This window comes from Streptomyces sp. NPDC001156, from assembly GCF_053598275.1.
Map to the genome: position 1 here is coordinate 55,954 of NZ_JBSFJX010000013.1, position 57,671 is coordinate 113,624.

At 69.5% G+C, this 57,671-nt stretch carries 47 protein-coding genes and 1 pseudogene (2 of these 48 only partly in view); 32 read left to right on the plus strand and 16 right to left on the minus strand.

Annotated features, from left to right (window positions below; translation table 11 throughout):
- A protein-coding gene (gene asnB / locus ACWDA7_RS09795) for an asparagine synthase (glutamine-hydrolyzing) (protein WP_450603617.1) crosses the window boundary here: on the plus strand, window positions 1-1,234 show its 3' portion. Its footprint begins 686 nt before the window's first position; only the last 1,234 of its 1,920 coding nucleotides appear in the window; its start codon lies off the left edge, out of view; its stop codon occupies window positions 1,232-1,234.
- Window positions 1,235-1,438: 204 nt separating this feature from the next.
- Entirely contained in the window at window positions 1,439-2,284 is an 846-nt protein-coding gene (locus tag ACWDA7_RS09800; RefSeq protein ID WP_450603618.1) for a class I SAM-dependent methyltransferase, read from the plus strand.
- Window positions 2,285-2,332: 48 nt separating this feature from the next.
- Here ACWDA7_RS09800 and ACWDA7_RS09805 read toward each other — a convergent pair whose 3' ends face one another.
- Window positions 2,333-3,607: a lipopolysaccharide biosynthesis protein gene (locus ACWDA7_RS09805; RefSeq protein WP_450603619.1), complete on the minus strand. Its 1,275-nt coding sequence runs from the start codon at window positions 3,605-3,607 to the stop codon at window positions 2,333-2,335.
- Window positions 3,608-3,746: 139 nt separating this feature from the next.
- Window positions 3,747-4,844 (minus strand): glycosyltransferase, encoded by a 1,098-nt coding sequence (locus ACWDA7_RS09810; RefSeq protein ID WP_450603620.1) that lies wholly within the window; start codon window positions 4,842-4,844, stop codon window positions 3,747-3,749.
- 148 nt (window positions 4,845-4,992) lie between these two features.
- On the opposite strand from ACWDA7_RS09810, the gene ACWDA7_RS09815 reads away from it, so the two are divergent.
- From ACWDA7_RS09815 to ACWDA7_RS09825, 3 genes are all read left to right on the plus strand, one after another.
- The gene (locus ACWDA7_RS09815; protein ID WP_450603622.1) at window positions 4,993-5,625 is read left to right on the plus strand and encodes an acyltransferase; all 633 of its coding nucleotides are present in this window, start codon (window positions 4,993-4,995) and stop codon (window positions 5,623-5,625) included.
- Window positions 5,626-6,260: 635 nt separating this feature from the next.
- Window positions 6,261-7,340, plus strand: a complete 1,080-nt coding sequence (locus tag ACWDA7_RS09820) for a hypothetical protein (RefSeq protein WP_450603623.1) — start codon at window positions 6,261-6,263, stop codon at window positions 7,338-7,340.
- A gap of 363 nt (window positions 7,341-7,703) precedes the next feature.
- Window positions 7,704-8,330 carry a class I SAM-dependent methyltransferase gene (locus tag ACWDA7_RS09825; protein ID WP_450603666.1) on the plus strand — a complete coding sequence of 209 codons (627 nt, stop codon included), beginning with the start codon at window positions 7,704-7,706 and terminating at the stop codon, window positions 8,328-8,330.
- A gap of 229 nt (window positions 8,331-8,559) precedes the next feature.
- Here ACWDA7_RS09825 and ACWDA7_RS09830 read toward each other — a convergent pair whose 3' ends face one another.
- Both ACWDA7_RS09830 and ACWDA7_RS09835 read right to left on the minus strand, forming a co-directional pair.
- Window positions 8,560-9,759 (minus strand): MraY family glycosyltransferase, encoded by a 1,200-nt coding sequence (locus ACWDA7_RS09830; protein WP_450603624.1) that lies wholly within the window; start codon window positions 9,757-9,759, stop codon window positions 8,560-8,562.
- A 5-nt stretch (window positions 9,760-9,764) separates the two neighbouring features.
- Window positions 9,765-10,835: an NAD-dependent epimerase/dehydratase family protein gene (locus tag ACWDA7_RS09835; RefSeq protein ID WP_450603625.1), complete on the minus strand. Its 1,071-nt coding sequence runs from the start codon at window positions 10,833-10,835 to the stop codon at window positions 9,765-9,767.
- 262 nt (window positions 10,836-11,097) lie between these two features.
- Here ACWDA7_RS09835 and ACWDA7_RS09840 point away from each other — a divergent pair, with 262 nt between their 5' ends.
- A complete protein-coding gene (locus tag ACWDA7_RS09840; RefSeq protein ID WP_450603626.1) occupies window positions 11,098-12,378 on the plus strand; it encodes a nucleotide sugar dehydrogenase in 1,281 nt (426 codons plus the stop codon).
- 231 nt (window positions 12,379-12,609) lie between these two features.
- Here the strand turns inward: ACWDA7_RS09840 and ACWDA7_RS09845 are convergent, their stop codons facing one another.
- The 6 genes from ACWDA7_RS09845 to ACWDA7_RS09870 all read right to left on the minus strand — a co-directional run bounded on the left by ACWDA7_RS09845 (window position 12,610) and on the right by ACWDA7_RS09870 (window position 20,870).
- Window positions 12,610-13,548: an NAD-dependent epimerase/dehydratase family protein gene (locus ACWDA7_RS09845; RefSeq protein ID WP_450603627.1), complete on the minus strand. Its 939-nt coding sequence runs from the start codon at window positions 13,546-13,548 to the stop codon at window positions 12,610-12,612.
- Window positions 13,545-14,699 (minus strand): glycosyltransferase, encoded by a 1,155-nt coding sequence (locus ACWDA7_RS09850; protein ID WP_450603667.1) that lies wholly within the window; start codon window positions 14,697-14,699, stop codon window positions 13,545-13,547. Before ACWDA7_RS09850 ends, ACWDA7_RS09845 begins: the two co-directional genes overlap by 4 nt.
- A 315-nt stretch (window positions 14,700-15,014) precedes the next feature.
- Complete coding sequence (locus ACWDA7_RS09855; protein WP_450603628.1) at window positions 15,015-17,282, minus strand: (Fe-S)-binding protein; 2,268 nt, start codon at window positions 17,280-17,282, stop codon at window positions 15,015-15,017.
- 205 nt (window positions 17,283-17,487) lie between these two features.
- Window positions 17,488-18,369 (minus strand): glutaminyl-peptide cyclotransferase, encoded by an 882-nt coding sequence (locus ACWDA7_RS09860; RefSeq protein ID WP_450603629.1) that lies wholly within the window; start codon window positions 18,367-18,369, stop codon window positions 17,488-17,490.
- Window positions 18,362-20,239: a DUF4012 domain-containing protein gene (locus tag ACWDA7_RS09865; RefSeq protein ID WP_450603630.1), complete on the minus strand. Its 1,878-nt coding sequence runs from the start codon at window positions 20,237-20,239 to the stop codon at window positions 18,362-18,364. The genes ACWDA7_RS09860 and ACWDA7_RS09865 overlap by 8 nt, the downstream gene beginning before the upstream one ends.
- A 10-nt stretch (window positions 20,240-20,249) precedes the next feature.
- On the minus strand, window positions 20,250-20,870 hold the full coding sequence (locus tag ACWDA7_RS09870) for an LPXTG cell wall anchor domain-containing protein (RefSeq protein ID WP_450603631.1): 621 nt from the start codon (window positions 20,868-20,870) through the stop codon (window positions 20,250-20,252).
- Window positions 20,871-21,267: 397 nt separating this feature from the next.
- Here ACWDA7_RS09870 and ACWDA7_RS09875 point away from each other — a divergent pair, with 397 nt between their 5' ends.
- From ACWDA7_RS09875 to ACWDA7_RS09915, 9 genes are all read left to right on the plus strand, one after another.
- Window positions 21,268-22,725, plus strand: a complete 1,458-nt coding sequence (locus tag ACWDA7_RS09875; protein ID WP_450603632.1) for a polysaccharide biosynthesis tyrosine autokinase — start codon at window positions 21,268-21,270, stop codon at window positions 22,723-22,725.
- Window positions 22,722-23,423 carry an arsenate-mycothiol transferase ArsC gene (locus ACWDA7_RS09880; RefSeq protein WP_450603633.1) on the plus strand — a complete coding sequence of 234 codons (702 nt, stop codon included), beginning with the start codon at window positions 22,722-22,724 and terminating at the stop codon, window positions 23,421-23,423. Before ACWDA7_RS09875 ends, ACWDA7_RS09880 begins: the two co-directional genes overlap by 4 nt.
- A gap of 211 nt (window positions 23,424-23,634) precedes the next feature.
- The gene (gene dnaK / locus ACWDA7_RS09885; RefSeq protein WP_450603634.1) at window positions 23,635-25,473 is read left to right on the plus strand and encodes a molecular chaperone DnaK; all 1,839 of its coding nucleotides are present in this window, start codon (window positions 23,635-23,637) and stop codon (window positions 25,471-25,473) included.
- Window positions 25,470-26,129, plus strand: a complete 660-nt coding sequence (gene grpE, locus ACWDA7_RS09890; RefSeq protein WP_450603635.1) for a nucleotide exchange factor GrpE — start codon at window positions 25,470-25,472, stop codon at window positions 26,127-26,129. The genes dnaK and grpE overlap by 4 nt, the downstream gene beginning before the upstream one ends.
- A gap of 39 nt (window positions 26,130-26,168) precedes the next feature.
- Window positions 26,169-27,338, plus strand: coding sequence for a molecular chaperone DnaJ (gene dnaJ, locus ACWDA7_RS09895; protein WP_450603636.1), 1,170 nt, complete (start codon window positions 26,169-26,171; stop codon window positions 27,336-27,338).
- Between the two features lie 4 nt (window positions 27,339-27,342).
- Complete coding sequence (locus tag ACWDA7_RS09900; RefSeq protein WP_450603637.1) at window positions 27,343-27,795, plus strand: heat shock protein transcriptional repressor HspR; 453 nt, start codon at window positions 27,343-27,345, stop codon at window positions 27,793-27,795.
- A 92-nt stretch (window positions 27,796-27,887) separates the two neighbouring features.
- Window positions 27,888-28,079 carry a hypothetical protein gene (locus ACWDA7_RS09905; protein WP_450603638.1) on the plus strand — a complete coding sequence of 64 codons (192 nt, stop codon included), beginning with the start codon at window positions 27,888-27,890 and terminating at the stop codon, window positions 28,077-28,079.
- A gap of 309 nt (window positions 28,080-28,388) precedes the next feature.
- Window positions 28,389-29,495, plus strand: a complete 1,107-nt coding sequence (locus ACWDA7_RS09910; RefSeq protein WP_450603639.1) for a sugar ABC transporter substrate-binding protein — start codon at window positions 28,389-28,391, stop codon at window positions 29,493-29,495.
- Between the two features lie 488 nt (window positions 29,496-29,983).
- Window positions 29,984-31,021, plus strand: a complete 1,038-nt coding sequence (locus ACWDA7_RS09915) for a LuxR C-terminal-related transcriptional regulator (protein ID WP_450603640.1) — start codon at window positions 29,984-29,986, stop codon at window positions 31,019-31,021.
- A gap of 393 nt (window positions 31,022-31,414) precedes the next feature.
- Here ACWDA7_RS09915 and ACWDA7_RS09920 read toward each other — a convergent pair whose 3' ends face one another.
- Complete coding sequence (locus ACWDA7_RS09920) at window positions 31,415-32,446, minus strand: helix-turn-helix transcriptional regulator (protein WP_450603641.1); 1,032 nt, start codon at window positions 32,444-32,446, stop codon at window positions 31,415-31,417.
- A 342-nt stretch (window positions 32,447-32,788) separates the two neighbouring features.
- Between ACWDA7_RS09920 and ACWDA7_RS09925 the strand changes: the two genes are divergently transcribed.
- Window positions 32,789-33,085, plus strand: coding sequence for a (2Fe-2S)-binding protein (locus ACWDA7_RS09925; RefSeq protein ID WP_450603668.1), 297 nt, complete (start codon window positions 32,789-32,791; stop codon window positions 33,083-33,085).
- Between the two features lie 135 nt (window positions 33,086-33,220).
- On the opposite strand, the gene ACWDA7_RS09930 is transcribed toward ACWDA7_RS09925, so the two are convergent.
- Complete coding sequence (locus tag ACWDA7_RS09930) at window positions 33,221-33,634, minus strand: pyridoxamine 5'-phosphate oxidase family protein (protein ID WP_450603642.1); 414 nt, start codon at window positions 33,632-33,634, stop codon at window positions 33,221-33,223.
- Between the two features lie 149 nt (window positions 33,635-33,783).
- Here ACWDA7_RS09930 and clpB point away from each other — a divergent pair, with 149 nt between their 5' ends.
- Window positions 33,784-36,381, plus strand: coding sequence for an ATP-dependent chaperone ClpB (clpB, locus tag ACWDA7_RS09935; RefSeq protein ID WP_450603643.1), 2,598 nt, complete (start codon window positions 33,784-33,786; stop codon window positions 36,379-36,381).
- A gap of 350 nt (window positions 36,382-36,731) precedes the next feature.
- Window positions 36,732-37,262, plus strand: coding sequence for a YbjN domain-containing protein (locus ACWDA7_RS09940; protein WP_450603644.1), 531 nt, complete (start codon window positions 36,732-36,734; stop codon window positions 37,260-37,262).
- A gap of 24 nt (window positions 37,263-37,286) precedes the next feature.
- On the opposite strand, the gene ACWDA7_RS09945 is transcribed toward ACWDA7_RS09940, so the two are convergent.
- Both ACWDA7_RS09945 and ACWDA7_RS09950 read right to left on the minus strand, forming a co-directional pair.
- Entirely contained in the window at window positions 37,287-38,492 is a 1,206-nt protein-coding gene (locus ACWDA7_RS09945; protein WP_450603645.1) for a mannosyltransferase family protein, read from the minus strand.
- Window positions 38,493-39,060: 568 nt separating this feature from the next.
- The gene (locus ACWDA7_RS09950) at window positions 39,061-39,384 is read right to left on the minus strand and encodes a hypothetical protein (protein WP_450603646.1); all 324 of its coding nucleotides are present in this window, start codon (window positions 39,382-39,384) and stop codon (window positions 39,061-39,063) included.
- 426 nt (window positions 39,385-39,810) lie between these two features.
- Here ACWDA7_RS09950 and ACWDA7_RS09955 point away from each other — a divergent pair, with 426 nt between their 5' ends.
- Complete coding sequence (locus tag ACWDA7_RS09955; protein WP_450603647.1) at window positions 39,811-40,053, plus strand: GntR family transcriptional regulator; 243 nt, start codon at window positions 39,811-39,813, stop codon at window positions 40,051-40,053.
- 103 nt (window positions 40,054-40,156) lie between these two features.
- On the opposite strand, the pseudogene ACWDA7_RS09960 reads toward ACWDA7_RS09955, so the two are convergent.
- Window positions 40,157-40,585: pseudogene (locus ACWDA7_RS09960) on the minus strand (aminotransferase class I/II-fold pyridoxal phosphate-dependent enzyme); the annotation flags it as partial.
- A 170-nt stretch (window positions 40,586-40,755) separates the two neighbouring features.
- Here ACWDA7_RS09960 and ACWDA7_RS09965 point away from each other — a divergent pair.
- Window positions 40,756-41,310 carry a Uma2 family endonuclease gene (locus tag ACWDA7_RS09965; RefSeq protein ID WP_450603648.1) on the plus strand — a complete coding sequence of 185 codons (555 nt, stop codon included), beginning with the start codon at window positions 40,756-40,758 and terminating at the stop codon, window positions 41,308-41,310.
- 389 nt (window positions 41,311-41,699) lie between these two features.
- Here the strand turns inward: ACWDA7_RS09965 and ACWDA7_RS09970 are convergent, their stop codons facing one another.
- Entirely contained in the window at window positions 41,700-42,899 is a 1,200-nt protein-coding gene (locus ACWDA7_RS09970) for a pyridoxal phosphate-dependent aminotransferase (RefSeq protein ID WP_450603649.1), read from the minus strand.
- 355 nt (window positions 42,900-43,254) lie between these two features.
- Here ACWDA7_RS09970 and ACWDA7_RS09975 point away from each other — a divergent pair, with 355 nt between their 5' ends.
- The 12 genes from ACWDA7_RS09975 to ACWDA7_RS10030 form a co-directional block, all read left to right on the plus strand.
- Window positions 43,255-45,222 (plus strand): SpoIIE family protein phosphatase, encoded by a 1,968-nt coding sequence (locus ACWDA7_RS09975; protein WP_450603650.1) that lies wholly within the window; start codon window positions 43,255-43,257, stop codon window positions 45,220-45,222.
- Window positions 45,223-46,175: 953 nt separating this feature from the next.
- Complete coding sequence (locus ACWDA7_RS09980; protein WP_450603651.1) at window positions 46,176-46,730, plus strand: DUF2617 family protein; 555 nt, start codon at window positions 46,176-46,178, stop codon at window positions 46,728-46,730.
- A gap of 79 nt (window positions 46,731-46,809) precedes the next feature.
- Window positions 46,810-48,462, plus strand: coding sequence for a polyamine aminopropyltransferase (locus ACWDA7_RS09985; RefSeq protein ID WP_450603653.1), 1,653 nt, complete (start codon window positions 46,810-46,812; stop codon window positions 48,460-48,462).
- A 79-nt stretch (window positions 48,463-48,541) separates the two neighbouring features.
- Window positions 48,542-49,498, plus strand: a complete 957-nt coding sequence (locus tag ACWDA7_RS09990) for an SRPBCC family protein (RefSeq protein WP_450603654.1) — start codon at window positions 48,542-48,544, stop codon at window positions 49,496-49,498.
- 64 nt (window positions 49,499-49,562) lie between these two features.
- Window positions 49,563-50,351, plus strand: coding sequence for an aldose epimerase family protein (locus ACWDA7_RS09995; protein ID WP_450603655.1), 789 nt, complete (start codon window positions 49,563-49,565; stop codon window positions 50,349-50,351).
- Window positions 50,352-50,396: 45 nt separating this feature from the next.
- On the plus strand, window positions 50,397-50,969 hold the full coding sequence (pyrE, locus tag ACWDA7_RS10000; RefSeq protein WP_450603656.1) for an orotate phosphoribosyltransferase: 573 nt from the start codon (window positions 50,397-50,399) through the stop codon (window positions 50,967-50,969).
- A 138-nt stretch (window positions 50,970-51,107) separates the two neighbouring features.
- On the plus strand, window positions 51,108-52,139 hold the full coding sequence (gene fbaA / locus ACWDA7_RS10005) for a class II fructose-bisphosphate aldolase (protein ID WP_450603657.1): 1,032 nt from the start codon (window positions 51,108-51,110) through the stop codon (window positions 52,137-52,139).
- A gap of 116 nt (window positions 52,140-52,255) precedes the next feature.
- On the plus strand, window positions 52,256-53,755 hold the full coding sequence (locus ACWDA7_RS10010; RefSeq protein WP_450603658.1) for an MFS transporter: 1,500 nt from the start codon (window positions 52,256-52,258) through the stop codon (window positions 53,753-53,755).
- A 174-nt stretch (window positions 53,756-53,929) separates the two neighbouring features.
- Window positions 53,930-54,343, plus strand: a complete 414-nt coding sequence (locus ACWDA7_RS10015; protein ID WP_450603659.1) for a DUF3151 domain-containing protein — start codon at window positions 53,930-53,932, stop codon at window positions 54,341-54,343.
- A gap of 146 nt (window positions 54,344-54,489) precedes the next feature.
- On the plus strand, window positions 54,490-55,338 hold the full coding sequence (locus ACWDA7_RS10020) for a tryptophan 2,3-dioxygenase family protein (protein WP_359395644.1): 849 nt from the start codon (window positions 54,490-54,492) through the stop codon (window positions 55,336-55,338).
- Window positions 55,331-56,524, plus strand: a complete 1,194-nt coding sequence (gene kynU, locus ACWDA7_RS10025; protein ID WP_450603660.1) for a kynureninase — start codon at window positions 55,331-55,333, stop codon at window positions 56,522-56,524. The genes ACWDA7_RS10020 and kynU overlap by 8 nt, the downstream gene beginning before the upstream one ends.
- A gap of 584 nt (window positions 56,525-57,108) precedes the next feature.
- Window positions 57,109-57,671: the 5' portion of an alpha/beta hydrolase gene (locus ACWDA7_RS10030; protein WP_450603661.1), read on the plus strand. It continues 487 nt past the right edge of the window; 563 of the gene's 1,050 nt are visible here — the first part of the coding sequence; it begins with the start codon at window positions 57,109-57,111; the stop codon falls past the right edge of the window.

Here is a 57,671-nt window from a genome sequence, read left to right on the forward strand (position 1 = left end):
CGAACAGGAGGCGGCCGAACGGGCCCGGGAGCTCCTCCTCGAGGCCACGGGCATCCGCATGCTGTCGGAGCGGCCCCTGGGCGCCTTTCTGTCCGGTGGCATCGACTCCTCCGCCGTCGTCGCGGCCATGGCGAGGCTGTCCCCGAAGCCCGTGAAGACCTTCTCCATCGGTTTCGAGGACGCCCAGTTCGACGAGCGGGCGCACGCTCGGGCGGTGGCGCGGCAGTACGGGACCGATCACCATGAATTCGTCGTGGACGCCTCTGCGTTGGAGATCCTGCCCACCCTCGCGTGGTACTTCGACGAGCCGTTCGCCGACTCGTCCGCGATTCCCTCGTTCTACGTGGCCCAGTTGAGCCGCCGGCATGTGACTGTCGCCCTGAACGGGGACGGTGGCGACGAGTCGTTCGGCGGATACGCCCGCTATGCCCAAATGGCCCGCATGGAGAAGTTCCGGGTCCACACCTCCCTGCGCCCGGCCGTCAAGCACATGGGCCGGTCCCTCCTCGCCGTCGCTCCGGCCTGCTCGAAGCGGCGCAGGGCCGGCCGCGCCCTCACCGTGCTGGGCGAGACGCCGCAGCGGCGCTATGCCCGGATGATGTCGTACTTCATGCCGGAGCAGAAGCAGGACCTCTACGCGGAGCGGCTGCTCGAGGCAACGGCCGGAATCGACAGCTACGAACTTCTGGATCAGGCCTTTCGCGGGTCACGCGCGGTCAGCCGGATGAACCAGCTGATGGATGTGGACGTGAACAGCTACCTGCCCGGAGACCTCCTGGTCAAGGTGGACATCAGCACGATGGCCAACTCGCTGGAGGCCCGGTCGCCCTTCCTTGACCATCGCCTGATGGAGTGGGCGGCAGGGCTGCCCGCGGAGCTGAAGGTCCGCGGCGGCACCACCAAGTACCTGCTCAAGAAGGCGTTGCGGGACTGGCTCCCGCACGAGGTGCTCTACCGGCCGAAGCAGGGTTTCGGGGTGCCGATGGGCCACTGGCTGCGCACGGATCTGAAGGACGTGGCATGGGACGTGCTCACCGACCGGACGGCCGTGGACCGGGGACTGTTCCGGCCGGAAACGGTGAGAACCCTGCTCAAGGAACACCAGGCCGGAGAGGACCACGCGCGCCAGATCTGGGCGCTGATGCAGTTCGAACTCTGGCACCGCAGATTTGTCGACCAGCCGCCGTCCGGGTCGCCGGCGGTCGCCGGTCAGCCGCTGCGGCAGACCGGCTGACCGGCCCCCATGCTCCTGCACCCTGTGCGATGTCCGCAGTCCTGTGTCGGAGGCCCTGGGCGGCCGGGCTGCTCTTCGCTGACGCTCTGACGGAGCTCGAGATCTCCACTTCCTTCCGGATCGCCCCCGGCTGTCTGCCGACCCGTTCCGCGGGCCCCAAGGCAGATCCCTCACCCCTTCCCTCCGCAGCGTAAGGAAAGCCGAATGATCGACTGCGAGACCGAGATCAGTCAGGGCCGGCGCTTCGCCTTCGGCCGGAATTGGCTCCGATTTGAACAATTGATCGACGAAGAACGTGTCACCCTCGCCAGAAGATCGCTGGAGTCGGCCCTCGGCACCAAGGACCTGACGGGCCGCAACTTCCTGGACGTCGGCTGTGGGAGCGGACTGTTCTCCCTGGCAGCCCTGCGCATGGGAGCGCGAGTGCGTTCGTTCGACTACGACCCGGACTCGGTGAGCGCGGCCGAGAAGGTGCGCCTGGAGTTCGCCCCGGACGGGGACTGGAGCGTCTGCCGCGGCTCGATCCTCGACGCGTCATTCGTGAAGGAGCTGGGTCAGGCCGACATCGTCTACTCCTGGGGCGTGCTTCACCACACCGGGTCGCTCTGGCGTGCGTTGGAGGCCGCCTGCGGCCTGGTCGCCCCCGGCGGGACGCTGTACGTGTCGATCTACAACGACCAGGGAGTGGAGAGCCGCGTCTGGACGTCGGTGAAGCGGCGCTACAACATGTCCGGTGGCTTCGGGCGCCGTCTGCTGCTGACCGGCAGCCGGCTCTATCTCGACCGGCACTACCCGCTGCGGGCCATGCTGGGAGTGGCCAAGCACCTCCGGGGCACCTCGAGCGGGCCCATCCCCCGGCCCCGGGGCATGTCCCGGAAGCACGACCTCGTCGACTGGGTGGGAGGCTATCCCTTCGAGGTCGCAACGCCCGAAGACATCTTCGCCTTCTGTCGCGAGCGCAACTTCGAACTGCGCCATCTGAAGACCTGCAGGGGCGGGATCGGTTGCAACGAGTTTGTGTTCACTCTCGCTTCGGCCACCGTCGGGTGAGACCTCCGGCCCCCGGTGCTGATTCGCGGGACGCAACGGTCCCCTGAGTCACGACACCCGGCCGATGTGCAGTTCTCTGCAATGACGCTTCACCTCCGTCGTGAACCGCGTCGCTTCCGCGCTCGTCGGGAGCAGGCACCTCCAGCCGATGCCGCTCATCCGGCTGAAGTACACCACCTGGATGCCGATCAGTGATGTGTAAGCCACGGTGGAGGCGATGGCGCAGCCGACCGCACCCCAGGCCGGAATGAGTAGGGCGTTCAGTCCGGCGTTCACCACAAGGGCCGTCAGCGAGGGCAGCACGATGACGTGAGACGCCCGCATACGCAGCAGAAAACTGGACAGCGGCCGGCCGGCCGACAAGAGCACGACACCGGGGACCAGCCATGCGACGAGCGTGGCTGCGTCCGCGTACGCATGGCCGTACAACGTGGTGATCAGAGCCGCCACCGCGACCACCGTCGTGAGCGCGGAGGCGACGCCCAGCAGCACCATGAACCGGACGATCCTCGCCGTGACCACCGCGGAGTCGTCGGCGGTGTCGTCGAACTGGAGGGAAAGCGTGACTTGTGCGAAGACGTCCACCGCCAATCGGCTCAGCTCCGCCAAAGTCACCGCGAGTGTGTAGATCCCGACTTCGCGCGGGCCGCTCAAGGCATTGAGCAGGAAAACGTCCGATCGGAGCAGTAGGTACCCGGCCGCCGTACCGGCGTGAAAGCGCAGCCCCTTGACACATGTCGCCCCGGCGAGGCGCAGATTAGGCCGACCCATGGTGACTCCGCCCGCCGCGATCAGTACGGCCAGGGAGACGGTGTACGAGGCGACCCAGGCGGCCACCACCATCTGGACGGTGAGCAGTTCGGACAACCCGAGGACAATCAGACACATGCACTGGGCGACCGCGCTCATCAGCATCGCCCATCCCGCGACATGCGTACGGTCGCGCAGCAGGGTGATGTTGGTGCCGTACAGCACGCCCGTTCCCAGGGGTACGCCCGCGCAGGCCGTGGTCAGGAGCCACACGTCCGGGGTGTTGCCGTGCCCCTGGAACACCATGCCCAGCCCGATCGCCAGTACAGCCGCGACGGTACCGACGCAGAGCCCGAGCGGAACGCTGTTAGCGCTGAGAGAAGGCCGCTGCCTTTTCTCTGACCACATGGCCGTCTGAGCGTGTTCGACGGACAGATGGCCCAGCGCCATGGCGGCCGTGGCGACGCTGACGGCCATGTAGTAGGTACCGCGCGCCTCGGGGGGCAGTGCTCTGGCCACGACGACACTGGCGAGAATGCCCATGACGAGGGTGCCTGCGCGAGCCACGAGCATCCAGACGAATTGAGGTCTGCGGTCAGTCACAGTGTCGAAGGACCTCCCTGGTTGCGACCGGTCCTGCGAGGTTGGTCGGAAAGCATGCGATGACACGCTGTGAACCGCGCCGGTTTCTTGAACCGCCTCGGCCTGTCCACTACGCCGAGGGCTGGCCTTCCAGCAGTTGCCGGTAGAGAGCGATGTACCGGTCCACCATGACCTCAGCCGTGAGGTTGGCCATGGCCCACTCCCGTGCCCTCTGGCCCAGGGCGAGGGCGGTATCCCGGTCGCCGAGCATCTGTTGAAGTCCCTCGGCAAGGGCGGCCGGATCCGAGGGAGGGACCAGGATTCCGCGTCCCCCGAGCAGTTCCGGGGTACCGCCCACGGCCGTGGCCACCACCGGACGGCCCGCTGCCATGGCCTCCGCGACGGCATTGCTGGACCCCTCGGACAGGGACGGGAGAACCACCACGTCGGCCCTGGCCAGATAGCCGGCCACGTCGGTACGGGCGCCGAGGAAACGGACGTCGATATCCAGGCGCTCCGCCATCCGCTGCAGCCCCGGGCGCTCCGCCCCGTCGCCGATCAGGACGAGAGTGCACGGCTTTCCGGTGTCCCGGAGCGCCGCACAGGCCTCCAGGAGGTATCGGTGACCCTTGTGAACCGCGAGATTGGCGACACACAGCACCACGGGCAGCGAGGTGGAGATCTCGGCGGGCTCGGTGATCTCGAACTCCTCCGGCCTCATTCCATTGGGGATGACGGAGATCTTTGACGCCGGTACTCCCTCGTCGTGTCGTACCTCGTCCGCGATCGCGGACGCGTTGGCGACCAGGAAGTCTGTCCAGCGAGTGGCGACCCGCTCCGCCACGAGTGCCGCGCGGTTGCCCTTCTTGTAGAAGCCGAGACTCCTCCGCCCCGCGAGGAACACCGGCACGCGTGCCAGCCGCGCGGCGGGGGCTGCCATCACGTAGGCATGGAACAGGAAGGCTTGGAGAACTTGTGGCCTCTCTTTGCGGAGGAAGGCTACAAAGCGGAAGAAAGCCCGGATGTTGGCGAGGTATGACCGCCACCCCAGGGAACGGTGGCGGAACCCCAGTTCCACCAGGGACACCCTGGAGTTGCGGAGTTCTTCCTCCCGGGGCCCCTTCTCGAGCATGACCAGCAGATGTGTCCGAACGCCACGGGCGCTCAGCCCCCGGGCGAGCAGGACGAGCTGTTTCTCCGCGCCACCGAGACCGAGCTGACCGATCAACAGGCAGACCCGGGAGGGAAAGTGACTCTGTCGTGTGCCCTGGGCGTCCGGAGCGGGGGATGCTGATGTTTTGTCGGTCAATGACATGCCGCACAACCCATTTTTTGGCCGCGAATCGTGGATGTGATGCCATAGCATATGGCGCAAATTGCGCGAAGCCGCGGTTTTGGTTGCTGCACGTCCGCGTGTCAGGGCAGAGGTGATTCTTTCTCAACGTGTCCCAGCTGACCTCGAACTCGGTGCCAACCGAAGGAACGTCGTGTTGAAAAATCGAATCTTCATCCTGGGTGTTCGCCGCTTCTACAAGCTGATCGCGCAGCGGTTGCATCGGCGCGTGCCCGGAGCACTCGGCCTGCGCGGCTGGTGTGCGCAGAAGATGTGCGAGGAAGTGCGACTGCCGGTCACGATGAATGCCCATGTCGATCTCCCGGCGTCCCTGCGAATGGGGAGACATGCCGGGTTGGGGCAGGGCACCCAGTTTCTCGGTCTGGGCCGCGTATCCCTCGGCGCGCATCTGACCATGGGTCCGAATTGCCTTTTCATCACCGGGGATCATCCCGTCCCCGAAGCAGGAGGAAAGTTTCGCGACCACGCCCCGGTCCATGCGGACATCGTCGTGGAAGACGACGTTTTCATCGGCGCACGGGTGACGGTTCTACCGGGCGTGACCATCGGGCGTGGTGCTGCCGTCGGCGCCGGAAGTGTGGTGACGAAGAACGTGTCTGCCGATACGGTCGTGGCGGGAAATCCAGCCAGAGTGATCCGTGCTCAGGCGAAGTGAGCGTGACAACCACGACACCCACTGCGCAAATCTCCAATGGCTCATCAACCGAACGTAGTTGGTGGCGTTCGCAGGGCGTTTACAATGTCGAAGCTTTCTGGCAGGCTCTCGCAACACTACTGCACCCTGTGCTCCAATCCAGTGGCCTCCGGCGTCCAGCGTGGCCAAATGACAGTAGGGATTGGGCTACCAATGTATGGTCGCTAAACCCTGAGGGGCTTGAAAGTGGGAACTTGCATGGCGGTTGGTGCGCTCGCAGCATCTGCGAACCAGGCCACGGCACCGACAAACCCCTCCAGCCAATATTTCCGCTCGGCGCAAAGGGTAAAGACGGTATGGGACCAGGGACTGCAGGCATGACCAGGCCACTCGCTGCTAAATACCCTGCCTCCAGACGTCGCGACAAGGCGCCCAGTAGTGCGCCTGTGGCTATTTTCGCGATCGCAGCCGTGGCCCACGTCTGCGTGGTCCTCATGGTCCATCAGCAAACGAATGGCGTGGCACAGTTCCCTGATGCTCGCGGGTACGATCGAGCCAGCACTGCGCTGGCTCTTGCCTGGAGCCATGGAAACATCCTCAGCGTAAGGGACCTGGCTTGGTGGTCCGGATCCAACCTCTGGGGTTACCAAGCGGCCATGGCGCTCGGCAAGGTCTTCATCGGAGGTGGTTGGTTGGGGGCCAAGGTCGTCCTGGCTCTCATGGCGGCGACCGGGGCGGTAGCGGCCCGCGGATTGGCTCTCGCCTCGGGATGCGGCCGCAGGCGTGCCGCAATCGCCGGACTCGTCGTAGGCGTCAGCCCCAACCTCCTACTGTGGGACGCTTGGGGCCTCAAAGAAGGCTTGATTACAAGTCTTGTTCTGTGGACTTTGCTGCTCCAGGCCCGTGCTCGTTTCTCATTGGCGTGCGTGGGCACCTTGCTCAGCACCCAGGCCTGTTTGTATACCCGGCCGCCGACAGCGCTGTTTATCGCGGTGGCCTTGCTCGCTCGCGCACGGTTGCGCCGCGCTCATCTCACGGGTTGGTTGATCATCATGGCCATCGGCGTGGTCTTTGTTCTCCCCCGGGCTCTAACGCTGTTCGGTTTTGTGCATAGTCTCGAGGTTGTACACGGTGTCCCACTGGAGTTCACTGCGGGATACGGCTCAAGGAATCTATTGAGTCATCCTCAGTACTTTGGGGTCGTTCTATTCGATCCACTCCCATGGAAGCTCGATCCTGGGCCGACACAATGGCTGCGCCCAGGAACCATCATCTGGATTGCCAGCCTTGCGCTTGCACCAATGTCGCTGCGCAGGGCATGGGCGGACTCCATCGGAATCGGCCGGTCAGCTGTTGTGGCCTCCTTTTCTTATGCTGCGACGTACGTCGTCACCTTCGGTGCAACCTTTTACCGACAGCGTTCTCTTCTCGAGTGCATGCTGGCCATTCTTATTGTGGTGTACTCGCCCCGACTCTCACTGATCTCAGTGATCGCGAAGGTCCAAGTGTGGCTCGCTGTTGTGGCAGGCCTGGCTGTGCTGCAAAGCCGCTCTCTTACGCCTACGGTGTGGAGCAAGGTCATGGCCCTCTGTGTGATGATCGTGGGTGCGCTTCTTGCTTTGATTCCAAGACCTTTGGACGTGAGCTCGCGAGGAGTTCACGAGTGTCCACCGATTCGGCTGAGACAAAGGCCGAGCTACTCGGGCGGTGCGACAAAACCGGACGGCGTGGCTTAGAGCGAGAGGGAGTGTGCGCGCTGATAAGTTGGATCGGTGTTGAATTCCTCACGAGACCGCTGCCCTCTTTGCGAGGCCTCGCCGGTGGAAGGTTCCTCTCAAATCAACCTTTCCAATGTGTGGCAGGCGTACAGAGAACAGTGGGCCACTTCATTTTCAGACCAAGTGATCAGCAAGTATGGAGACGGTCCCGTCACTCTTCACTCCTGCTCTCGCTGTGACCTGGGCTGGTTCCACCCCGCACTCGAAGGAGACGGCGGATTTTACTCCGAACTCTTCACCGGCGGGATCAAGTATCAGCCGTGGCGATGGGAGTTCGATCAGGCCGCGCAGCGAATTCCGAACCAAGCAAGAGTCGTCGAAGTGGGTGCCGGCGAGGGAGCCTTTCTTCGGTCCCTGCTGCCACGGTGCGGTTCTGTCGAGGCACTTGAGAAGAACCCCGACGCCGCCGAGAGGCTGCGTGCGGCCGGCATCAAAGTGAGGGACACCGACGTCCGAGAGGACGCAGTCGCCCGACCCGGTCGAGCGGACGTCGTGTGCGCCTTCCAGGTCCTGGAGCACGTCGCAGACGTCCGCGGTTTCCTTTCGGCCCTCGCGGCTATCGTCGTGCCGGGGGGTGAAGTCCTTCTGTCGGTGCCGAACCGTCAGCGGTTTCGCAGGGGTTTGGAGCCGATGGACTGTCCGCCGCACCACCTCACCAGGTGGAGCGCTTGTCAGTTCGCGGCCGCAGCCGAGATCACCGGTTTGGACTTGGTCCTGGTCCGCCATCAGCCCCCATCGCTGGCCTATGCGAGAGCCCTGCGCCAGGAACCGGCCCGGGAAGCTTTGGAACCGGCGATGGGCCCTTGGCCGGCGCGCCAGGTGGCCCGGGTCGTGGGCCGTCTGCGGATGCCTCGACGTCGCTATGAGCGCTTGCTGGCGAAGGGCCACTTCCTGACACGAGGTGAGTACGGACACACGACGTTCGCCGCGCTTCGGCGTCCCATGTGAGCCGAGCGACGCCATCGTCCTGGCACTCTGATGCCCTCTGATGCCGTGACCGTACGGGTGCCGCGGTGGCGTGAGCGTGTGCAGAGGGCCCACGTCACGGATGTCCTCACGGCCGTCGAGTTGCCCCGGGACAGGCATCCGGAGACGCACATCGGCGCTCGGGTCGGTCCCGCGCGGGGGCGCGGGACCTTTGTCCGAACCGGACGGCGCCGCCGCAGCGCCTAGGGAGTCACTGCGGCCCCGCCGGGCTGCCCGCGGTCGGGGACAGCGTGGTGGCCTTCCGGGCTCCCCGCGAATGAGGCACCGCCGTCGGCCGGAGTGGCCGGTGACGGCGTCCGAATCTGCCGGCAGGTCTCAAGGGCGGGGCCATACGGGGTCCGTCGGCCGCCGAAGTCCCGACCGGGACCTCTGCGACCGGTGAAGCCGGTGCCGTAGCAGGGACGTTGAGCAGCAGCCGCACCGCCCCGGCCCCCACCAGACAGGCGATGACGAGCGCGACTCCGGGAGGGAGCCACCCGTGCGCCACCAGTGTCGCCGACAGGCAGCCCGCAACCGCGAACACGCTGAGGAATTGCACAACCTGACGTACCGTCAAGCCCATGCGCCGAAGCCGGTGGGCGACATGGTCCGTGCCACCCTGCAGCAGGGACCTCGACTCCCGATAGCGCGACACCATCACCAGGGTGGTGTCCAAGGTCGGGACGAGGGTGGTGAGCAGAAGGACGGCGGGCCCGGAAAGGCCCTCGACGTCGTCGTGCACCACCATCATCGTGGAGGCCAGCGTGAAGCCGAGGAAGAGCGAGCCGGCGTCGCCCAGAAAGATCCGTGCCGGATGCCTGTTGTGAAAGAGGAAGCCGAGGCAGGACCCGGCAAGGGCCGCCATCACCACGCCCTGGCCGACCGAGGCGTCGGCCAGGGCGGCCAGGCAGAGGAATCCGCCGATGACGACGCCCACTGACGATGCCGCACCGTCCATGTTGTCGAGCAGATTGAACGCGTTGGTCACGAAGACGATCCATACGACGGCGAGCACCACGTCGATCCTGCCGCCGAGGATGGTGGGATGCCCCCCTGCCAGTACGACCACCGCGGCGGCCGACGTCTCGACGCACAGCCGCAGCCGTGGGCTGAGCTGGCGCAGATCGTCGACGAGTCCGAGGACGCACATGAGCGCGGAACCGCCGAGCAGGACCCCGAGAACCGGGTCGAAGACGTCGGTGGCGAGTGCGGCGACCGCGGTCGCCGCCAGAGTGGCGGTCGCGATGGCGACACCACCGAGGTAGGGCGTCGGCGAGGTGTGCGCCTTGCGGGCGCTGGGACGGTCGGTGATCCCATGACGCAGGGCGAATCGTCTCAGGGGCTCCGTCAGCAGCAGGCCGAGCAGCAGGGCCGCGAGGCCCGCGCCCGTCGTCGCGAGCGCTGTGCTCATGCCTGTCACCGTCCTGCCAGAGCGGTCTCGGCAACGGGCCCGCAGGTCAGCGGGAGACGTTGCTCCGGGGTGCTCGGCACCCGCAGCGGCCAGCCGCCGTGCCAATCGGCCCGGGCGTCCGCGATCGCGTCCGCGAGGACGTCGGCGAGGGTGCGCCGGGGCTGCCAGCCCGTCAGGGCACGGAGCTTCCCGGTGTCGGGGACGCGTCGTTCCATGTCCTCGAAGCCCGGGCCGTACGCGTCGGCGTACGACAGGTGCTCCAGCCGGGACACGCTTCCGGCCTGAGCGATGATCCGGTCGGCCAGCTCGCGGATGCTGATCTCGTCGTCCGCGCCGATGTTGAAGGTCTCTCCCTCCGCCCCCGGGTGCTCCAGCAGGAGCAGCAGTGCCGCGACGGCGTCGTGGACGTGCAGGAAGCAGCGCCTCTGACGGCCGTCCGCATGGATGGTGAGGGGCTCCCCGCGCACCGCCTGCCGGGCGAACCGCGGGATGACCATCCCGTACGCGGGGCTCTGGCGGGGCCCCACGGTGTTGAAGAACCGAACGACCGTCGACCGCAGTCCGCGCTCCCGGTGGTAGAGGACGGCCATGATCTCGTCCACCGCCTTGGCCGTGCTGTACGACCACCGGGCCACGGACGGACTTCCCAGGATGCGGTCGGAGGTCTCGTTGAGCGGTCCGGACGAATTCTTTCCGTAGATTTCCGAGGTGCTGGCGATCAGAATCCTGCGCTCGTGCCGCTGCGCCGACTCGATGACGTTCTCGGTGCCTTTTGTGTTCGTGACGAACGACTTCAGCGGGTGCTCGACGATCAGTTTGACCCCGACGGCGGCGGCCAGATGGATGACCGCATCGCTTTCCTCTACGAGTTCGTCGACGAGCGGCGCGTCCAGGACCGATCCGCGGAAGAACCGGAAACGCGGGTTGTTCTGGGCCTTGGCGAGGTTCTCCTGCCGTCCGGTGGTGAGGTCGTCGAGGACCACCACGTTGTGTCCGTTGGCCAGCAATGCGTCCACGAGATGGGAGCCGATGAAGCCGGCTCCACCCGTGACCAGGTACTTCGAACTGCGATCCATGTGCGGCTTCACTCCGGTTTCGGGGGTGGAGACTGGGGTCCGACACAGCTCGATCGATCGCCGAGCCGACGTTCACATATGCGATGAATAGCGGAAGTTGAAACCTCCCAGGTGAACGTCGGTCCCTTCGGCGCGTCTGTTTCGTTACGGAAACAGGGTGATGCGGGGCGGACACATTCCACAGGACCTCGAAAGGGCCGTCATACATGCGTGAATGAAGGCTGGCGTATGCCGATTCCTCTACAGCAACGGAGTGGTGACCGTGCGTCAGAGAAGTGATGTCGACAAGGGCAAGCTGATTGTGGTGGGCCTGGGCTACGTAGGCCTTCCCCTGGCCGTGCGGGCCGTCGAAGTGGGCTATTCGGTCGTCGGCGTGGACACGGACGAATTGCGTGTGAAGCGCCTGGGTGCTTGCGACTCCTACATCGAAGGCGTCGACGACGCACGTCTCGTGGCCGCGGCCGACAGCGGCCGTTTCCACGCCACGACCGAGTACAAGTACATCGACGGTTTCGACGTGTGCGTCATCACCGTGCCGACGCCGCTGCGTGAGGGCGTACCCGACCTGAGCTTCGTGGAGTGTGCCGGACGGAGCGTCGCCCCGCACCTCACCCCCGGCGCCACCGTGGTCCTGGAGTCCACCACGTATCCCGGGACGACCGAGAGCCTGCTGCGTCCGCTGCTGGAGGCGGGCAGCGGGCTGACGGCGGGCGACCACTTCCACCTGGGCTACAGCCCCGAGCGCATCGACCCCGGCAATCCCGACTGGCACCTGGAGAACACCCCCAAGGTGATCTCCGGAATCGACGCCGCGTCGCTGAGCCGCGTCGAGCGTTTCTACGGCGACATCGTGGAGCGCACCGTGTCCGTGAGTTCCTGCCGGACCGCCGAGCTGACCAAGCTGCTCGAGAACACCTACCGTCATGTCAACATCGCGCTGGTCAACGAAATGGCCATGGTGTCAAGGCAGTTGGGCGCCGACATCTGGGAGGCCGTGGACGCCGCCAGCACCAAGCCGTTCGGCTTCATGCCGTTCAGGCCCGGCCCGGGCGTGGGCGGGCACTGTCTGCCGGTGGATCCCTCCTATCTGTCCTGGCAGGTCAAGAGGTTGCTGAAGCGGGATCTCCGGTTCATCTCGCTGGCCAACGAGATCAACGACCACATGCCCGACCACGTCGTCCGGCGGATCACCCGCGGGCTGAACGAACGCGGCAAATCGGTCAAGGGGTCGCGGGTACTCCAACTCGGCCTCGCCTACAAGAAGAACACCGGTGACATCCGTGAGTCGCCGGCGCTCGTCCTCGCCCGGTCGCTGCTCGCCCTCGGTGCCCGGCTGGTGGTGTCCGAGCCGCACACCGACGCGTATCTCGTTCCGCTGGACATCACACGGGTGGAATTCAACGAGGCGGAGATCCGGGCGGCCGACGTGGTCCTTGTGGCGACCGACCACGACGTCTTCGACTACGCGCTCGTCGAGCGTGCCGGGGCATACGTGCTCGACACCCGCAACCGATGCCGGGGAGAGAGGGTCGAGATCCTCTGACGAGGGGCTGCCCCGGTCCGAGCCGGCCGGTGCCCGCCATGTGCCGGCTGCGCGGCCGTGGCGGGTCCCGGTCGCTTTTCTGCTGCTCGCGCACCGCGGTTCGCCGCGGTGCGCGCACCCGACGTGGCGAACATCGCGGTCCTGACCGCGAAACGGGCCGCTATCAAGACCGCGACCCGTTTCCTCAGCCTGTTGCGCGGAGCCCAGTGGCCGCTTCTGCCCCTGCCGCCGTCACGCGTACGCGGGCAGGGAGCGGAACCACCGGACGGTCTCGGCCAGACCCTGCTCCAGGGGAACCGCCTGGAGACCCGCGAAGAGACCGCGGAGCACCCCGTCGTCGGCCTGGGAGTCCCGCACATCACCGGGACGCGGTGCCTCGTGGTGGATCTCCACTGCCAACTCCATTGCCTTGGCGAGGTGATGGGCCAGTTCCAGGACGCTGACCCGGGTACCGAAGGCCAGGTTGACCGGGCTCGCGCAGGTGACCTTCCGCAGGACGGCGTCGGCGAGCACCCGGACGACCGTTCCGACGTAGGTGAAGTCGCGGGTCTGGTGGCCGTCCCCGAAGACCGTGAGCGGGTGACCGCGCAGCGCCGCATCGATGAACGACGGAACGACCGCTGCGTACGCGTGCCCGGCGGGCTGCAGCGGGCCGTAGACGTTGAAGAAGCGGAACACGAGCGCCGGCAGACCGAAGGCCGGTCCGTAGGAGAGCACATAGGACTCGGTCGCGAGTTTGCTGGCGGCGTAGGGGCTGAGCGGACGGGTCGGCAGGTCCTCGTGCTTGGGCAGGTCGGTGACCGAGCCGTACACCGAGGACGACGACGCGGCGACCAGGTGGGTGTGACGGCGGCGGCACGCCTCGAGCACGCGCACGGTGCCGGTGGCGTTGACGTCATGGGTGGCGAACGGATCCGCCAGGGATCGCGGCACGGACGGCCGGGCGGCCAGGTGGACCACGGCGTCGGCGCTGTCCACCACGTCTTCGAGCAGGGCCTGGTCGAGGATGCTGCCCTCGACCAACTCCACGTCCGTGCCCGCCAGATTGGCCGCCGAACCGGTGCTCAGGTCGTCGAGGGCGACGACCTTGCCGACGGAGGGGCGGGAGGCAAGCTCGCGGCAGAGGTTCGCTCCGATGAACCCGGCGCCGCCGGTCACTACGACGTTCAACGGTTGACACCTTTCGGTAGGGCTGAGGGCCACCAGCCGCGTTCCACAGCGATGGAGGCATAGAGGTCATGGGTGTCCTGGACCAGGCGTTCCGCCCCGAACTTCCGCGCCGTCCACGCGCGGGCCTGCTGCCCCATGCGTGAACGGAGCCCGTCGTCGCTGAGGAGCCTGATGGCGTGACGGGTGAGTTCCTGGGCGTCGGGGGGAGCCAGCAGGCCGGTCTGTCCGTCCTGCACCACCTCCGACACGCTGCCCACGTTCGTCGCCACGGTCGGCACGCCGGCAAGGCCCGCTTCGATGAGACTGACCGGCATGCCCTCGTTGTCCGAGGTCAGCAGCACCAGGTCCGCGGCCGCGTACACGGTCTCGACGTCGGCGCGCCAGCCCAGCAGGTGAAGCGACTCGCGCAGGTCGGCGGCCGTTTCCAGCTCGCTCTGCAGGTCTCCGCCACCGCACACCAGGAACCGGGCGTCGGGCACGGCGCGACGCACCTCCCGGGCCACCGACAGGAACCGGTCGGGCCGCTTGACCCTCGTCACCCGCCCGACGTAGGCCACGACGGGGCCGTCCGCCGGCAGGCCGAGCTGCCTGCGTGCCTGCGGGCGCGGGGAAGGCACGGCCGGGGTGGTGCCGGGCGGTACCACGGCGTACTGCCGGGGCTCGCCGATGCCGGCGGCCAGGAGGTCGTCGCGGACGGTGCGCCCCACTGCCACGAGCCGGTCGGTGACGGCCGCCAGGCGCCGCTCGGCCTGCACCAGCAGCCGGGTCTTCGCCGGTGAGAAGTAGCCGTGCAGAAGGTGGCCGTGGTACGTGTGCACGCGTGCCGGCACCCGCGCGAGCACGGCCGCCGCACGTCCCAGGGTTCCGGCCTTGGCGGTGTGCGTGTGCACGATGTGCGGGCGGAACCGGCGCATGGCGGCGGTCAGTGCGGCCAGTGCGCGCAGGTCGTCGGTGGGCCGCACGGCCCGTCCCAGGGTGGGCACCCGGCACACCTGCACATCGGGCGCCCGTTGGTCGACGTAATCGGCCTCGTCCGGGCCCACGAAGCCGGCGTACAGCCGATGGTCGAAGAGCTCGTCGTCGAGGCCGCGCATCACGGTGGAGACCTGGAGGGCCGGACCACCCACGTTCATCCTGGCGATGACTCTCATCACCCGGATACGGGAGCCATCGGGGCCGGCTGTGTCACGCCGGGCAGACACCATTCAGCTTCACCGCGTTCCTGGCCGACCGCTGAGGCGGCAGCGATTCATGATCACGACAGGCAGTCATGCTGGCAGTACAGGACAGAGCGGCGTGGGCGGCGTACCGCCCACCAGGGGAAGAACACACCTACGGCCTACAGGCCTGCGGACATCGCCGAAGAGCCCTGATGACGGCCGGTGCAGCGGCGCTGGCCGTGAACGGCCGAGGGGCCGAGGTCGCAGTACGCGACCTCGGCCCCTCGGCCGTTGTTCGAGCGCCGTCTACTTCACCGGCTGCGGCTCAGGCTCGCTCTCCGTCTCCGCCTCGCCCGCCGGGTCGACCGGCGTCCTGACGGAGTCCAGCAGCAGCTGAGCCACGTCCACGACCTGGATGGACTCCTTGGCCTTGCCTTCGTTCTTCTTGCCGTTGACCGAGTCGGTCAGCATGACCAGGCAGAACGGGCAGGCCGTGGAGACGATGTCTGGGTTCAGGGAGAGGGCCTCGTCCACGCGCTCGTTGTTGATGCGTTTGCCGATCCGCTCCTCCATCCACATCCGGGCGCCGCCGGCACCGCAGCAGAAGCCGCGCTCCTTGTGGCGGTGCATCTCCTCGTTGCGCAGGCCCGGGACCTTGCCGATGATCTCGCGCGGCGGCGTGTAGATCTTGTTGTGGCGGCCCAGGTAGCACGGGTCGTGGTAGGTGATGATGCCCTCGACCGGGGTGACCGGGATCAGCTTGCCCTCGTCCACCAGGTGCTGGAGCAGCTGGGTGTGGTGGACGACCTCGTAGTCGCCGCCGATCTGCGGGTACTCGTTGCCGATCGTGTTGAGGCAGTGGGGGCAGGTCGCGACGATCTTCTTGGCCGACCGCGGCTTCTTCGTCGCGGGGTCCTCGTCGTCCTCACCGAAGGCCATGTTCAGCGCGGCCACGTTCTCCATGCCGAGCTCCTGGAACAGGGGCTCGTTGCCGAGGCGGCGGGCGGAGTCACCGGTGCACTTCTCGTCGCCGCCCATGATCGCGAACTTGACGCCCGCGATGTGGAGGAGTTCGGCGAACGCCTTCGTGGTCTTCTTGGCACGGTCCTCGAGGGCACCCGCGCAGCCGACCCAGTACAGGTACTCGACCTCGGACAGGTCCTCGATGTCCTGGCCCACGACCGGCACCTCGAAGTCGACCTCCTTGGTCCACTCCAGGCGCTGCTTCTTGGCCAGGCCCCAGGGGTTGCCCTTCTTCTCCAGGTTCTTGAGCATCGTGCCCGCCTCGGACGGGAACGAGGACTCGATCATGACCTGGTAGCGGCGCATGTCGACGATGTGGTCGACGTGCTCGATGTCCACCGGGCACTGCTCCACGCACGCACCGCAGGTGGTGCAGGACCACAGCACGTCCGGGTCGATGACGCCGTTCTCCTCGGCGGTGCCGATCAGCGGGCGCTCGGCCTCGGCGAGGGCGGCGGCCGGAACGTCCTTGAGCTGCTCGGCGGACGCCTTCTCCTCGCCCTCCATGGTCTTGCCGCCGCCGGCCAGCAGGTACGGCGCCTTGGCATGGGCGTGGTCCCTCAGGGACATGATCAGGAGCTTGGGGGAGAGCGGCTTGCCCGTGTTCCAGGCCGGGCACTGCGACTGGCAGCGGCCGCACTCGGTGCAGGTGGAGAAGTCCAGCAGACCCTTCCAGGAGAACTGCTCGACCTGGGAGACGCCGAAGACGTCGTCCTCGCCCGGGTCGGTGAAGTCGATCGGCTTGCCGCCGCTCGTCATCGGCTGCAGGGCGCCGAGGGCCGTACCGCCGTCGCTCTCCCGCTTGAACCAGATGTTGGGGAAGGCGAGGAAGCGGTGCCAGGCCACGCCCATGTCCGTCTTCAGCGAGACGGTGATCATCCAGATGAAGGACGTCGCGATCTTGATCATCGCGACCAGGTAGACCACGTTCTGCAGCGTGCCCACGCTCAGGCCCTTGAAGGCCGCGACCAGCGGATACGAGATCAGGTACGACGCCTCGTAGCCCGTCACGTGGTGGAGGGCACCCTCCAGGCCACGCAGCGTGAGGATCGCCAGGCCGATGATGAGGATGACGGCCTCGACGAAGTACGCCTGCCCGGTGTTGGAGCCAGCGAAGCGGGACTTGCGGCCCGGGCGGCCCGGCCGCGACAGCTGGCGAATCGCGATGAGCGTGAGGATGCCGAGCGTGGTGAGCAGGCCCACGAGCTCGGTGAAGACCTCGTACGGCGGCCAGTCGCCGATGACGGGGATGTACCAGTCGGCCTGGAAGAGCTGGCCGAAGGCGTTGACCAGGGTCAGGACCAGGGTGAAGAAGCCCACCGCCACGAACCAGTGCGCGACGCCGACGATGCCCCAGCGGTTCATACGGGTGTGGCCGAGGAACTCCTTGACCACGGTGACGGTGCGCTGCTTGGGGTCGTCGGTGCGGGTGCCGGCGGGCACGTTCTGTCCGAGCCGCACGAAGCGGTAGATCTGGCCGATGGCTCGGGCGAACAACGCCACGCCGACCACGGCCAGGACCAGCGACACGATGATCGCGGCGAGTTGCATTTGGGGGCTCCTCGGGCCTGCGAGGGGGTCACCTCCGTTGTACGTCCGTGTACTCCGAAGATGCGATTACTAAGCGGTAACTTATGCAGTCCGTCTGAGACTACCCACTTATCCCGCCGCACTGTAGTGGCGCAAGCGGTGATCTGCGTCGCTGTGGGGCCAGCGCCGGTTCCGGCTCGGCCGCTGGTCCGGCCCGTCCGCGGGATCAGGCCGGAACGAACTCGACACGGAACATTCTGGGCCAGAACTTCCCGGTGATGAGGAACTGATCCGTTCCGGGGACGGCCGCGATGCCGTTCAGCACGGCCCCGGGGGCGAGATCCTCACCGGACATCAGGCCCGAGGCGTCGATGGTCGCCGTCACCGCGCCGGTGGCGGGATCGATGCGCACGATCCGGTCGGTGGGCAGCACGTTCGCGTACACGGTGGAGCCGACGCACTCCAGCTCGTTCAGCTCGGTGACCGGCCGGCCAGCCGCCGTCACCGTGACGCCGCCTGTCCTCGCGAGCCTGCCGGGGCTGCGGAACGTCAGCCGCGCCGAGCCGTCGCTGGTGATCAGCCGCTGTGTCCGCCGCTCGAGGCACATGCCCCAGCCCTCGTCCGGATACGGGACGCGGCGCAGCTCCTTGAGCGTCGTGGAGTCCCGCTCGATGGCGATCCCGTCACGCCAGGTGAGCTGCCACAGGGTCCGGCCCAGCACGGTGATCCCCTCCCCGAACAAGGGGGAGGGCAGCTTCACCCGGGCCTTGGGCGGTTTGCCGGGAGGGCCTGCCTGCACCGAGGACCCGCCCGCCAGACCGGTGCCCTCGTAGAGGGTGCCGCCGGCCATCTCCAGGCCCTCGGTGAAGGCGTGCCGGTCGTGCGGCAGGACCTCGAGCACCTTCACCCGCAATCGCTCGACCCGGTGGGCGGAGGCCTTCCGCCCACTGACAGCCGGGTCCGCCGCGACGCCGGGGGTGCGGTCCCCCGCGGGACGGAACGCGAGCAGCAGCACGGAGGCGAGCACGGCTGCCGCGGCGCGGCGCTCAGGCCGCGCCGCCCCGGGGCGCACGCGCTCGGCCGTCGCACGGCGTACGCGTTCAGACATAGCAGCCGACTCCCGGCTTCAGCATGGCCCGCAGCGGTGTCGCCAGCGGCTGCCGCAGCAGGGTGGGGGTGCCCTCGGCGCTCGGCTCCCGCAAGTGGAGCACGAGGGTGCGCTGCGAGCCGGCCGGCAGCTCCAGGTCCAGCGTGAAGACCGAGTGGCCGCGTTCGATGCCCGGCGCGAGCAGCGCGGGCCGGCCGTCCAGGGTGGCACTGCTCAAGGCGGCTCCGACCCCGGCGTAGTAGGAGACCAGGAGCCGGTTGTCCCCGGGCCGGGTGCGGTAGAGCGGGTAGTCGGACCGCATCGTGACGGAGGCGGGCAGACCTGCGGTCGGCGCCCGGTTGGCCAGGGTCACGGTCACCGTCACCGGACGGCCGCCGGCGGCGCAGCCGCCCGCTTCCCAGGCCAGGCTCCGGTCGAGGTAGTAGTCCAGCTTGCCGCCGGCCTTGTTGTTCACCACCAGTCCGGCGAAGGGGCCGGCGGTTTCCGGGAGCGTCCCCGCCAGAGGGCGGGACTGGATGAGGCTCTGCTCCTCCTCGTGGGCGCTCCACACCTTCAGCCGTCCGTCCCGCTGGACGTCGTCCACGGCGACGAGCAGCGCGGGCAGCCGGCGTGCGTCGTCGAGCGCCCCCAGCACCCCGCCGGCGGCGCCACGGGCCGCGTCGACGAAGAAGTCCCTGCGCTTGATGACGTCTTGGTACTCCGCGTAGCCGGACCTCTCGGTGAGGTCCACCACGTTGTCGGCGGTGAGCTTGGTGCCGTCGGCCATGCGGACCGGGCCCGTGACCCGCAGGAGGCGGCTCAGCACGACCGGGTCGACGGCGATCGCCCCGTCCACGTCTTCGCCGGTGTGTTTCTGCCATGCCGCTGCCCAGATGCGGGCCGCGTAGGGGAAGTGCGGGCTCATGTTGGAGTTGGCCCACACCTTGGTGGGGTTGCTGGCCCGGTACTGGGCCTTGAATTCCGATCCGAGGTCGACGGCCGACTTCACCTTGGCCATCTCGGTGCTGCCGAACCGCTCGAAGGACAGCCGGCCCCGGTCGGCCCGCAGCACGGCGAAGGCCCCTGGAAGACCTCCGGTGCCGCGTGCCTCGGCCGGGTTCTGGAACGCGAGGAAGTAACGCCTCTCCCCTTGCATGCCAAGCATGGGCGGCAGGACACGGGCGGCCAGGGAGACGTCGGTCATCACGGGGGCGAGATGGTCGAGCTGCTGTTTCAGCCCGGTACGGGCCCGGTCGGCCTCGGGCAGCCAGGTGGAGTGGGGCAGGGCGTCCACCTGAGCCCGCACCCCGGCGGTGACGTCCGCGGCCCGGGCGAGGTACGGCGTGTACTGCTGCAGCGCCGCCACGGCCTGGGCCATCCCGCCGCCGCTTCCGCCCGGGGCGGAAGCCGGAAGGACACCGATCAGCGGGGTCAGCACCCTGCGGGTCAGCCGGTCCACCGCATGGGCGGTACCACTCATGCTGGTGACCGGGCTGCCGAAGTAGGGGACCTCGGCGGTCGCGTCCCAGGCCGGTCCGGAGGTGAGACGGCGCGCCCGAGCCGCGTGGACGGCGGCGGACCGCACCAGCCGCAGCCGTTGCGAGGGGGACGCGGTCGCCGCGCCGGAGGCGGCCTTGGGCGACAGCGAGTGCCGCAGCGCGTCGAGGTCCCGCTGGGCGGCGAGGAGTTCCTGGCGGGCGAACAGCCCGGTGATGCCGACCCAGACGGCGCAGGCCAGCGGGATCAGCACAGCGGCCAGCAGAGCAATCCTGAGCGCTCGAGGGCGGTGTGGTGCCCGCTCGCCGGAACCGCCTGATCCGGGCATGGCGACGGCGTCCCGGCCGGTGCCGGGACGCCGTGCTTCCGCCATACGGATGCCTTGCTCCGTCATCGACTGTCCGTCATGAGCCGTGGCGGCGACGCACGGCCAGGAGCGTGCCACCACCCGCCAGGAGCAGTGCCGCCGCGGTGCCGCCGAGTGCCAGGGCCTGGTCGTCACCCGTCGCCGCGAGGCTGCTGCGGTTCTGGTTCCCGTGCTGGTTCTGGTGCCGGTAGCTCACCGTGCCGCCGGTCGCGCCGCGTCCCTGGGACCCGTGGTGTCCTCCGCCGTTTCCGTTGTGCCCGCCTGGGGGGTTGTTCGGAGGGGTGGTCGACACCCCGCCCTTCACCCAGATGGTGACGCCGATGCTGACGTCGGGGTGATCCGAGGTGAGCCGGAAGACGTGATAGCCGGAAGGCGCCCGCCTCGGGATGGTCACAACCCCCGACACTGATCCGTCGGCGTCGGGCCGGAACCGGCCCAGGACGATTGGCGTCGACTCCAGCAGGGCCGTGACGATCCGGGCCCTGCCTTCGCTGCCCCGCGGGCCTGGCGCGGCGCTCCCGAACATCCCTGCGGCGGTGTGGAAGTGCAGCTGATGTCCCCGCTCCACCGTGGTGATGTCGAGGCCCAGGGCCGTGGACGGCGGGTACGGCTGCGCCTGAGCGGCCTGCGCCCCTGCCAGCGGTGCGGCGACGAGCATGGCAACCGATGCTGCCGATGCCAACACGACTCGCCATCTGGGCGATGTCGTCATGTTCTTCACTCTCCTTCTTCGCTCTTGTCGACTTCAGTCCGGGCGAGGCGGCTGCGCGTCGGCCGTCATCAAGATCTAGATACATGGAATAAATGAGACATATCTACATCGGCTAACGGAGCGTCGCCCAGGAGTCACCGGATGGGGTAGCGCTCGCTTCTCGATGGCCCAAGCGGTCGCGCCGACGGGGTGACGCGGCGATGTGCGTCGACGGGGGCGTTTGACGGGCCCGTGCGGGGGTGGCTCCCCCCTTCGCTGTGCATGAGTCCCTATCGTCGGCGGTGCGAAACAGGAAGTAAGACGGCATTTCGACTTATTTCGTCGGTTCTATGAGGGGTACAGCTTGGATCTCCACGCTTTCCTGAAGGCCCTTGCCAGACGCTGGCCGACCGTCGCGGTGTGTCTGGTTCTCGCAATCGGGGCGGCGATCGCCGCAACGACCTTGAGCACCCCGGTCTATGAAGCCAGGACCCAGCTCTTCGTCGCGACCCGCACCGGCGAGGACACCGCCCAGCTGAATCAGGGTCAGAGCTTCTCGCAGGCGCGTGTGCAGTCCTACGCCGAGATCGTGACGACCGGTCAGGTGACCGCGCCGGTAGTGAAGGAACTGGGACTGCGCACCACGCCGGAGGAGCTGGCCTCCCGGATCACCGCCCAAGCCCCGCTCAACACCGTACTCATCGACATCACCGTCAAGGACACCGTGCCGCGACGGGCGGCGCGTATCGCCAACGCCGTTGCGGAACAGTTCAGTTCGGTCGTCGAGCGGCTGGAGACGCCCAAGCGGGCGGCTGGCTCGGAGAGGTCTACCAGGAGCCGCACTTCGCCTGTCTCCCTTGGCGTCACCCAGGAGGCCGTGGCCCCCACCGCTCCGGTCTCGCCCCGCCCGGTGCTGAACCTGGCCGCGGGCGTGCTCGGCGGGCTGCTGCTCGGTGCCGGGATCGTCGCCCTGCGCGAGACGCTCGACACCACGTTCAAGGCGAGCGAAGCGCTCGGCGAGTTCACCGCACTGCCGGGCCTCGGCACGATTCCGTACGACAGGAACGCCCCCAGGCGGCCGCTCGTCACGGCGGACGCGCACTCGAGGCGCGCCGAGGCCTTCCGCAAGCTGCGCACCAACCTGCAGTTCTCACAGGTCGACGACCCGCCCCGGATCATCGTGGTGACGAGTTCCATGCCGGGCGAGGGCAAGACCAACACCGCCGTGAACCTCGCGCTGTCGCTCGCCGAGGCCGGCGTCTCCACCTGTCTGGTCGACGGCGACCTGCGCCGGCCGTGTGTGGCCCCGGTCTTCGGCCTCGTCGAGGACGCCGGTCTGACCACGGTGCTCATCGGGCAGGCCCGTATCGAGGAGGTGATGCAGCAGGCCGGCCGGCTCTCCGTGCTCGCCGCCGGCGCCGTACCGCCGAACCCCACGGAACTGCTCGCCTCGGCGCGCATGGAGGAAGTGCTGCGCGAGCTGGCCGGTACCTACGAGGTCGTGATCGTCGACACCGCGCCGCTGCTGCCGGTCGCCGACACCGTCGGCCTCGCCTCGCTCACGCAGGGCGCGTTGCTCGTCGTCCGCGCGGCCAAGACCAGCCGGGACCAGGTGCGCACCGCCGCGGAGTCGCTGGAGCGCGTGGGTGTCCGCATTCTCGGCACGGTCTTCAGCATGGCTCCTGTTCCCAAGGGGGGGCGCTACGGCTACGGCCGCTACGGCGCCTATGGACGGTACGGCGAGCTGCCCGCACCTCGTGCGTCCGCCCCCGGGGAGGAGGCCGTCGCGCCCGCGGCGACGCGGCGCACGGGCGAGAAATGACCCGGGTCCTGTTCGTCTGCACGGGCAACGTGCACCGCTCGGTGTTCGCCGAGCGGTTGCTGGCCGTGCGGCTTCCGCCCGGGTCGGCCGTGCGGCCGGAGAGCGCGGGCACCGAGGCGCGGCCCCGGCCCGGTATGGAGAACTCCACGAGGGCCGTGCTGGAGAGGCTGGGCGGGGACGGATCCGGGTTCTCGGCCCGCCCGCTCACCACGCAGCTCGTCGCTGAGGCGGCTCTGGTGCTCGGGCTCGCGCGCGAGCACCGGGAGGCGGCCGTGCGGCTCGCGCCGTCGGCGATGCGCCGCTCCTTCACGCTGAAGGAGTTCGTCCGTCTCGCCGCCGGGGGAGTGGACGGCGCGCGGGCCCGGGACGCCGCGGTCGCCGTGGACGGCTCCATCGCCACGGGTGCCGTGGACGGCCTGCGCGCGGCGGCCGGCAGTGGTGCTGGCGGTGCGGGGGGGTGGGCGGTGTCCGGCGGGATGCTGGACGGGGAAGACCTCGGGGTTGCGGGTGGTTTCGATGGAGTGGTGGCAGCCACGGCCGCCCGTAGAGGTGCCACCGCTCCGGTCGCCGCCGCCGAGGACGACGTCCCCGATCCCTGGGCGCAGCCGCATGATGTGCTGTACGACTGCGCCCGCGAGATCGACCGGGCGGTGAGCCGGCTGGCCCTGTTGCTGGGCGGTGGTGGGGCGAGCGCTTGAGGGCGGGGGCCCGGTGCGTGCGGCGGTCCTGCCGGTCGCGGTGCCCGGGCCCCTGGCGTGGTCCCCGGAGGGCCGCCACGCAGGGTGTTTTCCCTGGTTGCCGAGCGGCGCCGGACGAAAGTTGAGTCTGTTCGACTCAGGTCTGTTGACGCCGCCACGACCCTCGTGCATCCTTGAGCCTGTTCCACTCAAGTCAGCTGGAGGAATCGAAATGGCACGTGCGGTCGGCATCGACCTGGGCACGACTAACTCCGTCGTCAGCGTTCTGGAAGGCGGCGAGCCCACCGTCATCACCAACGCCGAGGGTGCCAGGACCACGCCGTCCGTCGTCGCCTTCGCCAAGAACGGTGAGGTGCTCGTCGGAGAGGTGGCCAAGCGTCAGGCGGTCACCAACGTGGACCGGACCATCCGCTCCGTGAAGCGCCACATGGGCACGGACTGGAAGATCCAGCTCGACGGCAAGGACTTCAACCCGCAGCAGATCTCCGCGTTCATCCTGCAGAAGCTGAAGCGGGACGCGGAGGCTTACCTGGGTGAGAAGGTGACCGACGCGGTCATCACCGTCCCGGCCTACTTCAACGACTCCGAGCGGCAGGCCACCAAGGAGGCCGGTGAGATCGCGGGCCTCAACGTCCTGCGCATCGTCAACGAGCCGACCGCGGCCGCCCTCGCCTACGGCCTCGACAAGGACGACCAGACCATCCTCGTCTTCGACCTCGGTGGCGGCACCTTCGACGTGTCCCTCCTGGAGATCGGCGACGGCGTCGTCGAGGTGAAGGCCACCAACGGTGACAACCACCTCGGTGGTGACGACTGGGACCAGCGCATCGTCGACTACCTGGTCAAGCAGTTCGCCGCCGGCCACGGCGTCGACCTCGGCAAGGACAAGATGGCCCTCCAGCGCCTGCGTGAGGCTGCGGAGAAGGCCAAGATCGAGCTGTCCTCGTCCACCGAGACCTCGATCAACCTGCCCTACATCACCGCGTCCGCCGAGGGCCCGCTGCACCTGGACGAGAAGCTCACCCGGGCTCAGTTCCAGCAGCTGACGGCCGACCTGCTCGAGCGCTGCAAGACGCCGTTCCACAACGTCATCAAGGACGCCGGCATCTCCATCGGCGAGATCGACCACGTCGTCCTCGTGGGTGGCTCCACCCGTATGCCCGCCGTCGCCGAGCTCGTCAAGGAGCTGACCGGTGGCAAGGAGGCCAACAAGGGCGTGAACCCGGACGAGGTCGTCGCCATCGGCGCCTCGCTCCAGGCCGGTGTCCTCAAGGGCGAGGTCAAGGACGTCCTGCTCCTCGACGTCACCCCGCTGTCCCTCGGTATCGAGACCAAGGGCGGCATCATGACCAAGCTCATCGAGCGCAACACCACGATCCCGACCAAGCGGTCCGAGATCTTCACCACGGCCGAGGACAACCAGCCGTCCGTGCAGATCCAGGTCTACCAGGGCGAGCGTGAGATCGCGGCGTACAACAAGAAGCTCGGCATGTTCGAGCTGACCGGTCTGCCGCCGGCCCCGCGCGGTGTCCCGCAGATCGAGGTGTCCTTCGACATCGACGCCAACGGCATCATGCACGTCACGGCGAAGGACCTCGGCACCGGCAAGGAGCAGAAGATGACCGTCACCGGCGGCTCCTCGCTGCCGAAGGACGAGGTCGACCGGATGCGCCAGGAGGCCGAGCAGTACGCGGAGGAGGACCACCGCCGCCGCGAGGCCGCCGAGACCCGCAACCAGGGCGAGCAGCTCGTCTACCAGACGGAGAAGTTCCTCAAGGACAACGAGGACAAGGTCCCGGGCGAGATCAAGACCGAGGTCGAGGCCGCCGTCGCCGAGCTGAAGGAGACGCTCAAGGGCGAGGACACGGCCGAGATCCGCAGCGCCACGGAGAAGGTCGCGGCCGTCTCCCAGAAGCTCGGCCAGGCCATGTACGCCGACGCCCAGGCCGCGGGCGGTGCCGGTGACGCCGGTGCCGGCCAGGCGAAGGCCGACGACGATGTCGTCGACGCCGAGATCGTCGACGAGGACCGTAAGGACGGTGCCGCGTGACGGAGGAGACCCCGGGCTTCGAGGAGAAGCCCGACGTCCCCTCCGGCGCCACCCCTGATGACGCCGAGCCGCAGGCCGCCTCTTCCTCTCCGAAGGAGGCGGCGGCCCCGGCAGGGGACGCGAACGCACAGACCGCCGGTCTGATGGCACAGCTGGACCAGGTGCGCACTGCGCTCAACGAGCGCACCCTGGACCTCCAGCGCCTCCAGGCCGAGTACCAGAACTACCGTCGCCGCGTCGAGCGCGACCGGATCACGGTCAAGGAGATCGCCATCGCGAACCTCCTGACCGAGCTCCTGCCGGTGCTCGACGACATCGGCCGCGCGCGGGACCACGGCGAGCTCGTCGGCGGATTCAAGTCCGTCGCCGAGTCGCTGGAGACCGTCGCGGCGAAGATGGGTCTGCAGCAGTTCGGCAAGGAGGGCGAGCCCTTCGACCCGACGATCCACGAGGCCCTGATGCACTCGTACGCGCCGGACGTCACGGAGACGACGTGCGTGGCGATTCTGCAGCCCGGGTATCGCTTCGGCGAGCGCACCATCCGCCCCGCGCGGGTGGCCGTCGCCGAGCCGCAGCCGGGGGCGCAGACGGTCAAGGCCGAGGAGACGGGCGAGGCGGGCGACGACAAGGAGAGCGGTGGCCCGGACGAGGGCTGACGTACACCCATACGGCGTAGGGAAGGAGGGACGTCGGGGATGAGCACCAAGGACTTCATCGAGAAGGACTACTACAAGGTCCTCGGCGTCCCCAAGGACGCCACTGAGGCCGAGATCAAGAAGGCGTACCGGAAGCTCGCCCGCGAGTTCCACCCGGACGCCAACAAGGGCAACGCCAAGGCGGAGGAACGTTTCAAGGAGATCTCCGAGGCGAACGACGTCCTCGGCGACCCCAAGAAGCGCAAGGAGTACGACGAGGCCCGCACCCTCTTCGGGAACGGCGGCTTCCGCCCCGGTCCCGGAGCGGGCGGCTCGTTCAACTTCGACCTCGGCGACCTCTTCGGCGGCCAGGGGAGCGCCGGCGGAGGGAACTTCGGCGGCGGCATCGGTGACGTCTTCGGGGGCCTGTTCAACCGCGGCGGCGGCGCGGGCACGCGTACGCAGCCGAGGCGCGGCCAGGACATCGAGTCCGAGGTCACGCTGAGCTTCATGGAGGCGGTGGACGGCGCGACGGTACCGCTGCGCATGTCCTCGCAGGCGCCGTGCAAGGCCTGTTCGGGAACCGGCGACAAGAACGGCACACCGCGTGTGTGCCCGACCTGCGTCGGCACCGGCCAGGTGGCGCGCGGCTCCGGCGGCGGCTTCTCGCTGACCGACCCCTGCCCGGACTGCAAGGGCCGCGGACTCATCGCCGAGCACCCCTGCCTGGAGTGCAAGGGCAGCGGCCGGGCGAAGTCGTCCCGGACGATGCAGGTCCGCATCCCGGCGGGCGTCACGGACGGGCAGCGCATCCGGCTGCGCGGCAAGGGCGGTCCCGGCGAGCGGGGCGGCCCGGCCGGCGATCTGTACGTCGTCGTGCACGTGGACGCGCACCCCGTCTTCGGCCGTAAGGGCGACAACCTGACGGTGACCGTGCCCGTGACATTCGCGGAGGCGACGCTCGGCGCCGACATCCGGGTGCCCACCCTCGGCGGGCCCCCGGTGACGCTGAAGCTGCCCCCGGGCACGCCCAACGGGCGCACCATGCGCGCCCGTGGCAAGGGCGCGGTCCGCAAGGACGGCACCCGCGGCGATCTGCTGGTCACCGTCGAGGTGAGTGTCCCGAAGGACCTGTCGGGGAAGGCTCGTGACGCGCTTGAGGCGTATCGCGAGGCGACCGCGGGCGAGGATCCGCGGGCGGAGCTGTTCCAGGCGGCGAAGGGAGCATGACGAGATGGACGGCCGTCGACGCAACCCGTACGAACTGACCGAGGACAGCCCGGTCTACGTCATCTCGGTGGCGGCCCAGCTCTCCGGACTGCACCCGCAGACGCTGCGCCAGTACGACCGCCTGGGACTCGTGTCCCCCGACCGTACGGCCGGCCGGGGCCGGCGCTACTCGGCCCGCGACATCGAACTGCTCCGTCAGGTGCAGCAGTTGTCGCAGGACGAGGGCATCAACCTGGCCGGCATCAAGCGCATCATCGAACTGGAGAACCAGGTCGTCGCGCTCCAGGCCCGCGTCGCCGAGCTCCAGTCCGCGCTGGACGGCGCGGCGGCGACGATGCGCCAGCGCGAGGCCGCGGTACACGCCTCGTACCGCCGTGACCTGGTGCCGTACCAGGAGGTGCAGCAGACCAGCGCGCTGGTGGTGTGGCGGCCCAAGCGGCAGCAGCAGTCCGACTGAGGTCATGCCGAAGGGGCGGCACCGGAACTCTTCCGGTGCCGCCCCTTCGCGTGCGGCAGGAGCCAGAAGCCGGAGCCAGGAGCCGGTCCCGGATGCCGTGGGCCGAGGGCCTCACGGCCTTCGCGGCTTCCGTTTCGATCGCGCGGCAGTGGTCCGTCTTCTTCGATCTGCCCGGAAACGTGCTGTTGATGGCGAACTGCCGTATGCGGCCCGGGGGATGCGCGTTCGACTCCTCCTGGCGCACGGCGACTGCGGCAGGCGGTGACTCGGCCGACGGAACGTGAGGTAGATCACGTTTGCGGTGGGGTGGTGAACCGCACGCCGTGGTCAACAAGTTGACGGTACGTCGGTTTCCGGATCCCCGCAGGTGGCGGGTGAAATCTTCATCACGCGGAGGTTTGGGGACCGTCCTCGCACCGTTATGCCTTGGTCTTCACTTGACTTCCACCCGGGTGCTGTTGCCATCTCGTTAACCGGTAGTTCTTGACGTCGCATGCCGTCCCCGCGTTGGCTTTCAGCCACCTGGGTCGCAACGCTGCTCCCACGCCCGGAAGGCTTCTGATGTGAACGCTCGTACCACCCGTAGGACCGCTGTGCGTCGTACCGCGATAGCTCTGGCCGCCGCGGCGTCGGCCATCTCGCTCGCCGCATGCGGCGTCATCGACGGAGTCGGCGGGGGCAGCAGTTCCGCGACCCCGAAGAAGGGCAACGACATCACAGTGGGTCTCCTTCTGCCCGAGAAGGAGAACCCCCGGTACGACAAGTTCGACTACCCCATCATCGAGAAGCAGGTCCGTTCCCTCACCGACAACAAGGGCAAGGTCGTCTACGAGAACGCGGACGCGGACGCGGCCAAGCAGAACCAGCAGCTCGACCAGATGATCGCCGACAAGGTGGACGTGCTTCTGGTGGACGCGGTGGACGCCAAGGCCATCGCTCCCGGTGTACAGAAGGCGAAGGACGCGGGCATTCCGGTCATCGCCTACGACCGGCTCGCGCAGGGCCCGATCGATGCGTACATCTCCTTCGACAACGAGCTGGTCGGCCAGGTGCAGGGGCGCGCCCTCGTCGACAAGCTCGGCGCCAACGCCTCCAACAGCAAGATCGTCATGATGAACGGCTCGCCCACCGACCCGAACGCGGCCCAGTTCAAGAAGGGCGCGCTCAGCGAGCTCTCCGGCAAGGTGAACCTCGCCAAGTCGTTCGACACCAAGGACTGGAAGCCGGAGAACGCCAAGGCGAACATGCAGGGGGCGATCCGGGCCATCGGGCTGAGCAACATCGCCGGTGTCTACTCCGCGAACGACGGCATGGCGGGCGCCATCATCGACGCGCTGAAGGAGGCCGGCGCCACGAAGATCCCGCCGGTGACCGGACAGGACGCGGCGCTGGACGCAGTGCAGCGGATCCTTTCGGGCGAGCAGTACATGAGCGTGTACAAGTCGTACCCCGAAGAGGCCAACAACGCCGCGGAGATGGCGGTGTCCAAGGTCCAGGGCCGCTCGATCGAGTTCGACGCGCTGACCCGCGACAAGGTCGACAGCCCGACGCAGAAGCAGATCCCGTCGATGCTGGTGCCGGTGGTCGCGCTCACCAAGGACAACATCAAGGACACGGTGATCCAGGACAGCATCTACACCGTCCAGGAGATCTGCACCCCCAAGTACAAGACGTACTGCGACGCCAACGGCATCAAGTGACCCACGCGGTGGGCGGGCGCCGTCGTCCGCCCACCGGCGGCCCGGGCGTTCTCACATCGCCCGGGTGAACTCCACCGGCGCTCCCGGCGGTCCTCCCGCCGTCCCCTCGGCCACCCACCACGCGTCGGCCAACGTGTGAACGTTGAACATGTCTGCCATGCCCGGACGCCGAGTGCCTCACTCGGCGCGCCGATCCCCCAGTGGTTTCCGGAAGCGCACACGACCGCGCGCCGCGGTGCCTGCCGCGACTCCGTCAGCTTGCTGCAGTGAAAGTTCCTGAGGCCCGGATGATCAGGGATACATCAGGTCATTCCTGGGCGCTCCGGTGCGGGACCTGTGTTGCGGAGGCGGGCGGCTCCGCGCATAGTTGCGCTGCGAAGGCGTGCGGACACGGTGCAAACGGCCGTGTCCGGACGCGTGCGAGGACGTCGCTGGTGAGCTGAGCAGCTCAGGACGCCGGAGCCAGGAGTCGGAGCCAGGGGTGGAAGATGGCCGGGGATGGGACGGAGACGCATCCGCACGGCGCTGACCGGCTCTGCGAGGCCGGCAACCGCGTGTACTCCCGGGCCGTACGCCGGGGCCGGTTGCCCCGCGCGGACGCCGAGCCGGTGCCCTGCCTGCTGGAACTCGCGCTGCTGCACCCGGACCCCGACGACATGGACTGGCTGGTGCCGACCTCCCCGCAGGAGGTCATGACCCGGCTGCTGCGCGGCGTGTACGAGGAGGTCAGCGCGAGTCAGGCGCGGCTCGGGACCGCGGTGGCCGGGGTCGAGTGGTACGGAGGGCTCGGCGGCCGCGAGCAGGGTCCTGGGGAGGGCGTGGCGATCAGGGTCCTGGACGGGCTGTCGCGGATCCGCGCCGCCATGGACGAGGCGACGGAGCAGTGCGCGTCCGAGGTGCTGACGGTGCAGCCGGGCGGTATCCGCCGCGAGGACGAGCTCTCCGAGGGCCTGCACCGGGCCATGGAGATGCGCCGTAGGGGCGTGCGCATGCGCGACCTGTACACACATGTCGCCCGGCACGGCCAGGGCCTGCACAACTACATGGAGCTGATGGGTGACGCGGCCGAGGCGCGCACCCTCGACGAGGTGCCCGAGCGCCTGATTCTCTTCGACCGCAAGGTCGCCTTCATCCCGGCGAACGCGGACCGCACGATCGCGCTCGAACTGCGCCACCCTGCGCTGGTCGACTACCTGATGACCGTCTTCGAGCGCCTGTGGCGCCTCGCGATCCCGCTCACCTCGCCGCTCCCCGAGACGGGCATCGACGGCATCACGCACCGGGAGCGCTCGATCGCGGCGCTGCTCGCGGAGGGCCACCAGGACGCGGTGGTCGCCGAACGTCTGGGCATCAGCGTCCGCACCTGCCGCGCGCACATCGCCCGGCTCTCGGAGACCCTGGGCGCGGCGAGCCGGACGCAGCTCGGGGTCCGTATCGCCCAGGCGGGCCTGGACGGCCCCGTGCGCGCCACGGAACTGCTCCCGGTCACCGCTCCCGCCGTTCGGGAATCCCCGGCCGACCTGTGAGCGATACGGGGTGCGCCGGGCGCCCGCTGCCGAGCGGCGGCGGTGATGCCTCCTCGCGGGCATCCTCGGGGTGACTCGAGAAGCAGAGTGACTCTCGGGGGCGCGTGGCCGACCGGGTTGCGCCGTAGTGCCGTGTCGGCACCGCGGTGAGGCTGATCTTCCCGTCCTGGTCGGGGCGTTGGGTGATGAGGAGACCGAGCTGCGGTATCTGGTCGAGGCGTTGTGCCCCCGTGCGGCCGCCGAAGGCCGAACCGGCCACGCTCGGCAGCGACTTCGACATCCATGGCTGGGGGCCGGAGCCGGAGCCCGCGGGCTCCCTATTCCGCGTCGGCGCCCGGGTCGGTGTGGTTCGGCCCTGGCGGGCCCGCGACCCGTCGCGCGGGCGCGGCCGCGTCACTGCGCCCGGTCGTCGCCCGGTTCGTCCCGGCTCAGGATCCCCGACTGCGCTATGAGGTAGCCGAGTTGGGCCCGGCTGCCGCTGCCCAGCACCGTGGCCAGCTTGGCTATGTGGGCGCGGCAGGTGCGCACGTTCATGCCCAGCCGACGGGCGATGGCCTCGTCGACGTGGCCCTCCACGAGGAGTTTCGCGATGGAGTGCTGGATGTTCGTGATGCCGCCGGCGGCGGTTTCGTAGGGGGCGCCCGCACTCAGCGGGACCGCCCGGTCCCACATGAACTCGAACACCTTGATCAGATAGCGGACGAGTCCCGGCTGCCGCAGCTCCAGCGCGACCTGCTGGTCGTCCCGGGTGGGGATGAAGGCGACGGTCTCGTCGCAGATGATGAGTCGTTCGACCAGTTCGTCGATGGTGCGGTACTCCACCTTGCCGGCGGCCAGCTGGGCGACGTACGCCAGTTTCTCCGGGTTGTGCCTGGCCGTGTGCTGGTACAGGGTCCGGATCCGCACCCCGCGGTCGACCAGCGGCCGGTCGCGTTCCAGCCCGCGCAGCAGGCTGCGTTCGGTGTAGCGGTCGCTGGGCTGGATCGTGAGCACCTCGGTCTGGCACTGTGAAGTGGCCAGGTTGAGCGCCGCGTTGATGCGTTCGCCGCCCTCCAGGACGGTGAGGGAGTCGCCGGCGGAGCCCGTGTGCGCGCTCAGGGCCATGAACGGCTGGAACGCGTCGGTGAGTTCGATCGACTGCCGTCGGCGGTCGCTGATCTCGCGCTCTATGGGATTGAGACGCTGAGCCAGGGCTACCGACGCGGGGACGGGGCGCAGCCAGTCCGAGTCGTCGGGGTCGGGGTGGAGAAGCGCGAACTCCATGAGGCAGGGAGCCGGCTCCACCTCGGCGCGGGCGATCCGTCCCGTGCGGAGGGCAATCGCGTAGAGGCGACCCCCTTCCTCGCACATCTCGGTCACCGGATGGGGATGTGCAACTTCAGTCCGATTCGTTGCCAAATCTCCACCCCCCAGGGTCCTGAACATGCAGGAACATGATGCATCGATTATGTGGCCACCATGTGCCCGAATGAGCCATCGCCGTACCGGACGGGGGAAGAGGGGACCTTGACGTGAGGACGAGGCCGACTATGGGTAAGAAAATGCTTCGCTCGGTGCTTGCCGTCGCCTTCACCGCTGTTGTGGCCTTGGGCGCGCTGAGTGGCCTCACCGGCGAGAAGGGTGACAGTCGAGCTGACACCAGCTGGCCGGCGGTGGTCAAGTCCACTGCACACGTCAACGACACCAGCTGGCCCGTGATGCCCGCGGACGGCCGTGTGAGGGGCTGACGTGACCAATCCTCCCGACGACCGCTCGTTCCGGCGGGAAATGGCCACCGCCTACCGTTCCGGCTGGCACTTCATCGACCTGGTCACAGCCATTCCCCACAGTGGCGACTCGTTGATGGTGACGGTGTTCGGAGAACCTGTGGTCGTCACCCGGGACGATGAAGAGGACGTGCGGGCATACCGTCTTCTGCGGCGGCCTCGGGGGGCGCCACAGCCGGTGCGGTGTGCCATACGGTACGGAATGATCTTTGTGAACCTCGACCGGGGTGACCACCGGCTGGCCGAGCCGGACACTCCGGGAGTGAGGGCCATCTCAGCCACCCCCCGCAGTGCCTGACGCGATTCCCCCGTCGTAACAGATCGCTCAGGTGCTTCCCCCCCGCAGCGGCGTCACCGTGACCTGAACACGGTGACGCCGCTGCAGTTTCCCGGGACATCTCCGGACATCCACCGAAGCCGTAGATGGCCGGAATCAGCCGCGCCCCGACGCCCGGGTCAAGATGATCTCGATCACCACTCGTGAGGGGTTGGGCGACGGCACCCGTCCGTAGCGCTCGGCGTAGCGCCGCTCCGCGTCGGCGATCCGCTCCGGGTCCGCCGAGATCCGGGCGCGGCCCTCCAGTGTCGCCCAGCGCCGTCCGTCCACCTGGCAGACCGCGACCTGCGCCCCGTCCGGGCCCGCGGCCGCCACGTGCCCCACCTTCGCGCTCGCCTTGTTGGTGATCACCCGCGCCAGCCCCGCCTCGGGGTCGTAGGTCACTCCGACCGGAACGACGTGCGGGCTGCCGTCCGGGCGCAGGGTGGTCAGCGTGCACAGGTGCCGCTCCCGCCAGAACCTGAGGTACGAGGTGTCGGGCGCGCCCGGGTCTACGGAGTAAGTGGCCATGGTTCGGAACTTAGTGGGTGTCCCTCCCGTCCACCGCCTTGAGTGGAATAGACTCAACTTTGTGCAGGTTGCTTCAGTCACACTGGAAGACCTGAAAGACCTGCAAGAGAACGTCTGAGCGCGGCCGATGCAAGGAGGAGAAGGCGAACGTGGACGCGGAGCTGACCAACAGGAGCCGGGACGCGATCAATGCGGCCAGTAACCGGGCCGTGTCCGAGGGCCACCCGGACCTCACCCCCGCCCATCTGCTCCTCGCGCTGCTCGAGGGGCAGGACAACGAGAACATCATCGACCTGCTGGCCGCCGTCGACGCCGACCAGGCCTCCGTGCGGGCCGGTGCCGAGCGCGTGCTCGCCGGTCTGCCCAGCGTGACAGGCTCGACCGTCGCGCCGCCCCAGCCCAACCGCGAGCTGCTGGCCGTGATCGCCGATGCGACCCAGCGCGCCAAGGACCTCGGTGACGACTACCTTTCCACCGAGCACCTGCTCATCGGCATCGCCGCGAAGGGCGGCGCAGCCGGGGACGTACTGTCCCGGCAGGGAGCGAACGCCAAGAAGCTCCTGGACGCATTCCAGAAGACCAGGGGAGGACGCCGGGTGACGACCCCGGATCCGGAGGGCCAGTACAAGGCGCTCGAGAAGTTCGGCACCGACTTCACCGCCGCCGCGCGCGACGGCAAGCTGGACCCGGTCATCGGCCGGGACCAGGAGATCCGCCGCGTGGTGCAGGTGCTCTCCCGCCGTACGAAGAACAACCCGGTGCTGATCGGTGAGCCCGGCGTCGGCAAGACCGCCGTCGTGGAGGGGCTCGCCCAGCGGATCGTGAAGGGCGACGTGCCCGAGTCCCTGAAGGACAAGCGGCTGGTCGCGCTGGACCTCGGCGCCATGGTCGCGGGTGCCAAGTACCGCGGCGAGTTCGAGGAGCGCCTGAAGACGGTCCTCGCCGAGATCAAGGACTCCGACGGCCAGATCATCACCTTCATCGACGAACTGCACACCGTCGTGGGCACCGGCGCCGGCGGCGACTCCGCCATGGACGCCGGCAACATGCTCAAGCCGATGCTTGCCCGCGGTGAACTGCGCATGGTCGGCGCCACGACCCTGGACGAGTACCGCGAGCGGATCGAGAAGGACCCCGCGCTGGAGCGGCGCTTCCAGCAGGTGCTGGTCGCCGAGCCGACCGTCGAGGACACCATCGCGATCCTGCGCGGGCTCAAGGGCCGGTACGAGGCGCACCACAAGGTGCAGATCGCGGACAGCGCGCTGGTCGCGGCCGCCACCCTCTCGGACCGGTACATCACCTCCCGCTTCCTGCCCGACAAGGCCATCGACCTGGTCGACGAGTCGGCCTCGCGGCTGCGGATGGAGATCGACTCGTCCCCGGTCGAGATCGACGAGCTCCAGCGCGCCGTGGACCGGCTGCGCATGGAGGAGCTGGCCCTGAGCAAGGAGACCGACCAGGCCTCCAAGGAGCGGCTGGAGAAGCTGCGCCGCGACCTCGCCGACAAGGAGGAGGAGCTGCGCGGCCTGACCGCCCGCTGGGAGAAGGAGAAGCAGTCCCTCAACCGCGTCGGTGAGCTGAAGGAGAAGCTCGACGAGCTGCGCGGCCAGGCCGAACGCGCCCAGCGCGACGGCGACTTCGACAGCGCGTCCAAGCTGCTGTACGGCGAGATCCCGGCCGTCGAGAAGGAGCTGGAGGCGGCCTCGGAGGCCGAGGAGGAGGCGTCCAAGGGCACGATGGTCAAGGACGAGGTCGGCCCCGACGACATCGCGGACGTCGTGGCCTCCTGGACCGGTATCCCCGCCGGACGGCTCCTCGAAGGCGAGACGCAGAAGCTGCTGCGCATGGAGGACGAGATCGGCAAGCGGCTCATCGGCCAGGGCGAGGCCGTGCGCGCGGTGTCCGATGCCGTGCGCCGCAGCCGGGCCGGTATCGCCGACCCGGACCGCCCGACCGGCTCGTTCCTCTTCCTCGGCCCCACCGGTGTCGGCAAGACCGAACTGGCCAAGGCGCTGGCCGACTTCCTCTTCGACGACGAGCGGGCGATGGTCCGCATCGACATGTCGGAGTACGGCGAGAAGCACAGCGTCGCCCGGCTGGTCGGCGCGCCCCCCGGGTACGTCGGCTACGAGGAGGGCGGACAGCTCACCGAGGCCGTGCGCCGGCGCCCGTACAGCGTGGTGCTGCTGGACGAGGTGGAGAAGGCCCACCCCGAGGTCTTCGACATCCTTCTCCAGGTGCTGGACGACGGCCGCCTGACGGACGGTCAGGGCCGCACGGTCGACTTCCGCAACACCATCCTGGTGCTGACCTCCAACCTCGGCAGCCAGTTCCTGGTGGACCCGCTGACCAGCGAGGAGGAGAAGAAGGAACAGGTCCTCGAGGTGGTCCGGGCCTCCTTCAAGCCCGAGTTCCTCAACCGGCTCGACGACTTCGTGGTCTTCTCGGCGCTGTCGAAGGCCGAGCTGAGCCGGATCGCCCAGCTCCAGATCGCCCGCCTGGCCAAGCGCCTGGCCGAGCGGCGCCTGACGCTGGAGATCACGCCCGAGGCGCTGGCCTGGCTGGCGGACGAGGGCAACGACCCGGCGTACGGCGCCCGCCCGCTGCGCCGCCTGGTCCAGACGGCCATCGGCGACCGGCTGGCCAAAGAGATCCTGGCCGGCGAGATCAAGGACGGCGACACGGTACGGGTGGACACCTTCGGCGACGGGCTGATCGTGGGCCCGGCGTCCGGCAAGACGCTCTGAGCGCCGGCGCCGGTCCCCGGCGCGGGCCTGCGGATGGACGAGGGCGGTGCCTCCGCCCTCGTCCATCCGCCGTGATCTCCCACCTCGCCGACCTGGGGCAAGGCGTCGTGAACGGGTCGTCCCGGTCCTCCGCGTACGCGTACACGGCCCCCTGACCACAGCGGACACACCGTCGCGAAAGCCGCCCACAGTCGCTGCCGGATCGTGTGGACATGCTCCGTCTCCACACCGCCGGGCGGCGACGAGCGGCCGGATCCTGTCCGCCTCCGGCGGACACACCCTGCCCGGGGTTGCCACCCCCCTCCCCGCATGGGGGAGGATGGCGGAATCCGTACGAAGGGAAGAACACGGTGAGCATCGACCCGTCCTCGATTCCGAACTTCGGGGGCCAGCCCGAGCCGCAGCCGCAAGGACCGGCGGGCCCCGTGGTTCCGGATCAGGACCTCGTGAAGCAGCTCCTGGACCAGATGGAGCTCAAGCACCTCGTCGACGAAGAGGGAGACCTCGTCGCGCCGTGGGAGCAGTTCCGGACGTACTTCATGTTCCGCGGCGAGGCCGACCAGCAGGTCTTCTCGGTACGCACGTTCTACGACCGGCCGCACAAGATCGATGAGAAGCCGCAGCTGCTGGAGTCCATCGACGACTGGAACCGGCGCACCCTGTGGCCCAAGGTCTACACCCACACGCACGACGACGGCACCGTCCGCCTCATCGGTGAGGCGCAGATGCTGATCGGCACGGGCGTCAGCCTCGAGCACTTCGTCTCGTCGACTGTCAGCTGGGTGCGGGCCGCCATCGAGTTCGACCGGTGGCTCGTCGAGCAGCTCGGTCTCACGGAGGACGTCGACGACTCGGAGAAGCCCGAGGACGACGAGGAGTAGATCCGGCCGGCAGACCAGACCCGGCTAGAGGGGCGACCGGGCCAGCACCACGACATACGCCCCATAGATGAACGAGAGCCCGGCCAGGGCGCTCGCCACCACGGTGGCGTGCCACGGCCGGGCTCTCGCCGTCCGCACCAGTGCCCGCGCCACCACGATCAGCAGCGGGAACGCCGGCAGCAGGAAACGCGGCTTGCACTCGAAGAACCCGGAACCGCCGAGCGCGACGACCAGCAGCACGCCGCTGTAGACGACCAGTGGCAGCGGGGCCCGGTCGGCGACGAGCAGCGCGAACAGCACCGTGCTCACGGCGGCGATCGCCAGCGCCATCGGGAAGAGCACACGGCTGCCGTGCAGCATCAGGTGCTCGGCGAACCGCAGCGATCCCTGGCCGAAGTCGAAGCGCGACCCCCACAGTCGCTGCACGGTGAAGTAGCCGCCGAACAGGTCGTGCCTGCGGTGGCCCACCCACAGCACATAGCCGGCCCAGCCGAGGGGCGCGAGCGCCGCGCCCATCCACAGCCTGTGGGAAACTCCGCGCCCGCGCCTGAGCCATACCTCCTGGGCGGCCGCCGCGAGGACCGCCGCGGCGACCGCGAAGCCGTTGGGCCGGGACAGCCCGGCGAGCGCCGCGAGCGTCCCCGCCCAGATCCAGCGGCCGGTGAGGGCCGAGTACAGCGACCAGGCGGCGAACGCGGTCAGCAACGGCTCCGTGTAGGCCATCGACAGCACCACGGAGTGCGGGAGGAGCCCCCAGAGGGCGACGAGGACGATGGCCACGGCGGGGCCGTACAGCCGCAGGCCGAGCTGGTGGATGCCGTACGCGGCGACCGCAGCGGCCGTCCAGGACACCAGAAGTCCGGCCGTGATCCGGTCGAGCGGGCCGAGCGTGGTGAGGGCGCGGATCAGTGCCGGGTACAGCGGGAAGAACGCCAGGTCGCTGTGGATGCCGTGGCGGGTGTGCTGGGTGAGCCCGTAGCCGTGCGTCGCGATGTGCAGGTACCAGACGGAGTCCCAGGAGCGTCCGAACAGGAGCAGGGGCCGCTTGCCCGTGGCCCGGGCGACGACCACGAGCACGAGGCCGCCGCACAGCCGGGCGGCCACGAAGAGCCCCAGGGCGGTGAGGGCCGAGGCCGGCACTCGCCTCCGTCTCCGCTCGGCCGGCCGGACACGGTCGCGGTTGTTCGGGTCCCTTACGGCAGGGGCCGGAATGGTGCTGGCGTGCGTCACACCCGCACCATGCGTCGATCACGACCGTTTTGCGAACCTTGCACGGCCGTGCGGACGGGAAATCCCACGCCTGGGGGTGCGCTCGGTTGACGGCCAGGGGTGCCACGGGCTATCGGGCGGCGAGCCGCGTATCCGGCATGCGGCCGGTGGTCTCAGCCCGCGAGGGCCTTGAGCCGCTGGGCGACTTCTCCAGGATCTCCACGCGCTTGCAGCCGGTGAAGACATGAGCAGCAACGGGAAGCCGTGGCGCTCCAGCGTCAACAGACCCGCCGACCTGCCGGGTCTCACCAGGACGCAAGGGGGCCCGTGAGCGTTCCGACGTTCCGGCCGATGACGACGCCGCACCAGACGATTGACCCGAATGGGGACCTCGATATCTACGCCCGGAAGTCCGCCCCCCGTAAAGGGCAGCGAGACACAGAGCTGAGCGTGGGCCAGCAGATCGAGGCCAGCGCGCCACGACGGCTGAACTGGCCGCTGCGTAGCGCATGGCAAAGCGCCGTAGAGACCTGGGAAGTTTCCGGAGCCTCTACGGGGCTTTCCGCTGTGCGCTACGCGCTTGCGCCGCCTAGGGCTTCATGTCCCGAATCGCTGCGCCGATATCCCGCGCGCTGTCGACGAATACCGGCAGGTCTGCTGCCGGGTTGTCCGCAACTGCTCCAGCAGCGAGCGGCAGCACTTCGCCGAGTGACTCGACCACGCGCGCCAGGATGAAATTTGCTTCATCCGCGCTGAGCGCCGGTCCCTCGACCATTGCGCTGGCCAGCGCGTACCAGGTGGCTGCCGCTTCCAGCGTGAAGGTGTCTGCCGCTTTGTCCAGTGCGCTGCCTGGTTCCGTTACGGCGTACGCCTGCTTGCCCGTCGCTGCGTCGTACCCGAGTCGCCGCATCATGCTGCACTCTCCTGGGGCCCGTACGGGTAGTCAATGCCGAACGTTGCGAGCGCTGCCGCTGCGCCCCGTTCCCGCTGGCGCCATCGCTCTTGCGCTTGCTCGTGTGCGAGCACGTACGGCCGGATGAGAGGCAGCGTGTCAGCATCGATCACGTCAACGGGGCGCGGAGCGAGGGGAGTTGGCAGCGCACGGGCCGGTGCTGTCGACACGACTTCCGCCCGATGAGCGCCACGGGGCGGCAGAAACCACGCAAGTAGCGCGGCGATAAGGTTGCGCATAGCCGAGACTCCGTTTCTCGGTCAGCCCCGTTTCGCTGCTAGTCCCAGCGGAGCGGGGCGCTGCTGTTTCGGAGCTACCACCCTACGGGACCTTGCTACAGCTAGCTATCCCTCGCCGTAATCCGCTGTAGCATTCAGCCTTGATCATGTGGAACTTGATCCGACCCGTGCCAAGTGGGTGCAGATTTCAGCGGAACTTGAGCGGCGCATCGACGCTGGCGAGTACCCGGCCGGATCGAAGCTGCCCGGCATCCTCGCGCTGTGTGGTGAGTTCTCCGTCGCCCAGGTGACAGCGCGGAAGGCTCTTGCAGACCTGCGGGAGCGCGGACTCATCCGGACTGAGAACGGGATCGGTTCGTTCGTCATCGGTCCGGCTTCCGAGCAGCAGTAAGGGCCGGTCACCATCGCTCGGTAACCGACCCCCGCGCGCTGAGGGCCTGGTGTATGTGGTCAGCGGACGGGGGTACTTCGTGGCGTCTGCCGGTGCGTAGCCGCAGGTCAGACAGCCTGTCGATTGCTGCGCGCAACTTATCGGTACGCTTGCAGAAGGCGAAGCGGACGAACGGGGCGCCGGCCTCGCGGTGGTCGTAGAAGACCGCGTTGGGGATGGCGACGACGCCCGCCCGCTCCGGCAGGGTGCGGCAGAAGGCGAAGCCGTCGCTCTCGCCGAGGGGCCGGATGTCGGTGGTGACGAAATACCTGCCGGCCGTCCTGAAGACGTGGAGGCCCGCCTTCGCGAGCCTGGCGGCGAGCAGGTCCCGCTTGGCCCGCATGTCCTCCCGGAAGTTCTCGAAGTAGGTTTCGGGCAGGGCGAGGGCCTCGGTGACGGCGCCCTGGAACGGGCCGGACGACACATAGGTCAGGAACTGATTGGCCGAGCGCACCGCCGTGACGAGCCCGGGCGCGGCGGTCACCCAGCCGACGCCTCGTTCACGTACTTATATCGTGCGACAGGGCCCACCGAGGGGATCTCCAGCACCGCAGTCGGAGCCAGCCGCAGAACCTGTCCGGACCGATCTCACAGCCGTACCGACGGGCTCGGTGGCGCGGCACTGTCCGTCGTATTCTGACCGCACACGGGAAGGAGCCGTCCATGAGCATCGACGCGATCGTGCACACCGAGTTCCCCGAGGGGTACACGGTCCTGTTCGGGGCCGACGGAAAGGTGATCATGACTCCGCAGAGCGAAGAGCACTCCAGCACCATCAGATCGATGCAGATCGACTCCGCTCTCGCTCTTGGCCGTCACGCGAAGGTCACCTCCGACGTCTACATCGACTTCCCCGCCGACGAGAACTCCGCCCCGGACCTGGCCATCCTCCGTGAGGATGCCCGCCGGGAGGGCAAGCGCTACAGCTTCGAGGACGTCCTGCTGATCTCCGAGGTCGTCTCGACCTCCTCCGCGCGCAAGGACTACGACGACTGCACCACGAAGTACGGCCGCTACGGCATCCCGATCTACCTGGTCGTGGACCCCTACGCCCAGGAGGTCGTCCTCCACACCCAGCCGACCGACACTGGTTACATCGCGGCGCACACCCACAAGTACGGCACGGGCAAGCTCCCCATCCCCCTGGCCGACGGCCGCACCTTCACCCTCGACCTCGACGAACTCCCGCGCCCGGAGCCCGAGTCGGACGCCCGCTGACCAAGGGCTCCCGGTACGGCCGTGCCGTCGGCGCCCCGTCGAGGGCGCGGTCTGGCCTGGCCGGCGGCAGCCGTGGATCTCGGCCTGGGGCACCCGGTCAGGCAGGGGACGTCCGCCCTCCAGCGAACTCTGGCGCGGGCGCCATGTCGGCAAGAGGGCCCGCAAGCGGCGCCGTTGACCAGCGGCGACACCGCCCAGTGCCGCAGGCGCGGGGAGAGACCGACACGGGGACGGAGTCGGGGAAATCGGTGGGTCCCGGCATCGTCCGCTACCTGGTCAGCCCAGAGACCGCCACTGCGATCGTGGTGTACGCCTTTCCGCGGCACCCGACAACGAATGGCCCTCAAGCGCTTCGCGTCCTCCCGATCGCGACGACCTCGCCCTACCCGCTAACTTACGAGTGTTTTGAGCCGCGCCGCGGCTTCCTCCAACACGTCTGACCGTTTACAGAAGGCGAAGCGGACGAACGGGGCGCCGGCCTCGCGGTGGTCGTAGAAGACCGCGTTCGGGATGGCGACGACGCCGGCGCGCTCCGGCAGGGTGCGGCAGAAGGCGAATCCGTCGTTCTCACCCAGGGGCCGGATGTCGGTGGTGACGAAATACGTGCCGGCCGTCCTGAAGACGTGGAAGCCTGCCTCCGCGAGCCCGGCGGCGAGCAGGTCCCGCTTGGCCCGCATGTCCTCCCGAAACTTCTGGAAGTAGGTCTCGGGCAGGGCGAGGGCCTCGGCGACGGCGTACTGGAACGGGCCGGACGACACATAGGTCAGGAACTGCTTGGCCGAGCGCACCGCCGTGACGAGCCCGGGCGCGGCGGTCACCCAGCCGACCTTCCAGCCCGTGAAGGAGAAGGTCTTCCCGGCCGAGCCGATCGTGACGGTCCGCTCGCGCATGCCCGGGAACGTGGCGAGCGGCACGTGCTCGGCGTCGTCGAAGACCAGGTGCTCGTACACCTCGTCGGTGACCACGAGCAGATCGCGTTCGACGGCGAGGGCGGCGATCGCGCGCAGTTCCTCGCGGGTGAGCACGGTGCCGGTCGGGTTGTGCGGGGTGTTGATCAGCAGCAGGCGGGTGCGGTCGGTGACGGCGTCGCGCAGTTCGTCGAGGTCGAGCCGGAAGCCGCCGCCCTCCTCGTGGTGCGGCCGCAGGGTGACCGGTACGCGCCTGCCTCCCGCCATCGCGATGCAGGCGGCGTAGGAGTCGTAGTACGGCTCCAGGGCGATCACCTCGTCACCGGGCTCCAGGAGCGCCAGCAGGGTCGCCGCGATGGCCTCGGTGGCGCCCGCGGTGACCAGCACCTCGGTGGCGGGGTCGTACGACAGGCCGTAGCGGCGCTGCTGGTGCGCGGCGATCGCCTCGCGCAGCTCGGGGATGCCGGGGCCCGGCGGGTACTGGTTGCCGCGCCCGTCGCGCAGCGCCCGTACGGCGGCCTCGCGGACCTCCTCGGGGCCGTCCGTGTCGGGGAAGCCCTGCCCGAGGTTGATGGACCCGGTGCTCACCGCGAGGGCCGACATCTCGGCGAAGATCGTCGTCCCGAACTCGGCGAGCCGGCGGTTGAGGAGGGGGCGTGCGCTCGAGGTCATGGCCGCCATCCTGCGCCCAAGCTCTGGATTTCCTCAACTCACCTTCACGGACGGCCGTGTGTGCCGGAACCCGAAGCACCGCCTCCGAGGAGGGGAGAGTCGTCGTGGGCTGCCGTCATCCGCCGTCGTCGGTCACCCCCCGGACGGCCCACAGACGGCCTGGCGCGCACATGTCTATGGAGGCCGGTGCTGGGGTGCTGTACTCCGCTCCTGTACCGCAGGCCGCCGCCAACCGTTTCCTGCGGTTCCCCGTCGTCGCCACTCGTCGCAGTGGCGGTCAGATGTACCCCTCGCCGAGAAATCGCCACAAAATGCGCGAACGTAAAGGAAGAGGCTGTTTCGGTATGTGCCAGGGAGCCACTGGATGGACGCCTCGGACGAACTTCTTCAAAGGGATGACCCGTCGGCTCTCTTGACGATGGGCGGTGCCATCCACAGCCTCAACGCGGCGATGGCCACGGCGCTGGGCAGGCCGGCGGAGCAGTGCCTGGGACGCGACTTCGGCGATCTGTGTCCTGCGAGCCAGCGGATGTCTGCCGGGATTCTCGTGGCGACCGCCGCCAGGACGGAGACGGTCGCGATGCGGGTGCTGGAGTTCCCCGGGCCGGGCGGAGCATCCGTCGCCTGCTTGCTCCAGGCGCAGCCGGTGAAGGATCCCTCCACTGACGAGCATCTGGTCTGGGTGCACGCCCTGGACGCGCGCAACGACCTGGCCAGCCTGCTGATCCCGTACCGGCTGGCCACCGAGGCCGCCGACCTCGGCCTGTGGATGTACTCACCCCAGGGGCAGCAGCTGGAGTGGCTCAGTGGGCTGCCCGCCCTGGTCGCGCTCTATCCGGATCCCACCGCGCCGCTCTCCAGAGTGATCTCGGCGGTGCACGCCGACGACCGGGAGGCCTTCCGGCAGCTGCTGCGCTCGGCCCCCAACCAATCCCCCTGGGTGAGGCTGCGGTATCTCACCCCGCACGACGGCTGGCACCACCTGGCCGTTCAGACCCGCCGGATCCAGCTGGGGTACGGCGGCCCCGAACGGATCTTCGGGCTGGTCCGCGACGACACCAAGCAGGAGGAGCGCAAGAAGAAGGCGCAGGCCGCACTGACCGCCGAGCGGCAGCGCGCCAAGGAGGTCGCGGACTTCTCCTCTGCCTTGATCACCGCGGCCACGGAGCAGGAACTGCGGCAGGTCGTCCTGACCCGGCTCGCCGCGACCTTCGGCGCCAGGGGTGCCCTGCTCGCACTCGTCGACGACGGCCGCCTGAACGTCTACTCCGACGCCGGGATATCCATGCGGGAGGCCCAGGCCCGGCAGGGCATGCCGCTGGACCATCCCAGCGCGCTGCCCGAGGCGATCCGCACCGGCGAGCAGCTCTTCATCACCGGGCGTGAGGATTACATCCGCCGCTGGCCGCACGGGGTCGGATATCCGCGGCTCGGCCGGCTCGGCTCCGACTACACGATCTCCGTCACGCCCCTCAGCGAGACCGGCGATCCGCCACTGGGGGCGTGGATGGTGTTCTACGGCAGCGGACACCACCCCTCGTTGGAGGAGCGGACCCTCATGGACACGCTGGCCGACCTGGCAGGCCAGGCGCTGCGGCGCATCAGACTGCAGCAGACACGCGTCGAGCTCGCCACGGCCTTGCAGCAGACCATGCTTCCCATGCTGCCCGAGCACCTCCCGGGCCTGGAGGTCGCCGCCGGCTACCGGCCGAGCCAGGACGGGCTGGACATCGGCGGGGACTGGTACGACGCCTTCGTGATGCCCGACGGCGCGATCGCGCTGGAGATCGGCGATGTCCAGGGGCACGACGTGGACGCCGCCGCCTTCATGGGGCAGGTCCGTTTGTCCGTCCGTGCGATCGCCGCCCAGGAACCGGATCCGGCAGCCGTGCTGACCCGTACCAACAAGCTGCTGACCACGATGGGTCCCGCACGATTCGCCAGCTGCACCATGCTGCAGGTCGATCCGCACGACGGACGGGTCACCGGCACCAGCGCGGGCCATGTGCCGGTGCTGTGCGCGCACAGGGACGGCAGCCACGAGGTCCGTGAGCTGCCGGGCGGGCCGGTCCTGGGAGTCGTGCCCGGTACCGAGTACCGCGAGGGGACCTTCACCCTGGGCGAGGACAGCGCGCTGGTCATGGTCACCGACGGGGTGGTCGAGGGACCGGGCCTGACGCTGGAGGCCGGACTGGAGCGGGCCGGAACACTGGCCGCCCAGGCCGTCCACGAAGGGCTGGACGCCAAGGAGACCGCCGACCGCATCCTCGACGCGGCGGTCGCGGTCGACCACCTCGACGACGTGGCCGTGCTGGTCATCCGACGCACATGACGACGCCCGCGTCCTCACGCACCCTCTCTGCGGACCCCCTGCAAGGCCCTCTCTTCGGTGCAGGTCAGGGGCCTTTTTCGCGTCGTGACCCTCAGAATTTCCTCAACTCTGCTTTGGCGTGGGGAGCGTGGGGGCATCCCCCGTGCACCCAGGAACACAGGGGCCCACGGGGGGCCGGTCCGGGGGTTCGAAAGGGGGACGGTGCCATGGTCTTCGGTATCGGTCTGGCGATCATCTGCATCGCTTTGGTCGCGCTCATCGTGGCCGGCCGCAGGAACGGGAAGGCCCGTTCGTCGCGCGGGGCGCGGGGGGCGTCCTGGCGCCGCGGCGGCAGGGACAGCAGCTGGTGGGCGGCCGGGGCGGGCAGCGAGTCCTCCTCGGGCGGACACCACTCGGGCGGCCATCACTCCTGCGGCGGTGGCCACTCTTCGTGCGGCGGCCACTCGTCCTGCGGGTCGTCGTGCGGCGGGGGCGGATGCGGCGGGGGCAATTGACACGGGGCAGCCCGGCTCCGCGGGGGAGACGCGTCCGCGGTACGCCGAGTGCCCGCCGGGGGTAGTGCGGCGGGCACTCGGCATATCACCCGACCAGGGGGCGTAACGGCGCACGTCATCGGCGCTTCGCGTGGGGCGCGCGCTCACGGCTCTCTGACGGAAACGCCTCCGACCTGCGGATCAACGCTCCAGGCGCACGCCATAGTTGAACAATTGCGCTGCTGAGCCCCCGGTGGGATGGAAACCCTACGAACTTGGGTAAAAACGCTGTTGCGGCGCCGCAGTTCATGATTCCCTTTCAACTATCAACGCAGCCCCGGACGCCCGTCCTGAAGGCGTTCTGCCCGTCCGGGCCGACCCGGACGGCGCGCCGACCGGCTGAGCCGGCCGAACCTCCGGTGCCGACCGGGGAGCGCCGGAACCCCTCCCCGTTTTTTCGCGTGCTAGCGGAGCCGATCCATGCTCACGACCCTGAACACCTCCTACACCGACACGCGCGCGGCCGACCTCGCCTGGACCCTGGGGCGCGAGCCGCTGCCTGCGCTGGCCACGCTCGACCTGGAACTCGAGGGCACACAGCTTCAGTTGAGACTGCTCGGCGCGTCCCACCAGGTACTTCTGGAGGAGGAGCGCGGCACGTGCTCGGAGACGGTGGCGTGCATCGCGGGCTCCAGCACACCCCTGCCCCTGGGCGTCGCCAAGCGGGTCGGCGACTGGGAGTACGAGTTCGCGGCACGGGTGGAGGTGCTGTCCCCCGGCTCCTTCGCGGGTCGCGCCCAGGAGCTGCTGGCCCTGGTCTCCGACCATCCCCACGGCCTGGCGGGCGTCTTCCCGGGCAGCCCGCACGCGTTCACGGCGATGCTGGCCCAGCACCACGAGGGCCAGGTCCATTGGCGCACCTGGCACGCGTACCCGCAGGACGGGCAGTTGGTGGCGACGCGGACCCGGGTCGGGGTGAAGGTGCCGGCCCGGCCGGGTCCCGCCCGGTCCCGGCTGAGCCCCTCCGGAGTGTGAGGAGAGGTCACGTCGTGCCGGGCATTTCCACACGTGTGGGTGACGAGGCCCAGCGCAGGTGTGACGTAGCGTTCCGACCGTGATCGAATCGCACGCGCCCGCACCCCCCGGGGTGCCACGGCCCAGGGGCGAGGGCGGCCAGAACCGGTCGCGGCTGCCCGTACGCCCCGGCACCGGACGGTTCCTGGTGCTCGCCGGCGTGTTCGTCTGTGCGGCCTGCGGTCTCGTGTACGAACTCGAACTGGTCGCCCTGGCCTCGTACTTGATCGGGGACTCGGTCACCCAGGCCTCGGTCGTGCTCTCGGTGATGGTCTTCGCGATGGGCGTCGGCTCACTGGCCGCGAAACGGCTTCGCGGCCGTGCCGCGGCCGGCTTCGGCGCGGTGGAGGCGGCGCTCGCCCTCGTCGGCGGCTGCAGTGCGATGGCCCTGTACGCGGTCTTCGCCTGGACCGGCGACTGGGGTGGCGTCTGGTCCGGCGGGCCGCGCTGTCTGCTGGTCGCCTTCTCGCTGGCCATCGGCCTGCTCATCGGTGCCGAGGTCCCCCTGCTGATGGAGCTGATCCAGCGGATCCGCCGCCAGGACGCGGGCGGGGCGGTGGCCGATCTGTTCGCGGCGGACTACGTGGGCGCGCTGGTCGGCGGGCTCGCCTTCCCCTTCCTGCTGCTCCCGCAGCTCGGTCAGCTGACCGGCACCCTGCTCACCGGCGCGATCAACGCGGTCGCGGGCGGCGCCCTCGTCCTCGGCCTGTTCCGCCGCGACCTCTCCCGCCGCGGCCGCAGGCTGCTCCTGGTCGCCAACCTCGTGGTGCTGGGCGTGCTCGCCGCGGCGGCCGTCCTGGTCGACGACTTCGAACGAGCGGCCCGCCAGGCGGTGTACGGCGGCCATGTACGGGTCGCGGTGCACAGCGGCCTGCACGAGGTGGTGCTGAGCGGTGGGACCCACGGCCGCCCGCTGGCCCTGTTCCTCGACGGACGGCTGCGGGTGAGCGGCCGTGACGAGCGCCTCTACCACGAGGCGCTGGTGCACCCGGCGATGAGCGGCGGCCGGCAGGCGCGCGTGCTCGTCCTCGGCGGCGGCGACGGCCTCGCGGCGCGCGAGGTGCTGCGCCATCCGGGAGTCTCGCGGGTCGACGTGATCGAGCCCGACCCGGCGGTGGTCCGGCTCGCCCGCCGCGACCCGGCACTGTCCGCACTGAACGGCCACGCCCTCGCCGACCCGCGTGTCCATGTGTGCACGGCGGACGTGTTCCGCTGGCTCAGACACACCCGGCGCACCTACGACGTGGTGATCGCCGACCTCCCCGACCCGGGCAGCACGGCGAGCACGAAGCTGTACTCGCAGGAGTTCTACGGCCTGTCCCGCCGCGTGCTCGCGCCCGGTGGCCGGCTGGTGGTGCACGCGGGCCCGGTGACCTCCCGCCCACGCGTCTTCTGGACGGTGGAGGCGACGATACGGGCGGCCGGGCTGCGCACGGCCCCGTACCGCGTCGGCGGACGCGCCTCAGGTCCTGCGAAGGACCCGGGCCGCTCGCCCGGCGCGGCCGCCGCACCGCGCGACTGGGGATTCGTGCTCGCCGCCCGTACCCGTCCCGTCCTGGGCCTCGACCCGGACGCCCCTCGCCCGCGCACGCTGACCGAGGCGTCCCTGCGGGCGGACGCGCGGGGGGCGGCGCGCACCCGGGTGCCGGGACTGCCCCCGTCGACGCTGGTGCACCCCAGGTACGCCGGCTGAGCCCGCGCGGTTGCCCGGCCGAGACAAAACCCGTGATGCAGGGGTGCGGTTCGGGCCCTGCTGGGTAGGCTCGGCTGGTATGGAGCATGAGGTGTTCGTTCCGGTTCCTGCCGAGCGGCTCAGTGAGGCGCTGGCCGATCCCGCGCGGCTGGCCCGTGCGATCCCCGGGCTCCAGCGGGACGCGGACACCGGGCCGGTCGCGGGTCGGCTGAAGGTGCGCGTCGCCGGCCACACGATCACCTACCGCGGCGCTCTGCGGGTCACCGGACAGGACGACGGCTCGTACGCCGTGGAGGCCGAGGCGACGGAGGCCCGGGGCACCGGCACGGTGAAGCTGTCCCTGACCGTGCGCCTGATCCCGGCCGAGGGCGGCACGACGGTCGCGTTCTCCGGCACGGCGGCCGCCGCCGGCCGGATCACGGAACTGCCCGGCGATGCGGTGGCCTCCGCGGGGACCCGGCTGCTGGGGCGGTTCGCGGAGGGCCTGGCCGGGGAGGAGGCCGATACGGCCGCGGAGCCCGCCGGGGGCAAGGAAACTGACGCGCCGTCGGGGAAGCCGGTGGCCGAGGGGCCGGAGGACACATCGGGCCACGCGCCCGCCGGGAAGCCGGAGGTCGCGTCGCGGGAGACGCCCCCCGCCTCGCAGGACACCCCGGAGGCGGCCGCGGAACCCCCTGCCGCCGCCCCGTCGGTCCACGACGCCGAGATCCCCCCGTCGTACCTGGATCCCTTCGCCGACGACGACTTCGCCGACGAGGACGACTTCGTTGACGAGGACGAGCCCGAGGAGGGGCTCGTGGTCGACGGCTTCGACGTGGAGGGCGAGCCGCCCGCGGAGGCGGCACACGCCCGGCGCACCATGATCGGCCGTAGCGCGGAAGAGGTCGACCACGCGCCCCCGCGCGGCCGCTATGCCCCCGTCCCCGCCCCCGAGACCATGTCGGCCGGTACGACCCTGCGCTGGGCGGCCCCGGCGGCGGCCCTGATCGTGGCCTCCGCCATCGTGGCCGGCCGGATGCTCCGGCGCCGCCGCTGACCCGCGGGCCACGCCACATCGGCGTCGTCGCACGCGCTCTTGATCGGCCCAGTAGGGTCGCCTCGTGAGTAACGACGAGATCACGTTGACCGCGGGAGACGCGGAGGTCGCACTGGCACCCGGGAACGGCGGACGCGTGCGGAGTCTGCGCGTCGGCGGTATGGAACTGCTGAGGCAGGGCGAGCGGTTCGGGTGCTTCCCCATGGTCCCCTGGTGCGGCCGGATCCGGGACGGCATGTTCCGCGACGGCGGCACGGTCCACCGGATGCCCCTCAACTCGCCGCCGCACGCCATCCACGGCACCGCGCGCGACGGCGCCTGGCGCGTGGCGCGCGCCGATCCCGCCGAGGCCGTCCTCACCTACGACCTGGTCGCTCCCTGGCCCTATCCGGGCCGCGTCACCCAGCTCGTCACGCTCGCCGAGGACTCACTCACGCTCACCATGTCCGTGGAGACGTACGACTCCTCGTTCCCGGCCCAGATCGGCTGGCACCCGTGGTTCAACCGCACCCTCGACGGCCAGGACGCGCGCATCGACTTCAGCCCCGCCTGGCAGGAGGAGCGCGGCGAGGACCATCTGCCCACCGGCAACCGCATCGACCCGCGGCCCGGCCCCTGGGACGACTGCTTCGGGATGCCCGGCGGCGTCGACGTCACCCTCACCTGGCCGGAGCGGCTGGAACTGAGGGTCACCAGCCGTGAGGAGTGGGTGGTGGTCTACGACGAGCAGTCCGAGGCGGTGTGCGTGGAGCCGCAGACGGGTCCGCCGAATGGCCTCAACACCCTTCCGCGGCTGGTCACGCCCATCGAGCCGCTGGAGGCCACGACGACGTGGACCTGGCGCCGTCCGTAGGCGCGGGGGAGTCCGGGGGTCGGGGGCGCGCTTAAGCTGACTCGTATGAGTGACGTCTACGCAGGAACGCCGTCAAGTGCGCGCACCGCGCTGCTGCAGCAGATCAAGGACAAGGCCGTGGTGCACGGCAAGGTGACCCTCTCCTCGGGCCTGGAAGCCGACTACTACGTCGACCTGCGCCGCATCACCCTCGACGGCGAGGCCGCCCCGCTGGTGGGCCAGGTGCTGCTGGACCTGACCGCCGACCTGGACTTCGACGCGGTGGGCGGGCTGACCATGGGCGCGGACCCGGTCGCGGCCGCCATGCTGCACGCGGCGGCGGCACGCGGCCGGAAGCTGGACGCCTTCGTCGTGCGCAAGGCCGCCAAGGCCCACGGGCTGCAGCGGCGGGTGGAGGGCCCGGAGATCGAGGGGCGCCGTGTCCTGGTCGTCGAGGACACCTCCACCACCGGCGGGTCCCCGCTCACCGCGGTGGAGGCGGTGCGCGAGGCGGGGGCCGAGGTGGTCGCCGTCGCGACGATCGTCGACCGGGCCACGGGCGCGGCCGAGAAGATCGAGGCGGGAGCCGGGGTCCCGTACCGGTTCGCGTACTCGAAGGACGAACTGGGGCTGGACTGACGACGCGGTCATCCACAGGCTGGACAGGGTGTCCGAAGCATCCGGTCCCGTCTGGAAAGATGGGCCCGACGATGACGTCGCACCCTAGGTCAGGGCCGTAAGTACGCAGAACGCACCCGCACATACAAGGAGCGGACCATGCCCATCGCAACCCCCGAGGTCTACAACGAGATGCTCGACCGGGCGAAGGCAGGCAAGTTCGCCTACCCGGCCATCAACGTGACCTCGTCCCAGACCCTGCACGCTGCTCTGCGCGGCTTCGCGGAGGCCGAGAGCGACGGCATCGTCCAGATCTCGACGGGCGGCGCCGAGTTCCTGGGCGGCCAGTACCAGAAGGACATGGTCACCGGCGCCGTGGCCCTGGCCGAGTTCGCGCACATCGTTGCCGAGAAGTACCCGGTCAACATCGCCCTGCACACGGACCACTGCCCGAAGGACAAGCTCGACGGGTACGTACGTCCGCTGCTCGCGATCTCCGAGGAGCGCGTCGCCCGCGGCGAGAACCCGCTCTTCCAGTCCCACATGTGGGACGGATCGGCGGAGACCCTCGCCGACAACCTGAAGATCGCTCAGGAGCTGCTGGAGCGCGCCCGCGCCGCCAAGATCATCCTCGAGGTCGAGATCACCCCCACCGGCGGTGAGGAGGACGGCGTCTCGCACGAGATCAACGACTCCCTCTACACCACGGCCGAGGACGCGATCCGCACGGCGGAGGCGCTGGGCCTCGGCGACAAGGGCCGTTACCTGCTGGCCGCCTCGTTCGGCAATGTCCACGGCGTGTACAAGCCGGGCAACGTGGTGCTGCGCCCCGACCTGCTGAAGGAGCTGACCGACGGCGTGGTCACGAAGTTCGGCCTGCCGGCCGGGAGCAAGCCGTTCAACTTCGTCTTCCACGGCGGTTCGGGCTCCAGCAAGGAGGAGATCCTGACGGCGCTGGAGAACGGCGTGGTCAAGATGAACATCGACACGGACACCCAGTACGCCTTCACGCGTCCGGTCGCCGACCACATGCTGAAGAACTACGACGGCGTCCTGAAGGTCGACGGCGAGGTCGGCTCCAAGAAGGCCTATGACCCGCGTACCTGGGGCAAGCTGGCGGAGGTGTCCATGTCCAAGCGCGTCATCGAGGCCTGCGACAACCTCCGTTCCGCGGGCACGAAGATCAAGTAAGACCGATCGCCCAAGTGCGCACCCGGCGGCCCTCCGCCGCCGGGTCGCGCGCCCGTCCCGGGGCCGACGGCGGAGCGGATCTGGCCCGGCGGCACCGGACGCGGGATGATCCGAACATGGCCGCCACCGCACAGCAGGTACCTGCCATCAGGATCGCCTCCGCGCAGGGGAAATGGATTCTCCTGACGACCGTCCTCGGCTCCAGCATGGCCCTGCTGGACTCCACCGTCGTCAATGTCGCCCTGCCCCGCATCGGCAAGGATCTCCATACGAACCTCGCCGCCCTGCAGTGGACCGTCAACGCGTACCTGGTCACGCTCGCGGGTCTGATCCTGCTGGGCGGGGCCCTCGGAGACCGCTTCGGCCGCCGCAAGGTCTTCGTCGTCGGAGTCGTCTGGTTCGCGAGCGCCTCCCTCCTGTGCGGCCTCGCCCCCCATTCCGGTGTCCTCATCGCCGCCCGCGCCCTGCAGGGCATCGGCGGCGCCCTTCTGACCCCCGGCTCGCTCGCGCTGATCCAAGGCTCCTTCCACCCCGACGACCGCGCACGCGCCGTGGGACTGTGGTCCGGGTTCGGCGGTATCGGCGCCGCCGTCGGCCCCTTCCTCGGCGGCTGGCTCGTCGACGGGCCGGGCTGGCGCTGGGTCTTCCTCCTCAACGTCCCGCTCGCCCTGCTCTGCGCGCCCATCGCCGTCAAGCACGTACCGGAATCCGCGGATCCGCGCGCCCACGGCCGTTTCGACGTCCTCGGTGCCGCCCTCGGCGCCCTGGCCCTCGCCCTCGTCACCTACGCCCTGATCGAGGCCCGCGGCGGCTCCGTGGCCGTGCCCCTCACGGCGATCGCGGGCGTGGCCGCCGGAGTCGCCTTCGTGTACGTCGAAAGGCACCGTGCCAATCCGATGATGCCGCTCGACATCTTCGCGTCCCGCCAGTTCACGGCCGTCAACCTGGTCACCTTCTGCGTCTATGCGGCGTTCGGCGGCTTCTTCTTCCTCACCGCGCTCCAGCTCCAGGTGGTGGCGGGCTACTCACCGCTGCGGGCCGGTACGGCCCTGCTGCCCACGACCGTCCTGATGCTGCTCCTCTCCTCCCGCTCGGGCGCCCTCGCCGAGCGCATCGGGCCGCGTATCCCGCTCACCGTCGGCCCCCTGCTCTGTGCGGGCGGCATGCTGCTCATGTTGCGCGTCGGCAAGGACGCCTCGTACGTCGCCGACGTACTGCCCGCCGTGCTCGTCATGGGCGCGGGCATGGTCACCCTGGTCGCCCCGCTCACCGCCACCGTGCTGGCCTCCGTGGACACCGGCCGGGCGGGCCTGGCCAGCGGCATCAACAACGCAGCGGCCCGCGCGGCCGGTCTGATCGCCGTGGCCGCGTTGCCGCTCCTGACCGCAATGGGCCCGGAGGCGTACCGCTCGGCGGACGCGTTCGACGCCGCCTTCCGCCGGGCCATGCCGCTGTGCGCGGGCATCCTGGCGGCCGGTGCGGTCCTCGCCTTCGCGACCGTCCGCCGCCCGGTGCCACACTGCTGCCGCCCCGAATGCCACACCCACGGCTCCGTGACGGCGCCGCCGCTGGAGCCGCAGCACAAGGCCACGGACCCCGGCGAGAAGCCGGCTTGATCGTCCGCCGCCCTCACCCGGCGCGGCCCTGAGCGGCGGCGCGGGAGCCGAGGACGCCGGCCGGCGGCCGGACGGCGCACCGCTGCGGAACCTCCTGGATCTGGCGGAACCTTCCGTTCCTGAGGGACCCGCGCAACCGTCACCGATCAAGGCCGATGCCTCACACTGGACCCCATGACCGTTCACGAGAACCTCCTCGGGGGCCCGCCCCCGACCCACCTGCCGGACGACCCGGGGCCGCGCGAGCTCCTTGCGAGCGGCACGGCGCCCGCCGACGTCGCCGCCAAGCACCCCTCCTCCTCGCTCGCCTGGGCCCAGCTGGCCGACGACGCGTTCGAGCGGGGCTCGGTCGTCGAGTCGTACGCCTACGCGCGTACGGGCTACCACCGTGGCCTGGACGCCCTGCGACGCAACGGCTGGAAGGGCCATGGCCCCGTGCCCTGGGAGCACGAGCCGAACCGCGGCTTCCTGCGCGCCCTGTACGCCCTCGCGCGCGCCGCGCAGACGATCGGCGAGCAGGAGGAGTACGAGCGCTGCACGCAGTTCCTGAAGGACTCCTCCCCGACGGCGGCCCAGACGCTCGGCTAGCCCCGAAGAGTGCCAAGGCCCGCCTGTGACCAGGCGGGCCTTGCGATGTCCGGGTGTGTTGCGCAGGATGCGGGTGGGGACCGGGGCCCCCGTGCCGGCATCGGCAGGGGCGGACCGCTACCCAGAGCACACATCAGGAGACAGGGATGTCCCACAAGGCTCATCAGTCCGAGGAGACTCAGGAGCCCGAGACCCCGCATCTCGACTTCCAGGGCACGACACCGTACGAGGACTACGTCAAGGCGGATGTGCTCACCCATCTCCAGCACACCCTCTCCGAAGATCCCGGGGAGATGGTCTTCCTGGTCACGACCCAGGTGATGGAGCTGTGGTTCACGGTCATCGTCCACGAGTGGGAGACCGCGGCGCGGGCTCTGCGCGAGGACCGGGTGCCGGTGGCGATCGACGCGCTGAAGAGGTCCGTGCGGGAACTGGAGGCGCTGAACGCGTCCTGGCGGCCCCTCGGCCAGTTGACCCCGGCCCAGTTCAACTCCTACCGCTCCGCCCTCGGCGAGGGCTCAGGCTTCCAGTCCGCCATGTACCGCCGTATGGAGTTCCTGCTCGGCGAGAAGTCCGCCTCCATGCTGGTCCCGCACCGGGGCGCGCCGCGCGTCCACGCGGAGCTCGAGAAGGCCCTGCACGAGCCGAGCCTGTACGACGAGGTGCTGCGGCTGCTCGCACGGCGCGGCCACGCGATCCCGGACACTGTGCTGCGACGTGACGTCTCCCAGCGCTACGAGCCGTCGGCCGAGGTCGAGGCGGCGTGGGTCGCCCTCTACTCCGGGGATCCGATGGACGAGCTCGCGCGGCTGGGCGAGACGATGACCGATGTGGCCGAGCTGGTCTGGCGCTGGCGCAACGACCACCTAGTGGCCACCCGCCGCGCGATGGGCGCCAAGTCCGGCACGGGCGGTTCGGCCGGCGTGGCCTGGCTGGAGAAGCGGACGCAGAAGAACGTGTTCCCCGAGCTGTGGACGGCGCGGTCGTATGTCTGAATCCATCCTGAGAGCGCAGAAGCTGGACGCGGCCGACGAACTGGCGGGGCTGCGCGCCAAGTTCGTGCTCGACGAGACCGTCTACCTGGACGGGAACTCGCTGGGCGCGCTGCCGGCCGCCGTGCCGGAGCGCATGCAGGACGTGGTCCGCAGGCAGTGGGGGTCACTGCGGATCCGGTCCTGGGACGAGAGCGGCTGGTGGACGGCGCCGGAGCGGATCGGCGACCTGATCGCGCCGCTGGTCGGGGCGGCGCCCGGGCAGATCGTGGTGGGCGACTCGACCAGCGTCAACGTCTTCAAGGCACTGGTGGCGGCCGTGCGGCTGGCCGCGGAGGGCGGCGAGGGCCGGGACGAGATCGTGGTCGACGCGACCACGTTCCCCACGGACGGGTACATCGCCGAGTCGGCGGCCCGGATGACCGGCTGCACTCTGCGCCCGGTGCCCCCGGCCGAGGTGCCCGGAGCCCTCACCGGACGTACGGCGGCGGTGCTGCTGAACCACGTCGACTACCGCACGGGCCGGCTGCACGACCTGCCCGGATTGACGGCCGCCGTGCACGCGGCGGGCGCCGTCGCGGTCTGGGACCTGTGCCACAGCGCGGGTGCGCTGCCGGTGGGCCTGGACGAGCACGGGGTCGACCTGGCGGTCGGCTGCACCTACAAGTACCTGAACGGAGGCCCCGGCTCGCCCGCATACCTGTATGTACGGCAGGACCTGCAGGAACACTTCGACTCCCCGCTGCCGGGCTGGAACTCGCACACGGAACCCTTCGGCATGCGGCCGGCCTACGAACCGGCGGCGGGCGCCCTGCGCGGTCGTGTCGGCACCCCGGACATCCTCTCCATGCTCGCCCTGGAGGCGGCGCTGGAGGTGTGGGACGGCGTCTCGATCGACACGGTGCGCGCCAAGTCGCTGGCGCTCACGGACTTCTTCCTGGAGTGCGTGGCGGCCTACGTCCCCGAGGGCGCGGTGGAGTCACTGACCCCGGCCGGGCACGCCGAGCGGGGCAGTCAGGTGGCGCTGCGGTGCCGGGACGCAGGGAACGTGATGAAGCGGCTGATCGACAACGGCGTGGTCGGCGACTTCCGGCCGCCGGACGTGCTGCGCTTCGGTTTCACACCGCTGTACGTGGGATTCGCGGACGCCGAGCGCGCGGCCAGGATCCTGGCGGAGACGCTGTCCTGAGAGAGGGACGGGTCCGCCGGGGCCGTCCTGCTGACCCTGAGGGGGCGTGTCCTGACTGCGGGGCGCGCTCGTCCTCACAGACGGCGTCGTCCGTGACCGACCGCTGTCGTCCGTGACCGGCCCTCCCGGCTGCCCAGTGGTACGCCGGGGAGGCCGTGCGGCGCAGCTCGGCGGCGGCAGACGTGACAGTCGGACGGGCGGCGGCGAGCATGGAGGCACCGGCGGGTCTCCGCCGGGGGACCGGTCGGCGTGCGGTTCCGGCATCCGTGCTCGGCGTGGGAGCGGGCGCGGCGGATCCGTGTGGTTCCGGCATCCGTGCCCGGCGTGGGAGCGGGCCCGGAGGATCCGTGCGGAGCCGCCACCCGTGCCCGGCATGGCAACGGCCCCGCCGGATCCGTGCAGGGCCACAAGGACCCGTGCCGACTCCGCAGATCTCATGCAGAGATCGCAGAAGCGTTTGCTCCTCACCGAGCGTGACCACCCCTCGCCGGTGCACCCCGGACGCCTGATACCGTCCCCGCCAACGGCCGATCACCTTCCGGCCACCGCGCACGAATCTCGTTTCGCCGCTGAGAGGTTGGAGCATGTCCGACGCCGCCCCCCGCGATGCCGCAGAACCGGACGACGCGTCCACCGGAGCCGGCGCGACCGCAGGGGACGCGACCGGCCGAGGAGACGCCCTGGACGGGCAGGCCGCCGCTCGTGCCGCCGCAGCCCGGGACGCCGCGGCACGCGACGCCGCCGAGGAGGCGTCCGCCTTCTCCCATCCGCCGGTGGAGCCGGACGCCACCGCCGCCTACGGCGCCCATCCCGACCAGGTGATCGACTTCTACGCACCGCGCGGGACGGAGCCGGGCGGGGCGCCGGACCGGGCCCCCCTCGTCGTCGTTCTGCACGGCGGCGCTTGGCGGTCGGCCTACGACCGGCGGCACATCACCCCCTTCGCGGACTTCCTGGCCCGCCGGGGCTTCGCCGTGGCCAACGTCGAGTACCGCAGGGGCGCGCTCATCCCGTCCCAGACCGGCGGATCGTCGGCCCCGGACGCGGGCGCGGGCGGTGCCACGGGAGCGGTCGCGGGCCGCTGGCCCGACACGCTCGACGATGTCGCGGCCGCCTTCGACGCGCTTCCTGCGCTGGTCCGCGAGGC

What these genes read in the sequence shown, in the direction of transcription:
- ACWDA7_RS09905 (WP_450603638.1), top strand. Translation starts at nt 27,888, where the DNA reads ATGCCGTGGGCCGAGGGCCTCACGGCCTTCGCGGCTTCCGTTTCGATC.
- ACWDA7_RS09915 (WP_450603640.1), top strand. Translation starts at nt 29,984, where the DNA reads ATGGCCGGGGATGGGACGGAGACGCATCCGCACGGCGCTGACCGGCTC.
- ACWDA7_RS09975 (WP_450603650.1), top strand. Translation starts at nt 43,255, where the DNA reads ATGGACGCCTCGGACGAACTTCTTCAAAGGGATGACCCGTCGGCTCTC.
- ACWDA7_RS10015 (WP_450603659.1), top strand. Translation starts at nt 53,930, where the DNA reads ATGACCGTTCACGAGAACCTCCTCGGGGGCCCGCCCCCGACCCACCTG.
- ACWDA7_RS09900 (WP_450603637.1), top strand. Translation starts at nt 27,343, where the DNA reads ATGGACGGCCGTCGACGCAACCCGTACGAACTGACCGAGGACAGCCCG.
- ACWDA7_RS09930 (WP_450603642.1), bottom strand. Translation starts at nt 33,634, where the DNA reads ATGGCCACTTACTCCGTAGACCCGGGCGCGCCCGACACCTCGTACCTC.
- dnaJ (WP_450603636.1), top strand. Translation starts at nt 26,169, where the DNA reads ATGAGCACCAAGGACTTCATCGAGAAGGACTACTACAAGGTCCTCGGC.
- ACWDA7_RS09990 (WP_450603654.1), top strand. Translation starts at nt 48,542, where the DNA reads ATGGAGCATGAGGTGTTCGTTCCGGTTCCTGCCGAGCGGCTCAGTGAG.
- kynU (WP_450603660.1), top strand. Translation starts at nt 55,331, where the DNA reads ATGTCTGAATCCATCCTGAGAGCGCAGAAGCTGGACGCGGCCGACGAA.
- ACWDA7_RS09920 (WP_450603641.1), bottom strand. Translation starts at nt 32,446, where the DNA reads ATGTTCAGGACCCTGGGGGGTGGAGATTTGGCAACGAATCGGACTGAA.
- ACWDA7_RS09800 (WP_450603618.1), top strand. Translation starts at nt 1,439, where the DNA reads ATGATCGACTGCGAGACCGAGATCAGTCAGGGCCGGCGCTTCGCCTTC.
- ACWDA7_RS09980 (WP_450603651.1), top strand. Translation starts at nt 46,176, where the DNA reads ATGCTCACGACCCTGAACACCTCCTACACCGACACGCGCGCGGCCGAC.
- ACWDA7_RS09925 (WP_450603668.1), top strand. Translation starts at nt 32,789, where the DNA reads ATGGCCACCGCCTACCGTTCCGGCTGGCACTTCATCGACCTGGTCACA.
- ACWDA7_RS09830 (WP_450603624.1), bottom strand. Translation starts at nt 9,759, where the DNA reads ATGAGCACAGCGCTCGCGACGACGGGCGCGGGCCTCGCGGCCCTGCTG.
- ACWDA7_RS09855 (WP_450603628.1), bottom strand. Translation starts at nt 17,282, where the DNA reads ATGCAACTCGCCGCGATCATCGTGTCGCTGGTCCTGGCCGTGGTCGGC.
- ACWDA7_RS09970 (WP_450603649.1), bottom strand. Translation starts at nt 42,899, where the DNA reads ATGGCGGCCATGACCTCGAGCGCACGCCCCCTCCTCAACCGCCGGCTC.
- ACWDA7_RS09805 (WP_450603619.1), bottom strand. Translation starts at nt 3,607, where the DNA reads ATGCTCGTGGCTCGCGCAGGCACCCTCGTCATGGGCATTCTCGCCAGT.
- ACWDA7_RS09965 (WP_450603648.1), top strand. Translation starts at nt 40,756, where the DNA reads ATGAGCATCGACGCGATCGTGCACACCGAGTTCCCCGAGGGGTACACG.
- ACWDA7_RS09860 (WP_450603629.1), bottom strand. Translation starts at nt 18,369, where the DNA reads ATGTCTGAACGCGTACGCCGTGCGACGGCCGAGCGCGTGCGCCCCGGG.
- ACWDA7_RS09850 (WP_450603667.1), bottom strand. Translation starts at nt 14,699, where the DNA reads ATGAGAGTCATCGCCAGGATGAACGTGGGTGGTCCGGCCCTCCAGGTC.
- pyrE (WP_450603656.1), top strand. Translation starts at nt 50,397, where the DNA reads ATGAGTGACGTCTACGCAGGAACGCCGTCAAGTGCGCGCACCGCGCTG.
- ACWDA7_RS09870 (WP_450603631.1), bottom strand. Translation starts at nt 20,870, where the DNA reads ATGCTCGTCGCCGCACCGCTGGCAGGGGCGCAGGCCGCTCAGGCGCAG.
- dnaK (WP_450603634.1), top strand. Translation starts at nt 23,635, where the DNA reads ATGGCACGTGCGGTCGGCATCGACCTGGGCACGACTAACTCCGTCGTC.
- ACWDA7_RS10020 (WP_359395644.1), top strand. Translation starts at nt 54,490, where the DNA reads ATGTCCCACAAGGCTCATCAGTCCGAGGAGACTCAGGAGCCCGAGACC.
- ACWDA7_RS09820 (WP_450603623.1), top strand. Translation starts at nt 6,261, where the DNA reads ATGGCGCTCGGCAAGGTCTTCATCGGAGGTGGTTGGTTGGGGGCCAAG.
- ACWDA7_RS09950 (WP_450603646.1), bottom strand. Translation starts at nt 39,384, where the DNA reads ATGATGCGGCGACTCGGGTACGACGCAGCGACGGGCAAGCAGGCGTAC.
- ACWDA7_RS09880 (WP_450603633.1), top strand. Translation starts at nt 22,722, where the DNA reads ATGACCCGGGTCCTGTTCGTCTGCACGGGCAACGTGCACCGCTCGGTG.
- ACWDA7_RS09865 (WP_450603630.1), bottom strand. Translation starts at nt 20,239, where the DNA reads ATGACGGAGCAAGGCATCCGTATGGCGGAAGCACGGCGTCCCGGCACC.
- ACWDA7_RS10010 (WP_450603658.1), top strand. Translation starts at nt 52,256, where the DNA reads ATGGCCGCCACCGCACAGCAGGTACCTGCCATCAGGATCGCCTCCGCG.
- ACWDA7_RS09835 (WP_450603625.1), bottom strand. Translation starts at nt 10,835, where the DNA reads ATGGATCGCAGTTCGAAGTACCTGGTCACGGGTGGAGCCGGCTTCATC.
- fbaA (WP_450603657.1), top strand. Translation starts at nt 51,108, where the DNA reads ATGCCCATCGCAACCCCCGAGGTCTACAACGAGATGCTCGACCGGGCG.